This is a genomic window from Bacteroides sp. BFG-637 (assembly GCF_024793605.1).
GTDB classification, from domain to species: Bacteria; Bacteroidota; Bacteroidia; order Bacteroidales; family Bacteroidaceae; genus Bacteroides; species Bacteroides vicugnae.
This window is the reverse complement of record NZ_JANUPD010000002.1, coordinates 1326445-1384115: the sequence shown is the minus strand read 5'-3', so window position 1 is coordinate 1384115 and position 57671 is coordinate 1326445. Positions and strand designations below refer to the sequence as shown.

General features: G+C 41.2%; 38 protein-coding genes and 3 pseudogenes (2 of these 41 only partly in view). 24 read left to right on the top strand and 17 right to left on the bottom strand.

The features are described from left to right. From NXX38_RS05890 to NXX38_RS05880, 3 genes are all read right to left on the bottom strand, one after another. Positions 1-1703, bottom strand: the beginning of a protein-coding gene (locus tag NXX38_RS05890; RefSeq protein WP_258978790.1) for a two-component regulator propeller domain-containing protein. It extends 2260 nt beyond the left edge of the window; only the first 1703 of its 3963 coding nucleotides appear in the window; it begins with the start codon at positions 1701-1703; its stop codon lies beyond the left edge, outside the window. Between the two features lie 96 nt (positions 1704-1799). Further along, positions 1800-3899 (bottom strand): hypothetical protein, encoded by a 2100-nt coding sequence (locus tag NXX38_RS05885; RefSeq protein WP_258978788.1) that lies wholly within the window; start codon positions 3897-3899, stop codon positions 1800-1802. Positions 3900-3910: 11 nt separating this feature from the next. Next, entirely contained in the window at positions 3911-4570 is a 660-nt protein-coding gene (locus NXX38_RS05880; protein WP_258978787.1) for a hypothetical protein, read from the bottom strand. A 333-nt stretch (positions 4571-4903) separates the two neighbouring features. On the opposite strand from NXX38_RS05880, the gene NXX38_RS05875 reads away from it, so the two are divergent. From NXX38_RS05875 to bglX, 5 genes and pseudogenes are all read left to right on the top strand, one after another. After that, positions 4904-7933, top strand: coding sequence for a TonB-dependent receptor (locus tag NXX38_RS05875; protein ID WP_217720822.1), 3030 nt, complete (start codon positions 4904-4906; stop codon positions 7931-7933). A gap of 44 nt (positions 7934-7977) precedes the next feature. Next, a complete protein-coding gene (locus NXX38_RS05870) occupies positions 7978-9444 on the top strand; it encodes a RagB/SusD family nutrient uptake outer membrane protein (protein WP_217720823.1) in 1467 nt (488 codons plus the stop codon). A gap of 23 nt (positions 9445-9467) precedes the next feature. Then, positions 9468-11576, top strand: coding sequence for a family 43 glycosylhydrolase (locus NXX38_RS05865; RefSeq protein WP_234133206.1), 2109 nt, complete (start codon positions 9468-9470; stop codon positions 11574-11576). A gap of 28 nt (positions 11577-11604) precedes the next feature. After that, the gene (locus NXX38_RS05860) at positions 11605-12969 is read left to right on the top strand and encodes a glucoamylase family protein (protein ID WP_258978786.1); all 1365 of its coding nucleotides are present in this window, start codon (positions 11605-11607) and stop codon (positions 12967-12969) included. A gap of 94 nt (positions 12970-13063) precedes the next feature. Beyond that, positions 13064-15293: pseudogene (gene bglX / locus NXX38_RS05855) on the top strand (beta-glucosidase BglX). Between the two features lie 155 nt (positions 15294-15448). Here bglX and NXX38_RS05850 read toward each other — a convergent pair. The 12 genes and pseudogenes from NXX38_RS05850 to NXX38_RS05795 all read right to left on the bottom strand — a co-directional run bounded on the left by NXX38_RS05850 (position 15449) and on the right by NXX38_RS05795 (position 33850). Then, a complete protein-coding gene (locus NXX38_RS05850) occupies positions 15449-17851 on the bottom strand; it encodes a glycoside hydrolase family 3 N-terminal domain-containing protein (RefSeq protein WP_258978785.1) in 2403 nt (800 codons plus the stop codon). Positions 17852-18154: 303 nt separating this feature from the next. Then, on the bottom strand, positions 18155-18634 hold the full coding sequence (locus tag NXX38_RS05845) for a pyridoxamine 5'-phosphate oxidase family protein (RefSeq protein WP_258978784.1): 480 nt from the start codon (positions 18632-18634) through the stop codon (positions 18155-18157). Between the two features lie 190 nt (positions 18635-18824). Next, positions 18825-20981 (bottom strand): ribonuclease R, encoded by a 2157-nt coding sequence (rnr, locus tag NXX38_RS05840; protein WP_234133200.1) that lies wholly within the window; start codon positions 20979-20981, stop codon positions 18825-18827. A 219-nt stretch (positions 20982-21200) separates the two neighbouring features. After that, the gene (locus tag NXX38_RS05835) at positions 21201-22328 is read right to left on the bottom strand and encodes an FISUMP domain-containing protein (protein ID WP_258978783.1); all 1128 of its coding nucleotides are present in this window, start codon (positions 22326-22328) and stop codon (positions 21201-21203) included. 36 nt (positions 22329-22364) lie between these two features. After that, the gene (locus tag NXX38_RS05830; protein ID WP_148366885.1) at positions 22365-23498 is read right to left on the bottom strand and encodes an FISUMP domain-containing protein; all 1134 of its coding nucleotides are present in this window, start codon (positions 23496-23498) and stop codon (positions 22365-22367) included. A gap of 3 nt (positions 23499-23501) precedes the next feature. After that, the gene (locus NXX38_RS05825) at positions 23502-24542 is read right to left on the bottom strand and encodes a BACON domain-containing protein (protein WP_258978782.1); all 1041 of its coding nucleotides are present in this window, start codon (positions 24540-24542) and stop codon (positions 23502-23504) included. Between the two features lie 7 nt (positions 24543-24549). Further along, positions 24550-25866, bottom strand: coding sequence for a DUF4302 domain-containing protein (locus NXX38_RS05820; RefSeq protein ID WP_258978781.1), 1317 nt, complete (start codon positions 25864-25866; stop codon positions 24550-24552). A 12-nt stretch (positions 25867-25878) separates the two neighbouring features. Next, the gene (locus NXX38_RS05815) at positions 25879-26775 is read right to left on the bottom strand and encodes a putative zinc-binding metallopeptidase (protein WP_148366882.1); all 897 of its coding nucleotides are present in this window, start codon (positions 26773-26775) and stop codon (positions 25879-25881) included. A 21-nt stretch (positions 26776-26796) separates the two neighbouring features. Further along, positions 26797-28365, bottom strand: a complete 1569-nt coding sequence (locus tag NXX38_RS05810) for a RagB/SusD family nutrient uptake outer membrane protein (RefSeq protein ID WP_148366906.1) — start codon at positions 28363-28365, stop codon at positions 26797-26799. Positions 28366-28388: 23 nt separating this feature from the next. After that, positions 28389-31978 (bottom strand): annotated as a pseudogene (locus NXX38_RS05805) (SusC/RagA family TonB-linked outer membrane protein). 151 nt (positions 31979-32129) lie between these two features. Further along, positions 32130-33293, bottom strand: a complete 1164-nt coding sequence (locus NXX38_RS05800) for a FecR family protein (RefSeq protein WP_148366881.1) — start codon at positions 33291-33293, stop codon at positions 32130-32132. Positions 33294-33355: 62 nt separating this feature from the next. After that, entirely contained in the window at positions 33356-33850 is a 495-nt protein-coding gene (locus NXX38_RS05795; RefSeq protein WP_032845598.1) for an RNA polymerase sigma-70 factor, read from the bottom strand. Between the two features lie 153 nt (positions 33851-34003). On the opposite strand from NXX38_RS05795, the gene NXX38_RS05790 reads away from it, so the two are divergent. Together NXX38_RS05790 and NXX38_RS05785 are read left to right on the top strand one after the other, a co-directional pair. Continuing rightward, the gene (locus NXX38_RS05790; protein ID WP_148366880.1) at positions 34004-35011 is read left to right on the top strand and encodes an NAD(P)-dependent oxidoreductase; all 1008 of its coding nucleotides are present in this window, start codon (positions 34004-34006) and stop codon (positions 35009-35011) included. After that, on the top strand, positions 35002-35967 hold the full coding sequence (locus tag NXX38_RS05785) for a phosphatase PAP2 family protein (protein ID WP_148366879.1): 966 nt from the start codon (positions 35002-35004) through the stop codon (positions 35965-35967). Before NXX38_RS05790 ends, NXX38_RS05785 begins: the two co-directional genes overlap by 10 nt. A 90-nt stretch (positions 35968-36057) precedes the next feature. Here the strand turns inward: NXX38_RS05785 and dusB are convergent, their stop codons facing one another. Next, a complete protein-coding gene (gene dusB / locus NXX38_RS05780; RefSeq protein WP_148366878.1) occupies positions 36058-37053 on the bottom strand; it encodes a tRNA dihydrouridine synthase DusB in 996 nt (331 codons plus the stop codon). 124 nt (positions 37054-37177) lie between these two features. Between dusB and NXX38_RS05775 the strand changes: the two genes are divergently transcribed. The 4 genes and pseudogenes from NXX38_RS05775 to NXX38_RS05760 all read left to right on the top strand — a co-directional run bounded on the left by NXX38_RS05775 (position 37178) and on the right by NXX38_RS05760 (position 40873). Then, a complete protein-coding gene (locus NXX38_RS05775; protein WP_258978780.1) occupies positions 37178-38467 on the top strand; it encodes a peptidase U32 family protein in 1290 nt (429 codons plus the stop codon). 40 nt (positions 38468-38507) lie between these two features. Further along, positions 38508-38909 carry a thioesterase family protein gene (locus NXX38_RS05770; RefSeq protein ID WP_148366876.1) on the top strand — a complete coding sequence of 134 codons (402 nt, stop codon included), beginning with the start codon at positions 38508-38510 and terminating at the stop codon, positions 38907-38909. Continuing rightward, positions 38906-40031 (top strand): annotated as a pseudogene (dprA, locus tag NXX38_RS05765) (DNA-processing protein DprA). The gene NXX38_RS05770 and the pseudogene dprA overlap by 4 nt, the downstream one beginning before the upstream one ends. Before the next feature lie 620 nt (positions 40032-40651). Next, the gene (locus NXX38_RS05760; RefSeq protein ID WP_004324036.1) at positions 40652-40873 is read left to right on the top strand and encodes a DUF4248 domain-containing protein; all 222 of its coding nucleotides are present in this window, start codon (positions 40652-40654) and stop codon (positions 40871-40873) included. Between the two features lie 318 nt (positions 40874-41191). Here the strand turns inward: NXX38_RS05760 and NXX38_RS05755 are convergent, their stop codons facing one another. Further along, positions 41192-41596, bottom strand: a complete 405-nt coding sequence (locus NXX38_RS05755) for a helix-turn-helix domain-containing protein (protein WP_217720839.1) — start codon at positions 41594-41596, stop codon at positions 41192-41194. 306 nt (positions 41597-41902) lie between these two features. Between NXX38_RS05755 and NXX38_RS05750 the strand changes: the two genes are divergently transcribed. From NXX38_RS05750 to NXX38_RS05690, 13 genes are all read left to right on the top strand, one after another. Further along, complete coding sequence (locus NXX38_RS05750; RefSeq protein ID WP_217720840.1) at positions 41903-42763, top strand: penicillin-binding protein activator LpoB; 861 nt, start codon at positions 41903-41905, stop codon at positions 42761-42763. Positions 42764-42801: 38 nt separating this feature from the next. Next, positions 42802-44064, top strand: a complete 1263-nt coding sequence (locus tag NXX38_RS05745; protein ID WP_217720841.1) for a DUF6175 family protein — start codon at positions 42802-42804, stop codon at positions 44062-44064. Positions 44065-44075: 11 nt separating this feature from the next. Further along, positions 44076-45956: an LPP20 family lipoprotein gene (locus NXX38_RS05740; protein WP_258978778.1), complete on the top strand. Its 1881-nt coding sequence runs from the start codon at positions 44076-44078 to the stop codon at positions 45954-45956. Positions 45957-45984: 28 nt separating this feature from the next. Beyond that, the gene (locus NXX38_RS05735; RefSeq protein WP_217720843.1) at positions 45985-46566 is read left to right on the top strand and encodes an LPP20 family lipoprotein; all 582 of its coding nucleotides are present in this window, start codon (positions 45985-45987) and stop codon (positions 46564-46566) included. A 75-nt stretch (positions 46567-46641) separates the two neighbouring features. Continuing rightward, the gene (locus tag NXX38_RS05730; protein ID WP_254887038.1) at positions 46642-47646 is read left to right on the top strand and encodes a hypothetical protein; all 1005 of its coding nucleotides are present in this window, start codon (positions 46642-46644) and stop codon (positions 47644-47646) included. Positions 47647-47672: 26 nt separating this feature from the next. Continuing rightward, the gene (locus tag NXX38_RS05725; RefSeq protein WP_374226064.1) at positions 47673-49217 is read left to right on the top strand and encodes a hypothetical protein; all 1545 of its coding nucleotides are present in this window, start codon (positions 47673-47675) and stop codon (positions 49215-49217) included. A 33-nt stretch (positions 49218-49250) separates the two neighbouring features. Beyond that, positions 49251-50537 carry a hypothetical protein gene (locus tag NXX38_RS05720; protein WP_258978773.1) on the top strand — a complete coding sequence of 429 codons (1287 nt, stop codon included), beginning with the start codon at positions 49251-49253 and terminating at the stop codon, positions 50535-50537. Positions 50538-51097: 560 nt separating this feature from the next. Beyond that, complete coding sequence (locus NXX38_RS05715) at positions 51098-52873, top strand: oxaloacetate decarboxylase (RefSeq protein ID WP_032848608.1); 1776 nt, start codon at positions 51098-51100, stop codon at positions 52871-52873. A 395-nt stretch (positions 52874-53268) separates the two neighbouring features. Then, complete coding sequence (locus NXX38_RS05710; protein ID WP_148366861.1) at positions 53269-53757, top strand: HU family DNA-binding protein; 489 nt, start codon at positions 53269-53271, stop codon at positions 53755-53757. A 232-nt stretch (positions 53758-53989) separates the two neighbouring features. After that, positions 53990-55267 (top strand): DUF3575 domain-containing protein, encoded by a 1278-nt coding sequence (locus NXX38_RS05705; RefSeq protein WP_258978772.1) that lies wholly within the window; start codon positions 53990-53992, stop codon positions 55265-55267. 9 nt (positions 55268-55276) lie between these two features. Then, positions 55277-56266 (top strand): DUF5119 domain-containing protein, encoded by a 990-nt coding sequence (locus tag NXX38_RS05700; RefSeq protein ID WP_258978771.1) that lies wholly within the window; start codon positions 55277-55279, stop codon positions 56264-56266. A 54-nt stretch (positions 56267-56320) separates the two neighbouring features. Then, entirely contained in the window at positions 56321-57307 is a 987-nt protein-coding gene (locus NXX38_RS05695) for a fimbrillin family protein (protein WP_258978769.1), read from the top strand. A gap of 169 nt (positions 57308-57476) precedes the next feature. Further along, positions 57477-57671: the beginning of a helix-turn-helix domain-containing protein gene (locus tag NXX38_RS05690; protein WP_148366857.1), read on the top strand. It continues 645 nt past the right edge of the window; the window shows 195 of its 840 coding nt (coding positions 1-195); it begins with the start codon at positions 57477-57479; its stop codon lies off the right edge, out of view.

The window sequence follows — 57671 nt, the reverse complement described above, 5'->3', positions numbered from 1 at the left end:
CGCTGCAAACTATATATATCGTTGGACGGCAATCCTTCTTGAACAGTGAAAGTTTTTACCGTTCGGTTTTTCATGTCATACAGATTCAGTCCTCCCCCTTCGGTTCCCAACCACACTGTTCCGTCGTCATTGAATAGCATAGAGATGATATAAGCACTGACATTCTGATTGTGAAATTCTTGGGAATTGGCATAGTGCTGTATATTTCCTGTGTGCTTGTTCACTAGGAAGAAACCGTTGACGGTAGCCACCGCTACCTGGTTTCGGTCGATAGGTTCAATGGACTGTACCCAATTCACGTCGAAGGAACGTCTGTTGCCTTTTTCTTTTTCAAACATGATCAGGCATCCGTCCAGACCTCCTATCCATAAGTCCCCCTCCATGTCTTGTTTGACGGAAAAAATATAATTGGTAGTCAATTGCCCTTGTTGTTTGGTGAGATGACGTAGCACGCGTCCGTTGTTATCCAATAGATATACCCCGTCTCCGTATGTTCCTACCCATACGTTTCCATTTCCGGATGTGCAAAGAGAAATGGTTACAATTTCTTTCAGCACGTGTTTCCAGGTACCTGACAGGGTGTTTCGGATGCTGATTCCATTATCGGTAGCGAACCATTGGTTGCCATCCGGGTTTTCTTCGATATCATTCACGTTATTGCTGATGAGGGAATGGGGATTTCCTTTTTCGTGCGCTAATATCGAAATGGGATGTTTCAGCAGGATAGCTACAGATACGCCTCCCGTATAACTACCTATCCAGATGTTGCCCTGATCGTCTCTGGTTACGGCATATATGCCATTTCCCCGCAGGTAAGTATCTGTGTCATCTTTGGTATTCATCAGTAAACGGGCTTTCTTGGTGGCTTTATCTATCGCATACACACCGCCACCATCCACGCCTATGAGTATGGTATGCTCATCGTAGTCTGTAATTGCCCGTATCGGATGAAGGAATGTACTCCCTTGTCCCTCCAGTGCAAGCACTTTGGAAGTGTTGAGGTTCATCACAGACAAACCGCTGCCAAATGTGCCTATCCAGAGTTCTTTTTTCGGTTTGTCGCAGAACAATGTCTGTACATTCCATCCTTCCAGCAGTTGGCGTTTTTTATCCGGCAGGGCGTGTGAAAGTTGCCAGACTCCGTTAGAAGTACCCACATAGAGCGATTCGTCGGCAAATGCGATGTCGTTGACATATTGTCCTTTGAGCACGGCAACTATACGGTTGTCCGCTTCCTGCTTGTATAGTCCTTTATCCGATCCCATCCACCAGGTTCCGTCATCATCCAAACAAAGTTTGTTCAAGATGACTTCTTCCTGAATCAATAGCCCCAGATGTAGGACTTGCTCAAAATGATCGTGAATGGTGGAGTATCGGTAGATTCGTCCGGTGTGGTCGTAGGCAAACAGTCCTTGTCGTGCGTCGTACAATAAGTAAAGCCTGCGTCCGGCAAGATCGCCATAATAGAAATTTCCCGGTAGATCATAGTTCTTTACTGCATGACCGTTGTATCTGTCTATTCCGGTTTTTGTAGCAATCCATATGGCACCGTCTCCATCCTCGACAATCGAAAAAACACGTTGACTACTAAGACCTTCCGCATAGCCTACATGCCTGACATCGAACATCCGGCTGGTCAGTTCGGCTTTGACAGCCATACTTATCATTAGTAGTATGGTGATAACAAGATTAAAACGAACCATATTCTTTTAATTGTTGATATCACAAAGATAAAGTTTCTTTAGAAAATCCCAACAAAATAGGGACGTGAAATTAAAAGGAATATTCAGTAAATATTCCTATGTAAAGTCAATCAGAAAATCGACGAGATTAATATTCCCGGGAATGGCAAGCTTCTTTCTTATTCGATAACGTGCTGTTTCTACCCCACGAATAGTAAGGTTGGTGAATTGTGCAATGTCTTTAGTCGATAGATTTAACCGTAGTAGTGCACAAAATCTCAAATCACTGGCAGTAAGGCTGGGGTACTGTTTGCGTAGATTACGGAAGAAGTTCTTATGGATCATATCGAAATTCTTGTGGTAAATATCCCAGAATTCCTCTTCATTCAGGTTTCCATTAATCTGCTTCAATATAGTGTCTATATCATGCTGATTGATAATTCCCTTATGTTCTTGCTCTGACATAACTTCTTTCAGACTTTCAACCGCTTTGCGTTGAACTACGGCATCGAGAGCCAGACTAGCTAATTCTTTGCTTTTAACCTGCAATTCAGCTTCAAGTAATTGTTCGCGTTGTTGCGCAATGATATGTTCCTGCTCCAACATCTTGATGTCCTGTTTCATTTTTTCTTTCTCAAACTCCCTATTACGTTTTCTTAGCATTTTGGCGGCATGCCAGCGAGAGTAGAAGTATACTATTACACTTGCGAGAAGCACATATATTATCCAAGCATATATGGACAGATAAAATGGGCGTGGTTTATTGAAATAATATTCTACGGAACTAAGTACTTTGCCATCGACATTTTTTACTGAAGCCGTAAAATGATAATCTCCATACCCTAAGCTACCAAATGTGACCACCGGATCGGCTGATTCTGACATCAGATCTAAGCTACTTCCCGTGAGATGATAACAAAAACGGAACGGTTCGCAATTGAAATTAGGATAAGACAAATGGAAAGTTATATCACCCCATATTTTTTCGTTGTCCTTCTTTTGGGCAGATACAGGCATTAAATGCAATTGATAATTCTGCGACAAGGAAGTCACTTCTCTAATGAGTAAAGAATGCTTTTGTAATAAAGTATCTTTTTTCAGATTCATATCCAAACGCCCTATACCATTGTTGAGGCAGAAATAAGTAATGTTGTTGTTTACATATACATTATTATTGTTTTCATTGCATTCAAGTCCGAAAAAAGAGGAAGGTATGAAGCGTTCCATCCTGAAGTTGTCATTATCATATCTTATCAGGGTGTATCCGCGATAGTCGGTGAGCCAATAGAGGTTATCATCTACCGGTATAGCCATATTAATCCCGTTTTTGAGAATAGAGTTAAGTTGTATGAAAGGTATGATACGCTGGTTAATATCATCATAAGTATACGTTCTTTTGCTGTCCGACAATACCACTCTTCCACGTATCTTCATAACATGCATCAGGCTTGCATTATTTTCTTCGTCTGACAATGATTTGATATAAGTATACTTCTCCACCTTTTTTAAATCCCTTGAAAGCTCTATCTTGTAGATACCGAGGCTCATATGTGCCGCCCAGATATTACCGCTATAATCCACTTCGAACTGACGTACCGGATTCCAGAAACCGTCAATCGAATTAGAGAAACTCCATTTGCCATTATGCTTGCGATAGACTCGGAGGTTATAATAGGAAGATTCAAGGAGCACTTCTTGTCCGTTAATGATGCATTTACGCAGGCACGTGCTACTGGTTTCTGTTTCCGGAATGTTACTCGCTGCAGTTCCTGTTATGATTTTAGTACCGAAGTTGTTTCCCAACAAGATTTGTGAATCAAATGTGCTGATATGCCAGTTTTGTCCTTCTGTGCCTTGAATAGGAACAACAGTTTTGTTTATGAAAGAATATAACCAGGCAGACTGGTTAGTAGCAATATATAAGTTATTGTTAAAGACATTGACTCCGTATACCATTCCGAATGACTGTGAGTCGCGGTCGGGTATTAAAATGGAATAAGGCGAGCCGGTATGAATTAATGCTACACCGATATCAAGTGCAGCCCATACATTATTATCCCGATCGCAGAAAAGTCGTAATACGGAATTGTTATATAAACGATTTTCCATATCATAATGCCACTTCTCTTTACCTTCTTTATCAATGGCATAGATACCGTTACGGATTGTTCCAAGTACAATTGTCGAATCTGACGGGATCATTGTGGCACGATTCATCTGCTGGCTTTTTAATTCTTGGTCGATGGCTGTAGGACGGGGGAGAGGGTTGTTCCGTCGTAGTCGAAGAGCCCGTTCCACTCGGTGCATAGAATCATTTTGCCTCCTGACGTAGGAATGAGTGCAACTACGGAATCATCTTTCAATGCTTTACGTTCAATCAGTAGTTTATATTCATCATTTTCAAGGAGATAAAAATCACCGTTAACCATCTGTACGTAAATTCGTTCATGTGCTTTGTGAAAATACAGTGGCAGGTGTTTGGAATCATAGTGTGCAGTAACTTTATTGCCGTCATATTTAAACCATGAACTGAATGATTGGAAATAAATACATTCTCCTATTTTGAGTATATTCCATATTTCATCGTTGTGTGTCTTGATATTTTCGAGCTGGTTCCATAAGGAAGTGTATTCAAGTATACCAAGGGAGTTGCGGCTGAAATAACCGAAGTCTTCGTATGTTCCCACATAAATACGGTCGCCATCAATGAGTATAGATCTAACAAGTTGATTACCGGGCATCTGATATTTACTCCATGTATAACCGTCAAAACATAACAATCCAGTGTTATTTCCAATATACATCTCTCCATTTTTTCCTTGAGCTAAAGCCCAATTCTGTAATCCCGCTTGGTAATCTTTGGCAGTATAGTTGGTAACAATAGGCATGAATGTAGATGCGTGACTTATTACCGGGAATAAACATCCTTCTGTGAGAATTATAAATAGATATATGAAACCGGTGTACTTCATTGGATTGTTTCTCTCTGTGTTTATAATAAAAATATTTTCAAATATAATACCAAATTATTAATAAATCCCAATTCAGCGAAAAAACATGCTGAAATAAGTGTCTGGAAGCGATAAACGTACTAAAAACGTAGTGTTATACAGCATAAAAGTAGTAGCGTAGTATGTGTTATTTTGCAAGAATTTTAAAAAGTCCATTCCTTTGTCGCATCGATTTTTTAGTAACCTTATTATCAATTAATACGTAAAAAAATGAAGAGAAAGATTACTTTTCTTGTAGTTGTAGTGTTGTGTTTACAGACACTATTTGCTCAAAACAAAACAATCAGAGGTACTATTGTTGATTCCTTTAGTGAACCGATCATTGGTGCGTCTGCTCATGTCAAAGGTACCTATATCGGTACGATTTCGGATCTTAATGGTAACTATACTCTCGAGAATGTTCCTGATGATGCTATTATTACCTTTTCTTATATAGGAATGATACCTCAAGAAATTGCTGTAAAAGGGAAGAATGTAATCAATGTCCAATTAAAAGATGATGTTCAGAAACTGGAAGAAGTGGTAGTAATCGGTTATGGTTCAGCTAAAGCCAAAGACTTGACTTCTCCTATTACTGTGGTCAAGGGAGAAGCGTTACTTTCTACTCCTGCAACTTCACCGATGGCTGCCATGCAAGGAAAAGTGGCCGGAGTGAATGTTATCAATAGCGGTACTCCGGGAGAAGGGCCGAAGGTAGCCATTCGTGGTAAAGGATCATTTTCCAACAGTTCGCCTCTTTATGTTGTAGACGGTATGTTCTATGATGATATCAATTTCCTTAACAGTAATGACATTCAGGATATGTCCGTGTTGAAGGATGCTTCGGCTGCTGCTATCTATGGTGTGCGTGCTGCCAATGGTGTTGTTATCATCACTACCAAAAAAGGACAGCGTAATCAAAAAGCTAAAATTACCTATAATGGGTATGTAGGTGTTCAGAAAGCAACGAATGTGTTGGAAATGGCGAACTCTAAGGAATATGCTACTATGCTTCTCGAAGGTAATTATGCTGCATATGTATCTAAAATGAAGGCTTCTATTGATAATTTTGGTGGTGATTATTCCGACCCTGATTTTCATAACTGGAAATTTGATTCAGACACAGACTGGTATAAGGAGTTGCTTCAGAGTGCACTTATCACTAACCACAGTTTGGGGATTAGTGGCGGAACAGAGAAAAGTACTTATTCTGTAGGTATGAGTTATTTATATCAGGACGGTATAATGGATGTGGAGAACAATTATAAGCGTCTTAATTTCCGAGCGGCACTTGATTATGAAGCAACCAATTGGTTGAAAGTAGGTTTTAATGGCGTATTTAGTAATTCTACTCAGGTATTGCCCAAAAATACAGCTTGGCAACAGGCATTTAATTCTCCTGGCATTTATCCGGTTTATGATACAACAAATGACAATACGTTCCCTGATAAATATGCTTCGCCTGATGCGGTCGGTTTCACTGCTAACTTCTACAATCCTATAGCAACAGCCAACTATTATAACTCGCAAAATGAGAACTATCAGGTCTTGACTAACTTTTATGCTCAGTTCCAGATACTACCAGAGAAATTAAATTTCAAAACGAGCTATGGCTATGATTATTCTGCCATCCGTGGTCGTGAATATATTGCCCCTTATTATGTAAGTAGCTGGCAGCAACAGAGTGCTTCGGAGTTGACAAAGAAAGATACAAACTATTACAATTATATTTGGGATAACATATTGACCTATAATGATCAATGGGGAAAACATAGTTTTGGGGCTATGTTGGGCTATTCTATGCGACAACAGCAATATCGGTATATGTGGGGAAAAGCTAATAATGTGCCTGAAGGAAAGGATGAATGGCTTTATTTGAGCCAAGGAAATGCCGAAGGTGTGACTCTTGGAGATGATGGCTACTGTTATCGTGGCCAGTCTTATTTCACCCGTTTAAGTTATGACTATGCAGGAAAATATTTGTTGACATTTACTATGCGTGCGGATGGTTCTTCCAAATATCAGGAGCATTGGGGATATTTCCCCTCTATTGGTGCTGCGTGGGTTATCAGTGAAGAAGATTTCATGAAAGATCAAAAGTTTTTCGATTATCTGAAATTACGTGCCAGTTGGGGGCGTTTGGGTAATGACCACGTAGCTCCAAGTGATGGTTTTGCTTCAATAACCACTGGTAATTCTGCATCCGGTGTATTTGGTAATTCTACTTTCCCGGGCTATCAGAATACAACTTTTTATAGTTGGCTGAAGTGGGAATTGGTAGATGAAACTAATGTAGGTTTAAATTTCTCTACGTTTAAGAATCGCTTGAATGTGGATTTGGATTATTTCTATCGTTTGACAAAAAGAGCTGTTATATCTCCTCGTTTGCCATTCAGTAATGATGTACTTGCAGGAAATTATGGTAAAATCCTGAATCAGGGCTTTGATTTGTCACTTAATTGGAATGATAATATCGGAAGAGACTTCAAATACAATTTGGGAGTAAACCTTTCATATTTGCGGAATAAGGTGAAGGATCTTGGTGGGCCTAACTCTATCAAAGGAGGAAAGACTATCAATATGGTGGGTAAAGAAATGAATTCATACTACGGATTTAAAGTAGTAGGAGTTTATCAGACTCCGGAAGAATGTGCAGAAGACCCGGTTGCAGTAGCTAACAATCTTGTACCGGGTGACTTCAAATATGAGGATGTAAATGGGGATAACGTGATTGATGGTGATGACCGTCAGGTGCTTGGTTCTTACATACCCAACTTTACGTATGGCATTAATCTTGGTTTGAACTGGAAGAATCTGGATTTTGAATTGACTACGTATGGGCAAACAGGCGGACAGATATACAACCGTAAGCGTGCTTTGCGTTCTGCAGCGGCTGATTACAACTTCGATAAAGCGCAGTATGAGGATCGTTGGACCGGACCGGGTTCTACTAATTCACATCCGTCTGCTGCAGCATTGATAAATGGCTGGAATGTATCTGATCAGAAAGTGAACTCTTATTTTGTAGAAAGTGCTAATTTCTTCCGTATTCAGAACATAACTCTCGGATACAGTCTGCGTAATGTCAAGTTGGGGAACTATACATTGCCGGGTATCCGCTTCTCACTGACGGCAGATCGTCCGTTTACGACGTTTAAAGCACATTCGTTTACTCCGGAGTTGAGCGATGCTGAAGGCTGGGATACAGAAGTTTATCCTTTAACATCTACTTATAGCTTTGGAATTCAGATCGACTTCTAGGCCGGCAGGAAAAAATAATTTTAATCTTACAAAAGAACAAGAAAATGAAAATACTAAAGAATATCTTAATATATGCGTTGCCAGCATTAATGTTATGCAATACATCATGTGATTATCTTGATAAAGAGCCCGAAAATAAGGTTCCGGAGGAAAATGTGGACTTTACTCAAATCGATAATATGTATCAAGCGGTTTCCGGAGTATATGCCAAAATTAGAACAGGCGGTATGCATTGGGTGATATACCCCTTGTCTGTCGTACGGGATGACGATGTTTGGTCCGGACGCATAGATGACCAGCAGGCCCTTGTCGCTGTGGGGAATTATATTTATGACAATTCATTTTGGGGGCTCAATGAAATGTGGAATCAGTATTATGGTGTCATAAAAGTGGCCAATGCTGCTCTTGAATCGCTGGATTCCTACGCTGAAAATATCACGTCGGACGATGATATGTCCAATTACCGTTCTTACTGTGGTGAAGTGAAGTTCCTTCGTGCTTATGCTTATTATCGGCTTGTACAGGCTTTTGGCCCGGTAACTATTTTGCGTAGTAATACTCAAACCGACATGACCCGTTCAACGATCAATGCTGTATATAAATATGTTCTTGAAGATTTACAATATACGATAGACCATACTCCGAGACTACGTCCGAACGAAATGACTCATTATGGTGCTGTCACTGCTTTCTCGGCAGAAATGCTTGCAGCAAAGATACATCTGAATATGGGAAATTATGGGGAAGTTGAAACACTGACAGATGATATTATCGGTAGTAAGAAATTTAAGCTTTATGATGATTACTATAATTTATTCAAGATTCCGGGTAAGGTCTGTGATGAATCGTTGTTCGAATGTCAGTGTACTGACTTTGGTATTGGCTCAGGTGATATGGTAGATGCCGATAACTGGTTTATATTCCAGGGACCGGCAAATGACGGGAATATTTCCGGCTGGGGATTCATTGGTATATATAAAGACTTCCGTGATTGGGCGGCAGCTCGTGGTGAAACTATCCGCGCTACGACTTCGTTCCTGTTGGCTGGTACGACTACACCAAGCGGTGACGTGATTCGTAAATTACAAGACCCGACTCAAACAGATTGTTGGAATGGAAAAGCCTATACTCCGACAGATCAGTTGACACCTGGCCGTACTAAATATGGTTCAAATAATAATGTCCGCATATTCCGTTATGCAGAGGTGTTGTTGATGAATGCAGAGGCCAAAGTACGTTTAGGCAAAGATGGAGATGTACCGTTGAATCTTGTGCGTGACCGTGCCAATATGTCCGCGATTAATGATGCGACAGTAGATCAAATCCTTGATGAACGCCGTATGGAACTTGTTTGTGAGTGGGGAGAACGTTACAATGACTTGATTCGTACAGGTAAGGCTGCTTCTGTACTTGGTTCCAAAGGATGGAGTGCTGATAAAACCTATTATCCGCTTCCTTTCGATCAGGTATCCAATATCCCAAGTCTGACTAATGAACCGATTGACGAGTAATCATGTCTAAATAAAATCTATAAATGACAGGAATAGTAAAAAAGATATTACTAAGTTCTGGGATCGCGTTCTCTGCTTTGGCAGGGAACGCTCTACCGCCGGATGATTCTATAAAAGTAGTCAAAGGACAGGTAAGCGATTATTATATCCCGGTAGTAAATCAATATGAAATAACCGGAACGGTTGTAGATGAACAGGGTAATCCGCTTGAAGGGGCTACCGTTATGTTTTTCTCGAGCCCGGTTCATTGTAACACAGACGTGGAAGGCCGTTATACGTTGAAGGCTACTGATAACGATGTACATCTTTATGTTTATTATCCGGGAAAATCTTTTGCTGATGTAAAACGTGCTGTTGCCGATCGGCAAGTGAAAATCGTTATGCGACCGGAGAAACATAAATCAGTGCAGCGCCAGCCTGCTCAAGCTACAAGGTGGTATGACCCTGTGCATCCTGTCACTCGTACCTATTGCAATCCTATGAATATTAGTTATAACTATGAACCTTATAACAACAATGTTCAGTTTGGCGGATCATTCAGATCTTCTGCCGATCCGATGGGGTTAACTTATAAAGATGAGTATTTCCTGTTTTCAACGAACCAAGGAGGTTTCCATTATTCGAAAAATCTAAGCGACTGGGAATTTGCTCCGGCTTCTTTCCAACGTCGTCCTACAGATGACGATATGTGTGCTCCGGCAGCGTTTGTAAGCGGAGATACACTGTTCTATACCGGTTCTACTTATGAGGGATTGCCTGTGTGGTATAGCACGTCTCCCAAATCCGGGCGTTTCAAGCGTGCTATCGAACGTAATACGTTACCTTCATGGGACCCTTGCCTGTTTTTGGATGATGACGGTAAACTTTATCTTTATTACGGTTCCAGTAATGAATATCCTCTTAAAGGTGTAGAGATCAGTCGTGATGATTTCCGTCCGGTTAGTAAGATCTACGATATCATGATGCTTCGTCCGGAAGAGCATGGCTGGGAGCGATTTGGCATGAATAATGATGACGAAGTGACGTTACGTCCGTTTACCGAAGGGGCTTATATGACGAAGCATGATGGAAAATATTATTTCCAGTACGGTGCTCCGGGTACGGAATTCAAAGTGTATGCTGACGGGGTATATGTCAGTGATTCGCCATTGGGGCCGTTCACTTACCAGCAGCATAATCCGATGAGTTATAAACCCGGTGGATTTGTGCAGGGAGTAGGACACAGTGGTACTTTTCAGGACCTGAAGGGAAATTACTGGCATGTAGGTACTTGTATGTTGTCTCTCAAATATAAGTTTGAAAGGCGTATCGGATTATATCCTACGGCATTCGATCCGGATGGAGTAATGTATTCTACCACAGCATTCGGCGACTACCCATACTGGAATGCTGACTACGATATTAAAAATCCGTCTGACCGGTTCACCGGCTGGATGCTTCTTTCCTATGAGAAACCGGTAAAAGTATCCAGTACCGACAGTATCTACTCCGCTTCCAATCTTACCGATGAAAATATGCGTACGTATTGGGCTGCTAAAACCGGAGAACCGGGTGAGTGGGTAGAAATTGACCTTGGTGGCATGAAACATATAAAGGCAATTCAACTCAATTATTATGACCATAAAAGTGTGCAGCATAATCGTGCAAACGATTTGTATTATCAATATCGTATTTACTCCAGTGATAACGGAACAGACTGGACACTGGTGGTAGATAAAAGCGATAATGATAAAGATGTACCTCATGACTACATCGAATTGAGCGAGACTTTGGATGCCCGTTATCTGAAACTGGAAAACATTCATGTCCCATCAGGCAATTTCTGTCTCTCGGAATTTCGGATATTTGGTTTTGCTGATGGGGAGAAACCGCTTCCGGTACGAAATTTCAAAGTAGTACGTGACAAACAGGATAAGCGCAATGCGATGATTTCATGGAGTCCTTCATCCGGTGCCTACGGTTATAATATCTACTATGGCATTGCTCCTGAAAAGTTATACAACTGTATAACCGTGAACGGTGCGGATCATTATGACTTCCGGGGACTGGACCTTGGTACGACTTATTACTTTGCCATTGAAGCTTTGAATGAATCGGGACGGTCGGCGTTGTCGAAAGTCGTGAAACAATAATTATTAATCAGAAGAAATACTTTATAAGATGATGGAATGGACAAGAACCGGCATATTTATTACCCTACTCGTAGTGATATGCGCATGTACACAAAAGAACAAGACAGTGATTGATGCGGAGCCTGATCGCCCCGTGGCATTTGCGAACGACAACGAACTGCTCGACTATATTCAAAAAACACACTTCAACTATATGTGGGAAGGTGCGGAAAAGACTTCCGGACTGGCCTGTGAACGCATACACCTTGATAATATCTATCCGCAGCAAGATCAGGATGTGATTACAATCGGAGGTAGTGGATTTGGAGTTGCCGGCTTGTTAGTAGCTATCGAACGGAACTTTATCGACCGGGAAGAAGGTATAGCTCGTTTGACGAAGATTGTAGACTATCTGGCAAAAGCCGACCGATTTCATGGAGTATGGCCGCACTGGCTGAATGGTCCTACGGGCAAAGTGAAACCATTCGGAACAAAAGATGACGGTGGCGACCTGGTGGAAAGTAGTTTCCTTATGCAAAGCCTGTTGTGTGTGCGACAATACGTGAAAGACGGCAACGAAAAAGAAAAAGCATTGGCCTCTAAAATAGATGAACTATGGCACGGAATGGAATTCGACTGGTACCGGAACGGTGGGCAAAATGTATTATACTGGCATTGGTCTCCTAACTATGGCTGGGAAATGAACTTCCCGCTTGAAGGTTATAATGAATGTCTGATTACCTATATCCTTGCCGCCTCATCTCCTACACATTCTGTTCCGGAAGAATGTTATCATGAAGGATGGGCGCGTAGCGGTGGCATCAAAAGTGCCTCTAAACCTTACGGTTACCCGCTCGAACTGAAACATAATGGAGCAGAAGAAAAAGGTGGTCCTTTATTCTGGGCACACTACTCTTACATCGGTCTTGACCCGCGTAATTTGACCGATCAATATGCCAACTACTGGAACGTGGTACGCAATCATGCGATGAGTGATTATCAATATTGTGTCACTAATCCGAAGGGATACAAAGGATACGGGCCTGATTGTTGGGGACTTACAGCGAGTTATTCAATAAATGGTTATTCAGCACACATGCCGGACAATGATCTTGGTGTGATTACTCCTACTGCCGCTTTATCCTCTTTCCCTTACACACCGGAGGAATCGATGGCTGCCTTGAAAGGTTTCTATAAACAAGGATCGTGGATCTGGGGTAAATATGGATTTTACGATGCATTCTCACCGAACGAGAAGTGGACTGTTCCGCATTATCTTGCCATCGATCAGTGTACGATTGCGCCAATGATAGAGAACTACCGTACAGGATTGCTTTGGCGGTTATTCATGAGTTGTCCGGAAATCCAGCAAGGACTGAAGAAGCTGGGCTTCACTTCTACAGCAACCGACTAAAAACAGAAGAAAGAATAATATAAATACAAAACAGAATATGAGAATAGGTAGATTTTTGCTAGCTGCAGTGATTTCGGCATCTGCTGCCACTGCCATGGCTACACCACAAGCCGATAAAGGTAAAATGGATCAGTTTATTGACAACCTGATGGGGAAGATGACTTTACAGGAGAAGATCGGTCAGCTCAACCTTCCTGTGTCGGGTGAAATTGTTACCGGACAAGCTAAGAGTAGTGATGTAGCCGGAAAGATAAGAAAAGGCCTGGTCGGCGGCCTTTTCAATGTGAAAGGAGTGGATAATATTCGTGAAGTACAAAAGATTGCCGTAGAACAGAGTCGTCTGAAAATTCCTTTGTTGTTTGGTATGGATGTCATTCACGGATATGAGACTGTTTTCCCTATTCCTTTGGCACTCTCTTGTAGCTGGGATATGGAGGCTATCAAAGAATCCGCCCGTATAGCAGCCAAAGAATCCAGTGCCGATGGTATTTGCTGGACTTTCAGTCCTATGGTTGATATCTGTCGCGATCCTCGTTGGGGCCGTATGTCTGAAGGTGGAGGTGAAGACCCTTATTTAGGTTCGGAGATATCGGTTGCTATGGTAAAAGGTTATCAGGGTGACGATCTGACGGATAAGAACACCATCATGGCTTGCGTGAAACACTTTGCCCTGTATGGTGCACCCGAAGCAGGTCGTGACTATAACACAGTGGACATGAGTCACCTAAGTATGTTCAATAATTATTTTCCTCCTTACAAAGCAGCTATTGATGCAGGTGTGGGTAGTGTGATGACTTCTTTCAACGTGGTCGATGGCATTCCTGCTACCGGTAATAAATGGTTGATGACCGATGTACTGCGTGACCGCTGGGGATTTGATGGTTTTGTGGTAACAGACTATACAGCTATTTCCGAAATGATTGCTCACGGGATGGGAGATTTGCAACAAGTATCTGCCATGTCGCTTAGTGCCGGAACCGATATGGATATGGTGGCAGACGGGTTCCTCACTACTCTGGAGAAGTCTCTGAAAGAAGGAAAAGTAACAATGGCTGAAATAGATAAAGCCTGCCGTCGTATTCTCGAAGCGAAATACAAGCTCGGATTGTTTGATGATCCTTATAAATATTGTGATGCAAGCCGGGTAAAGAGAGATATCTTCACTGCGGAGAATCGTGCTGTAGCCCGTAAAATAGCTACTGAAACATTTGTGCTTCTGAAGAATGAAAACAACCTGCTCCCATTGCAGCGTAAAGGTAAAATAGCTCTGGTTGGTCCGTTAGCTAATACAAAGGCCAATATGCCGGGTACATGGAGTGTGGCGGCTGCTTTTGATAAATACAATTCCTTGTATGATAGCATGGAAGCAATCATTGGCAGGCAAAGCGGAAGTACTTTATGCAAAAGGATCGAATCTGATGTATGACGCCCAAAGAGAGGCAGAAGCTACCATGTTCGGTCGTGAGATGCGTGATCCGCGTAGCGCACAGGAATTGTTGGATGAGGCTCTGAATATAGCTTCGCAGGCTGATGTAATTGTAGCAGCTGTCGGTGAATCGTCTGAAATGAGCGGTGAATCCAGTAGTCGTACTAATCTTGAAATGCCGGATGCCCAGCGCGATCTTCTGATAGCATTGAAAAAGACAGGCAAACCGATTGTTTTGGTCTATTTTGCAGGTCGCAGCACTGTGATGACTTGGGAGCAGGAAAACTTCCCGGCTATATTGAATGTATGGTTCGGAGGCAGTGAAGCAGCTGATGCGATATGTGATGTTGTATTCGGAGATGTTTCCCCGAGTGGAAAACTAACTACGACTTTCCCGAAGAATGTAGGACAAATTCCTTTGTATTACAATCATCTGAATACAGGTCGTCCTTTGGAGGCAGGAAAGTGGTTCAGCAAATTCCGTAGTAACTACCTTGATATAGACAATGAACCTCTTTATCCATTTGGATATGGTCTGTCATACACCACATTCCGGTATGGTGACCTCCAACTTAGTAATAACTCTATGAATGAAAATGGTAAGATAACGGCTTCTGTCACTGTAACCAATACGGGCAACTATGATGCTGATGAAGTTGTACAAATGTATATCCGTGATATGGTAGGAAGTGTAGCGCGTCCGGTAAAAGAGTTGAAAGGCTTCGAACGTATTCATTTGAAGAAAGGAGAAAGCCGTACTGTTTCTTTCGATATCACTGCAGAACAACTGAAATTCTATAATAGTGCGTTGAATTGGGTATGTGAACCGGGTGAATTTGAAGTGATGGTTGGTGGAAATAGCCGCGATGTACAAACAAAGAAATTCAGTTTGCAATAACATAGCTAAAGCGACGTTTTCAATAAGGTTAGTTTAGGTATATTCATCAAATATGGTCAAACGATAGAAAGAGAATGGAGTCTCAATTTATTGTTTGACCATATTTTAATAAGTATTTTGAATGTAGGTAACCTTTGTCTGCTTACATTTTTAGTTTATTGAACCTCGAAACTTCCCTTCAACCGAATATCCTCCGAAGAAGCCCCCACCATCACCGAGAAACTTCCCGGCTCTACTGTAAACTGATTATTCTTATCCCATAACCCTAAGTCTTGAGGAGTAAGGGTAAAGTTAACCGTTTGTTCTTCTCCCGGTTGCAAATGAATACGTTCGAAACCACGTAATACTTTATCGTAGGTTGTTACGCTACTAAAATCATCACGGATATAAAGCTGGACTACTTCATCCCCTGCTTTCTTTCCTGTATTCTTTACAGTGCATGAAAGAGTGATATTCTCTTGTGCCCCGATAACCGGTTTAGAGATTTTCAAGTCTGAATATCCGAAAGTCGTATAGCTTAAACCATATCCGAAAGGATAAAGCACACCGGCAACACGGACTTTTCCTTTTGAATCCGAACCCGGCTTGAATGGGAATGCAAAAGGAATCTGTCCCACTGATTTCGGGAAAGTAACTGCCAGACGTCCGCCCGGGTTATAGTCTCCGAAAAGAACTTTGGCGATGGCATCTCCCATGAATTCGCCGGGGAACCAAGCATGAATGATGGCAGGGACATATTTGTTTGCCCAGTTGATAGTAGCTGCTCTTCCGTCTACCATTACCAGAACGACTGGTTTTCCTGTGGCATAAACAGCTTCCAATAATTGCTGTTGGCGTCCGCAGAGATCGAGATTGGTACGTGAGAATTCTTCCCGAACCGTCTTCTCATTTCCACCTAATACAAGGATAGCGACATCCGAAGCCTTTGCTAATTCTACGGCTTCATTAATCATCGCTTGCTCTTGTGTATCTAATGGAACATTGTACAGTTCACTTTCCGGGAAATACTTATCAATAATATCACAGCCTTTTGCATAGCGAACTTCTGCATTGGGCAGATATTCTTTGATTCCCTGATAGACAGTCTTTATAGATGCATTGGCGGGACCGTATCTGCAAGTCAGTTCTTTCACTTCTTCCGCATTCGGGCCAATCACAGCTATTTTGCTGAAGTTCTTGGATAACGGAAGCATTTGATTCTCATTCTTCAAAAGTACGATAGATTCTAAAGCTGCTCTCATAGATACATCCTGATGGGTGGCATTATGCACTACCACTTCCGGGCGACGGTCATCACCGGGATATGGATTATCAAAAAGACCCATCATAAACTTGACACGGAGAATCTCACCAACACGTTGATCGAGCGTATGCAGAGAGACTTTGCCCTCACTAATAGCACGGCGTAATGGAAGAATAAAGTCCTGTGGCGGAGTGAAGTTCGTGCGGATATTCAATCCGGCATTTACCACTTGTGCCGCCATTTCTTCTTCTGTGGGAGTGATACGATGTTTAGTATGTAGAAATTCCACCGCTTCACTATCCGAAACTACATATCCTTTAAATCCCCACTGCTGACGCAGAATTTCCGTGAGGAAATGATAACTTCCGGAAACAGGCTCCCCGTCATAGTCGTTGTAAGAACTCATGACGCCCAGTGCACCCGCTTCCTGAATACCTTTACGGAATGGTTCCAGATACAGAGTCTTCATCTCACGCGGAGCCACGTGCGGATCGGTACGTGTACCTCCGTCGCGTCCACCGACCGGAATACTATAAACGGCGAAGTGCTTCGGAGTGGCAACGATTCCTTCACTTTGTAGACCAAGAATCATTTGCTTACCCAATTCGCCTACCAGATAAGGATCTTCTCCGTAACTTTCAACTACACGTCCCCAACGAGGATCTTGTGCGATGTCCAGAATCGGAGCATAAATATTGGTATATCCGAGTGCTTTCGCCTCATCAGCAGTGACTTTCGCAATTTCCCGGATCAGTTTTTTGTTCCACGTGGCACCTTGCCCGCATTGAGCGGGAAACATGGTAGCCCGGTCGTGACATAATCCGCGTATTCCCTCGTTGGTAAAATCGACCGGAATACCCAGTCGTGTCTGTTCCACAAACCAGCGCTGAATGGTGTGGCGATTCTTCACACTGTTGGCATACGGATAGGAGATTTCAGAACCGAACTTACCCAGTCCGTTGGCCTGTTCGTCGATATTCCCGATACCGTCTTTCCAGATTTCTGTCGACCATCCGTCGGTAGGCCATGCATCTTTCAGTACCCGTCCCGAACCGTAAAGAGTAGCCATCTGACAGGTCTTCTCTTCCAGTGTCATTTGCGAAAGCAAATCCGCAATACGGGCTTCGATAGGAGCGGAGGGATCTTCGTATACGTCCTTTACACCGTTCTTGTTGAAGTCAATCCAGGTCTTTTTGTATATATCCTTTGAGTTGTTGCCGGATTTGTTACCGGTAGGTTTGTTGCTTGCCGAGATATTGCCGGTGTAGATACTTCCGGCAGATATTAACAGGGCGAGACATAGTAATTTCTTCATAAGTTATTTTTTTGTAAGAGTACTTATCTATTTATTTTTATTTATGTTGCAAGTATACAAAAACAATTTGAAATGAACAGATAGAGTAGCTTTTATAATTGTGTTATAAATCTCACACCTGTAATACCGGTGGATAAAGAGATACAGCCAGAGGGTGAAAGTGTGAGGGTAAAATTTCTCTAAACTTTTGTTTAGAGAAATTTGCTTGGAGATACTCCGTCATGCTTCTTGAATGCTGTATTCATTTCTTAGACGGGTGTGGAACATGAAGTTAAATTCATTAGCTGAAAGCTGGAAACTGTTTTATGGTTTTTCGTTGGCTCGCAGACCGAAGGCTTTTCCTGTCATCTGTCGGGCAGCTACTTTCCACACTTTTACGTTACGTACGGCAGGATCGGAATAGCTGAATGCGTTGTCTGTATAATGACGCATGATAATATCCAGTGCACGGCGTTTATCGTCTATCTCTTCGATGAATTCCACTTGCCCCCGACACATCGCGCTTTCGGAACGCATACTGTAACTGCAGGCTACCTTTTCGTGTTGGTAGACAAGTTTATGTCCGAGGCTGAAAGTGATACATACATTATTATTGTGTTTCAACATCTCTAACTTGCTGCCTTCGGGACCTGAATGCAGATATATGATGCCATCTTCATAACCGAAGTTCATGGGAACTACATAGGGATTACCTTCTAAATCTGTAATGCCCACAAAACAGGCATCGCAATGCAGGATAATGGACTCGATTCGTTGTTTGTCTTCGATAATGACAGTTTTCATGGATATATGAATGTTATAATAGTAAGAATAATCAAAATGATACGCTAAAGTACAGACTTACGACTGATTACACAAATCTATGCAAACTTTTTTCTCGTTGCTTTCACAGATTTATCTAATCAGTCGTATTTCTGTACTAATGTTATCAGGGGTTGAATGAGCTTTTCAGTTTGCTTGAATATTCAAACTTTTACTTTTCTATTAATTCAAAGTCCAACTGTTTCTTTTCCAGATTAGCGCGGGCTACACGAACGGTGATGGCATCTCCCAAACTATAGATCTTGTTTTTGCGACGTCCGCGAAGACAATAATTCTTTTCATCGAACTCATAATAATCGTCATCCAGATCACGGACAGGAACCAGACCTTCGCATTTGTTCTCGTTCAGTTCTACGTAGAGCCCCCATTCGGTGACACCGGAGATAACGCCGTCGTAAATCTGTCCCAGACGTTCGCTCATGAATTCCACTTGTTTGTATTTGATGGAAGCGCGTTCAGCGTTGGCTGCAATTTGTTCCATGTTCGAACTGTGGTCGCATAGGTCTTCGTATTTAGCTTCGGATACACTGCGCCCTCCGTCCATATACTTCGTTACCAGACGGTGTACCATCATGTCCGGGAAACGGCGGATGGGTGAAGTAAAGTGGGTGTAATATTCGAATGCCAGTCCGTAGTGACCGATGTTGTGAGTCGAATAACGGGCTTTTTGCATGGCACGGATAGATACGGTTTCAATCAGGTTTTCTTCTTTCTTTCCGTGTATGTCGTCTAGCAGGTGGTTGATGGATTTTGAAATATCCGTCTTCGTTCCGCTTGTACGTACTTTGTAGCCGAAGCGGGCGATGAATTGTGACAGATTCTCCAGTTTCTCCGGATCGGGAAGGTCGTGGATACGGTAAGGAAGCACTTTAGGCTTTTTATTTTTGGGAACTCTACCGACGAACTCTGCCACTGTTCTGTTGGCAAGCAACATGAATTCTTCCACCAGTTTGTTGGCGTCTTTCGATTCTTTGAAATAAACGCTGATCGGTTTTCCTTTCTCGTCAATTTCAAACTTCACCTCGTAGCGGTCGAAGTTGATGGCTCCTGCTGCGAAACGTTTCTCACGAAGTGCTTTGGCAATGGTATCCAGTGTGAGTACTTCTTCTTTGTAGTCTCCTTCTTTGGTTTCAATAATCTGCTGTGCCTCTTCGTAAGTGAAACGGCGGTCGGAATTGATGACTGTATGTACGATGCGTGAATTTCTGACTTCTCCCTTTTCAGTAATATCAAAGATGACGGAGAAAGCAAGTTTTTCTTCATTCGGACGGAGTGAACAGATGAAGTTACACAACCGTTCGGGAAGCATCGGGATGGTACGGTCTACCAGATAAACGGAGGTTGCCCGCTTCTCTGCTTCTTTGTCGATGATTCCTCCTTCTTTCACGTAATGTGTCACGTCGGCGATGTGCACACCTACTTCCCATAATCCGTCTTTCAGCTTACGGATAGAAAGCGCATCGTCAAAGTCTTTGGCGTCTTTCGGGTCGATGGTGAAAGTGGTGGTCTTGCGGAAATCTTCGCGTTTGGCTATTTCTTCTGCTGAAATCTCGGCAGGAATCTTGTCTGCGGCTGTTTCCACAGCTTTCGGATATACGTATGGCAAGCCGAATTCTGCAAGAATAGCGTGCATTTCCGTAGTGTTATCACCGGCTTGGCCTAATATATCTATCACTTGTCCGATAGGATTCTTTGCTTTGTCCGGCCATTCGGTTACTTTCACGATGGCTTTATCGCCGGTCTTTCCACCTTTCAGTTTGTCTTTCGGGATAAAGATGTCATTGGCAAGTGTACGGTTTTCCGTCACTAGGAATGCATATGATTTAGCTACTTCCAGTGTGCCGACGAAAGTGTCGTTAGCACGTTCCAGTATTTCTATTACTTCGCCCTCGGCATCTTTGTTCTTGCGTTTGGCATAGAAGGTGATCCTTACTTTGTCATTGTTCATGGCATGTGCCGAGTTACGTTCGGCCACAAATATTGGTTCACCTCCTCCTTCGGGGATAAATGAGTTTTTGCCATTGCTTTTCCGTTGGAAAGTCCCTACCATCTCCGTTCCATGATTGGTGAGGCGGAATTTTCCTTTTTCTATTTCGGAAATATAATCGTCAGCTAAAAGGTCATGTAGTATATCGACGCATAGCATTTTCTGCGGATGGGTGGTGAGACGCAATTCCGAGAAAATATATTTCATACTCAAGGTTTCGTTCGGTTTGGCATGGAAAAAGTCTATCAATAATGCTGCCAGCTCTTTCTTACTCATTCTTTTGCCGGCCTTTTTCTCTTTCTTTTCTTTCTTTTTTGCCATAATATGTGGAATTTATTAGTAGTTCAATCATTGATGAGATACAAAGTAAACAAATTTTTGGTTAGTTTGTTGCCAAGGTCTGTTTATTTTTTGATTTGCTTTTCTGTGAAGCATTAAGTTAATAAAGAAATATTGCTTGATTATTCATAAACAAAAAAAGAGGTATGTCATCCCGACACACCTCCTTTATGTATACTAAGAGAGATTTATATTATCAAATTAGTTTTTTATACAGCGTATAGGAAAACCACGTTTGGGGGTTATTCCATATTTAGAATAAGTTATTCCGTAGCTATTATTACTAAAAGTAATATTTCCTGCCCCTTGGGTTTGCATATCTGTGGTCCAGAGATCGACACCACTTTCTGACCAGCCAAAGCTTCCTGTATGATAGCATTGCCCGGAAGGAATAATAGTAAGTCCGTAAGTATTACGAGGCCCATTTGCCAAGTCAGGGTTCATGTCGGAGTTTCCGGAAGGACTCCATCCTTCAAGACCTGCTAATGCCGACCAAACATTCTTGCAATTCGGATCAGAGTGTTTGTCTCCAAAGTCATCTTCCCATACATCTCCTTCAACAGGAGTTAATTGTTCAGCTACAAAATTTTCTAATATTTTCCACTCTGCTTTACTAGGTAGGTGCCATCCGCTTGGACAGATTCCTTGCACTCCACTTGGTACAGCATCTGCATCCTTTCCCTCTTCATTTTCTTTATTCATTGCAGCATACCAGTTATATAAAACTCCATGTGTTTTGTATATTTCAGTATTTTTTGCGGCATTTACATCTTCACCATCGTAGTCATAAACGAAATAGAGAGGTTCTCCTTCGCAAGTAGCGGCAGCGGCAGGTTTATTCACTTTAGGTAAATAAGCCAGATTTTCAGCCATCCATGTCTGCTCACCGATTTCTACGGTTTTGTATACATGGTTGTCACGTGAATCAACCATTTCTCCTTCGCCAGGTTCAGGAGTCGGTTCCGGTTTTGTCAGAGTGATGTTTACTTCGCTTGTAGCCATTGTTCCCTGATCACCTTTGACGGTTAATTCAATTTTCAGTGCTCCTTCGGCTTGGTTAGCTTCGAATGTATAGTCGTAGCTAAAAGGCACTACAGTAACTTCTGATATAGCTTTGCCTCCTACTTTTAATGTTACATTTGAGATTTCACCAAAATCAATCGTAGCTTCTCCTTTGATTGTCATTTTTTCTGCAATGTTTACCGTAGCTCCTTCAGCAGGTGCAGATATGGAGCATGTTACATGTTGCTCGGGAGTGGGGTCGTTGTTGTCGTCACCACAAGCAATTAGTCCTAAGACTGCGAATAAAAGGAATCCAAACTTTTTCATAAATGTATTTATATTTAGTGAGTAATAATATAATAGTTAGTCTTTGATACAACGGACAGGGAGACCTACTCCCGGATTGAATTCTGCATTGGTTACAAATGTGTGAAGGTCTGACCACAAACGTACGGTGATACCGAATTCAGGTCCCATTTGTACTCCAGCTGTCGAACTCCACCAGCCAGCACTGTAGCAGGAATGCATCCAGTCTTCATCACCTGCACATGCACGGAATCCGATGGGTAAACCATTGAACAAGGTTGCATTATTCTTTTCCATTTCAACACCAACCCAAGTTGGTTGTGGTTCTATTTCTGTATATTCTGGCAGCATCCACATCGTTGTTGAAGCTAAAGCTTTTGCTATTGCTGTTTCGTCTACCTGGCCATCACTCATAATAGCGGCCATGCCGGAGTCTAAAACATATTTAGATAATGTCTGCCATTCTTTCTGTGAAGGAATATGCCATCCGTCAGGACAAACGCCTTTTATATTCCGCGTCTCATTTTCTCCCGATGCTATTTCACTTTGAAGTGCGGCAGGCAAGTTATAGTAGGCTCCATAAGTTTTCAAATAAGCTTTTCCAAGTTCTGTTTTTGCATCATTATCAAACATTACGTAATATCTTGGTTCGGTTGAGGACACATCAAACTGTTGCTCTGGTAGATAGCGTAAATTTTCTGCCATCCATAACTGGTCTGCAAGTTGTACGGTTTTGTATGTATTTCCATCACGGGTATCGGTTAGCACTTCTCCATATTGAGGGGGAGCAGGTCTGTCACCAAGTTCTGTTGTGACAGTAATAGTTGCCAAAGCACTACCTTCGTGATCTCCTTTAACTGCTAACTCAATTTTCAGTTCTCCCGGTTCGGCATCTTTGGAGAAGGTATACTCATAATAGAATGGAATTGAAGTGATGTCAGTGATAATCTCTTCCCCGACTTTCAGTTCTGCAGAAATGATTTTACCATAGTTTGTAGTCCCTTCCCCTCTGATAATCAGTTTGTCTGACATAATAACGGTTGCGCCATCAGCCGGCATAAATATTTCACAGCTTATCTGCTGATCCGGAAGTATTTCTCCTCCTCCGCCTGCTGCATTATTATCATCTTTACAGCTTGCACCAAGTAATCCTAATGCCACAATAAAGCTGGTTAATAGTATCTTTTTCATATGTTATTGAATTATGTCTTCTTTAAAAAGAATACAGTTGATAAAAATGGATAGATTGTCTATAACTTTCTGTAGTTCTGCATCTTCATATACCCGGAAAACAAAACCAAAAGGATCACTTTCTTTTATTCCCGAAAAAGCGAAAACGAATGTACCGTCTGTTAACATTACAGGACCTAATGAGATTGTTACGGAAGGGTCTTTTACATAATATAGATCAGAGCTAAGAATTTCGAATGAGAGATATGAGTTGTTTGCGAAGACTCCCAGATTTTGTCCGGCTTCAAGCGCCAGGCAGTTATCTACAGCTTTGGCTTTCAGTTTATAGGGCAAGCCGGTTAACATGTTTGAAAGCTGATATGTTCCGTTTTCCAGTTTTTCAATCGTAACATCTTTCAAACCGTAATTCATCTGTCCGTCTGAAAACATTCCTTGCCATGTTCCAATAAGCTCGTCCACATCATATTGTATCACCTGATAAGAAGTCGATCTGTCTTTAGCTGTCACGTTGACAATAGCTCCTCTCATTTTCCCGGAAGTGTTTTCTTTTACTTTGAAGTTTATTCCTTTCGCATTCTGTTCAAATGATAACCAGCTTTGAGCTTCTGCGGGTATGTCTATTACATAATCGAAAGAACTTTGTAATTTTATAGGTAGCGTAGCTGCTTTATTATCGGTGCGGAGCATCCACTCGTCTTTACCGAAGATGAAAACAGCTCCGGATTGATTGATATTGAATGCCTTTTTTTCTACTCCGTTACTGATTGTCAATAAAGCGTTTCTACCAGAGTAACCGGTGTTTTCTTTTACTTCGAATACTACTTCATTGGGGTTTACTTCTTTCAATACACACCAGTCGGCATCAATATCTGCTGTGATATTCCCTGTTGATTGGAGTTGTATATACCCTTTTCCACCGGGGGCCTGGAAATTAGTATTTACAGCTTTGATTTCTAACTTGGATTCGCTGCTTTCCGTATCATTGCATCCCGCTATTGCTATGGTGCAAAGTACAAATAAGAATATATTAAAAAACTTTCTCATAATTGTATTAATTACCTTCGTTTTCTTTTACCATTAAGATTGAGTTATACCAGCTCCAGTAACCCATTAGCCCCGAAGTTGAATATTCATCGGATGAATAAGCCCAGATTATCAATGACGTATTTTCTTGGCTTGCTTTATCCGCGAAGTAGAAAGTGAAAGGATTGGTTTTCACCGTAACATTTACTAATCCACTGCGTAAGCGTGAAGGCAAACTTAATTCTGTGTGAGCGTATCCTTCTACACCTGCCGCACACGCAAAGTAGTAAGACGATGAAGAAGCCGGACTTATACTTTGTGAATCTAAAGTCAGTTTTCCGTTGGCTTTGTCATACAGAAGAGTGAAGTTGAATCCGCCAATACTTTTCAGTGTATAACTTTCTCCTCTGACTTTAGGAGTGATGGTTACAGATTGTGTAATCGGGCCTTCATCGTAATTGTCAACCGTTGCAGTATAGGTACCTATATAGTCTTCGTATTGCAGATAATTCTCGGGGTAATACTCTTTTAGTACAATATCTGTTGCATCTGCATCGGTACAAACAAATAGTCTGGACTTTTTATCCCATTTGAAGTGCTGGATTTTAACTCCGTTAGCATTGAACGGAGACTGTAACTTCAGTCCTTTTTCTGTATAAATATATGGTAAGCTTCCTGCAATGCTATAATCAGTACTGTAAACAGAGAATGTAGACATTGTGCCATTGTCGCGTATAAAGTAGTTCAGTATTTGTCCCCCTTTTTCCATGCGATATGTATTCAGAAAGGCATCTTTCTCGATATCAATGATATCCTCAAGCTGGATACGCCATGGTATGTCTTTGGGCATAGGCGTCATTTCCATTATATTTTTATATTTTTTCCCTTGCAGAATAACCTTGTCAGGAGTTGCACTCATGATAATGAACTCATAATCTCCTCCCACATTCATGTTCAGGCCTAAAGGACCTGAAAACATGTGGATCAGCTGGTTATATGAGTCGAAAGTGAGCATAGTGCTTTGCTCCGATTTAACTTGATACAGAGAGGTTATTATAGTACCTGGCTTGTAACCTTCTGCTCCTGTTTCCGAAGCCATTTCTACCTGTTTTCCATCAAATTTCATTAATAAAGTGACTGCCCCTGCGGCATAGTTGCTTCCTATGTAATATTCCAGTTTCCATCCGTTTGGAACATCTTTAAGAATCTCCTGGCATTTTATTACATCGGCTGTAGCTCTGTTGGCAGATGATTCGTCGAATATTTCTTCTTCAGAGAAAAGGCAAGATTGTAATGCAATGCAAGTCAATGCCAGAAGTGTGTATATTGATAGATATTTCTTCATAATTTTCATAGTTTATTCAATAATACTTAAGTCTACATTACCGTTTGCTATTTCATCCTGACGTCGTAGAACGATGTCACGTAATTCATCCAGATTGATTCCCCAGGTTTGTTCCATATAACTATAGACTATTTCGAATTTCTGTTTGATAAGTGCACGGCCACGTTCACCGGCACTCTGTAACATATTATTCCAGTAGCTTTCTGTATTTGTGACATACACTGCAATGTTCTCGACAAAATCTTCACGCGATTCACTCATTGCATAAGAAGTGACAAATCCTTGTTGCCATGCGTTACGGTTAGCTCCCACCATATACCAATCGCTGCCGATATAGGCATTTTCTGTGATGCGATCAAATGCTGGATCATAGTTTTTGGTTTGATGCAGGATGTGGGCGAACTCATGGTGCATTGTCTGGAAATAATATTCGTTTAGCAGATTGATATCTATTTTATCAGGATTGATGTCATTTACATTGTATAATGTAATTTTCATGCCTCCTTCAGCCGTTCCTAATACCATGGTTCCATTGTCTTCATAGGCAGGAGAGCCGATAAAGTGAATGGTCTTGGGGATGTATTGACGTAAAAAGTCTGGATTACCGGTCGCTTCATCGTATGCTTCCAGCCATACATGTTTGATAATTTTAGCCAGTACTACGGATTTCTTATAGTCGGCAGGAGCTAATATATGTGTCATGTCGCTCTCGTTATCTTCCATGCGATATTTCAATGCGATATTATATGGATGGGTGTAATTGCCCAATATCCAGTTATCGAATAGGCTGCGTTCTACTTCCTCTGTAGAGAAGATGCTGTTTGCTTTGTCCACGTCCTCGTCGTTGTTGCAAGCACCCAGTCCACAGGTTAATGTCATGATTAAACTATATATGATGTATTTCTTCATATTTTTCCCTCCTTAAGTTAGTTAGTCATTTCTTGGATTTGGTTGCATACCTGCTGTAATGACACTGGCTGGTAGTTGAATAGCACGTCTGGGATCATTCGTGTCCATCTTGTCGGTGATATTCACTAAAGTATAACCTTCATAGTAGCGGCGGTAGATTACGATACCATAGCGTTTTATATCTTGCCATCTAAGTCCCTCTTCTAAAGTTAGCAGGCGTCTTGCATGTAGAATACAATGTATCAGATTCTCTTGCATGCCTTTTTCTATTACAAAATCCGGATGTAATTCCTTCTTTACCGTCGGAGCTTCCGGCTTGTAATATTTTAGTTGAGCATAAAAATCATTGATTGTTTCTTTGGTTAGGGGCCGCGTATTTTTCGTAAAGGCTTTCTGCCAGACATCTATATCGGCTGCAGCTTCGTCGTAACGCTTTAGTAATGTGTAAGCTTCAGCCCGGCAAAGCAATGCTTCATCGGTAGTGAAAGCAGGATACAGCATATAACCGATCCAGCTGTTGCCTGATGTGAATTGCTGATAGATGACTAAACGGCGGAATCCGTTTTTGATAGAGCCACCAGGCGCAAATGGAATTTGATGGTAGCTTGACTGGTCTCCCCATGGACCTTCGGATTTACAACTTTCCGAGGCAGTAATATTATTCATGCAGTATCTTTCACAGTTGGCATAACCCGGATCGGAAACTAATGGCCAATATGAAGCTGCTGATATAACCAGTAGATTTGCCCGATTATCTGCATCTACATAAGCGTTCGGCTGTATATTCTTGTTGGGAGATAAAGCTCCTAATGCAGCCCAGTCACGTAAATATTGGGAAGCATTTGTGCCGAGTACTATATTGGCATAATTGATAACCTTCTGGCAGTTAGAAAAATCCGGCTGTGTGTAATATAGATAAAAGCGGGCAGCAAATGCATAGGCAGCTTTTTTATTAAAATGATATTTCACTCGTGAGTAAATATTGTCGTCGATTAGAGGCAATCCTTCTTCTAAATCGGCTGCGATATTTTGGTAGACTTCGGCAACTGTTCCACGTGAGTATTGTGGATTTACAGATGTTTCTGGTTCCTTTATGTAAGGTATACCTAAGTCTTTATCTGCATTTGTACCATATGCTTTGCAGAATGTCGTAGCTAATATGAAATGATTATATGCGCGACATATTAAAGCTTCCCCTTTTTGCGCTGACAATGATTGAGGGTTTCCCATTTGCTCAATAGCTGCCAGAGCTTGGTTGGCTGATGCAATCGAATTATAACAATCATTCCATAAGGCATGAGGTGAGTCTTGATTCTCTTCAGTGGTTTGCTGCCAGCGATACAAGTGCTCATTTAACCGGAAAAGATAGCTGTATGCTTTACTATTTTCATCAATGTTGTCACTGTAGAATTCTCCTATGTGACAATTGGTGGTCATAGGGTATGCAGATACCAATACTTTGGTAATACTCTCTTCGGTAGTTAGTTCTGTTCGGTTATCCGGCATTTCATCCAAAAAATCGCTACAGGAGGTTGTTCCCAGGCATAAGGTTGAAATGACTGCTGTATATAATACGTTTTTGTATTTCATCATTTTTATAATTATCTGAATGGTTAAAATCCTAATCTAAGAGTCAATGTGAACTGACGGGGCACAGGGGAGGCAACTCCACCGGTATTGAAAAATTCCGGGTCCTGTCCGTTTAGCTTTTTATCTGCGTAAATTAGGAATAAATTGGTAGCCTGAAGTTTTAAAGATAAATTGGATATCTTTGCTGATGTAATCCATGATTTGGGAAAATCATAGGACAAGGAAATCTCCTTCATACGAATAAAGTCTCCTTTGGCAATTCGTTCTGTAGAGTAATTATAGGCATTATATGCATACATCAAATCTTTATTGTCTTCATATTGACGTTTGGAAATGATGGCAGGGATATTGGTATGCTTCTCATCACCCGGAACTGTCCAGCGATTTTTGAATTCACGGGGCATAGAGGATAAGTCACTGTATTGATAGTTGAAGCATGGATTTAAACGTACTACATTACCAAATGAATAGGTGATAAATACATTTAACTTGAATGCTTTATAGGTGAAGATATTACCAAAGCTACCTGTTATAGTAGGATCAGTGGGACCTTCATATTTTAGATAGTCTATATTGTCACGTGTTTGAAAATCAATATCCGTACTGGTTATTTTTCCATTGATATTATACATAGGGATACCATTTGAACTTAGACCGACAAATGGGATAGAGAACAAACCACGTACCGGGTAGCCCTGACGTGCAAAACCATAACCTGAAACCAGGTCCATCACGCTTGATCGGGCGTTAAGTTCGGTCACTTCATTTTTTGCTTTGGAAAAGATGAAATCCGTGTTCCATGAGAAGTCTTTCGATTGGATATTCTTGCTTGAGATGGTGAATTCAATGCCATGTGACTTCATGGAGGCTATATTGGCATATTTGTAGATAGAACCACCTACTCCCTGTGTTGGAGTTATACCAATCAGGTCATAGTTGTTGCGTTTATACCAGTCGATTGAGAAGTTGATCCGGTTGTCTAAGAATCCCATGTCAGCACCGATGTTTAACTCATGCTTCTTTTCGTAAGTCAATTCACTATTTTCGGGGTCGGATACATAAAGTCCGGTTTCCTGTCCGCTAGTGAAAGGGCGAAATGGAGAATAGCTGGTGATTATGGCATGTGAATTCGTTACATATTCCGGACCTCTGTCGGCCGTTAAAGAATAAGATGCTTTGAATGTTAAATGTGACAGCACAGAACTGAATGTTTCAAAGAATTTTCTTCATGTACATTCCATGCTCCTGATATATTCCATGTAGGCAACCATCGGGAAGAACGGCTTTTTCCCATACGGTTGGTGCCTTCATAGCGGAATGTTCCGTTTATTGTATAACGGCCATCATAAGAATAGGTTGCATTGGCAAAACCAGCTACACTCCTTGTTGTGGTATGGTTTAATCCATAATAGTTTTCACCGGACTCAATACCTTTCTTGAAGAATTCATAGACGTACGATGGTATTTCCCCCATTGTATATTGCATTCCCCATCCTTGAAAATAATTCTGCATACGTTTTAAATCATTCACCTCCATGCCGGCGAAAAGATTGGTTATATGCTTTTCTGCAAATAAATGATTCCAGGATGCTGTGGCACGAAAGTCTACTCCTAGCATGCGATAGTCCTTACGTTGATAAATACCGCCTTCCGGCAGTATGCTGATGGGTAAAGCATAAGGATTGTCGGGGTTGGTGTAGAGTAAATTATTGTTGTCACGAATAGTGGCGTCATCCATTCCTGTGCGATATGCTGTTGCCTGATTCGAGTGGTCTTTAATATTATGCTCTTGTGAAGAAGCTTGATATCTGACTGCTCCTAATGCGCTAAGCTCTAATTCAGGAAGTGCTTTCCATTTTACTTCTCCTTGGAATTTAACGTCAACTACGTTTAAGTCCATATAATTGTTATCCAATTCATGAAGGATATTGAATGGTGCGTAGTTGGCTGTATAGTCCACTGCCGGATCCAATGCACGTGATGTGTTTAGTGCATACGAATATGGATTGATGTCAAATTGACGGGTGACTTCTCCACTGGCTGCATTCACTTCTGAACTTAGTGTTCCGGGCGCTTTTTGCTTACGGTAGGAAGCACTAGAGATTAAATTTATAGATAAATTCTTATATATATTATATGTTGTATTTAAATTAGCTGTATAGCGTTTTACTTCACTTTGCTTGTACCAGCCCGGGTCTGACATAGCACTTAATGAAGCATAGAATGAAGACTTTTCTGTTCCGGAAGTGATACTGACAGAATGATTCTGGGTGATGTTGTTGGAAAATAAAGCATCAAACCAATCGGTATTTCTCATTTCCGCTTCGCGCAGGTAAGCATTGCGTGCTTCTGGAGTATTGGCAAGTCCGAATAGCCCTGTAACTGGATTATATTGATTGATCAATTGATACATACGTCCATACACTCCGCTATCTTTTGCACGATAGGTATCGCTATTATTAAGCCATCCTTTTTGTTCCATCTCTTTATAGATTCCCATTTGTTCCTGTGAATTCATAATATTGAATTCTTTATAACTGGGAATCATACGAGTTGTAAACTCACCGGTGTAGCTGATTTTGCTGACACCGGCTTTTCCCTTTTTGGTAGTTACTACAATAACCCCTGCCATGGCTCGTGCACCATAGATAGAGGTTGCTGATCCGTCTTTCAATATTTGAAAGCTTTCAATATCATCGGAGTTCAAGCCGGCAATAGCAGAACTGATTAGAGTTTCTGCATCACCTGAGGATAAATCATCCGGACCTACATCAATTGCATCTTCCATAATTACTCCATCTACCACCCACAATGGCTTTGAACTGCCGAAAATAGATGTGGCACCACGTACTCGGATTTTCGGGGCGGTACCAAATGTACCGGAAACATTTTGTACGGATACACCTGCGGCACGTCCTTCGAGTCCCCGGCTAATATCAGGCAAACCATCTAGTTTGACTTCATCTGCGGACAATTGGTTGGTTGCTCCCGTAAACAGACGTTTATCCATTTTTTGCATACCTGTTACTACTACTTCAGATAGAGTTTGTACATCAGGCATTAATGTAACATTCATAGTCGGGGTAGGAGTCAGATCTTGCGGTTTCATTCCTATATAAGAAAATTGTAACAGAGATTTATTGGATACATTTTCTATAGAAAACTTCCCATCTATGTCCGTTAATACCCCCGACTTACTTCCTTTGATAACAACTGTTGCGCCGATGAGCGGCTGCCCGTCATCACCAGAAATAACTACTCCTTTTACATTAAATACTTTCGCTTGTTTGGAAGGTCCTTTGGTAGTGATTGTGATAAATTGGTCTTCAATATGATATTCTAATGGCTTGTTAGCTAGGATAATGTCGAGAGTTTGTTCTATGCTCTTATCTTTGATGGAGCCTGAAACAGTGAATTTCTTGACATCATCATACGTAAATAGGACTTTGTATCCGGAAAGTTTTTCTAGACGTTTTAGTACGGACGGTAATCGTTCGTTGCTAAATTCAATTGTGATTTTCTTTTGTGATTGTACTTGAGCATTTACCCGATAGGGCTGGAAGCACAATATGCATAGAAAGCACACAATAAATAGGTTCCAATAATTTCTCATACGTTTGTTTTTAATAACACTATTTGAATATGTTTATAATACTAGTGCGTATGAGTCCAAAAAATAGATACCCCTTTTGCGAATTATTTTTTAAGAAAAGTGATATTTTGCTGTTTCTTGCATAGATTTGTTATACTTATGCAATAAAAACCTAGTCTACGGTGAGCGTATTGCCTTGCAAGGTGACTGTTACTTTTTTCATTCTGTTAAGTAATGAAATAGTGTGCTCTAAATCTTTGGTACGATCGGATATAAAGTGCATTTTATACTCCATTGCTTCTTTGTTTCTGAATTCTATGTTTACATTGTACCAACGTCCCAGATTTTGCATAATATCTTTCAATGTGACATCATCAAAATAGAAATAGCCATCTTTCCAATAGACGTATGAGTCTAGGTCTACTTCCGCTAGAATAAAGTTACCATCAGATTGCAGGTGTGCATCTTCTCCCGGATATAGTCTGGTATATGATCCTCCTTTAGTGTTGCTGATTTCTACTTTTCCATTGATAAGTACTACATGGGTATCTTCGGGCGTATAACTACGTATATTGAATTCAGTACCGAGAACACGTGTCTGCACTGTTTTGGTTTTTACGATGAAAGGCCGCTTCGGATCTTTGGTCACTTTAAAATAAGCCTCGCCTTCTAAAGTGACAATACGTTCGTCGCCAATAAAGGCCGTAGGGTAGACAAAGTTGCTATTGGCATTGAGCCAGACTTCCGTCCCGTCACATAATACTACTTTGAAGCTTTCGCCACGTGGTACGGTGAGTACATGTGTTTGTGTGGTCGTTGAAATCACTTGTCTGTAATCCAGTTCTTTTTCCTCCGGTTTTGAGATCACTTTCTGCGGTAAGGTTTGATTGGTTGATTGCGGTTCGTCTAATACAATCTTTTCTCCGTTATCTTTTTGCAGGGTGATGTGTTGGGGAGTAGTATCAGCAGTGAATACAGTGATTGGTTCAAGTGCAGGAGTTGTCAGGCTGTTGATTAGATAGTAAGTTCCAAATAGAACGGTAACCATAGCGGCTATTCCAATACTTGTTTTCCAGAGGTTGGAGCGCATTCTTGCTGCGTATTGTTTTTTCTTGAATCGTTCTAACTCCATCTCTATATTGGGTAGTTCTATTTCACTTTTTTGTTGCAGGAAAAGACTACTATCCATGATGTCACGACAAGCTTGCAGGGCTTCCTCATCTTTAAGCATTTCCTGCAGTTGTTCGACGTTTATTTCTGAAGAACTCTCCATAATGTCGAGTGCTTTCTCTACAGATTTATCTGTATTATCTATATTGTCAATATCTTTATTCATCACTGTTCGACTGTATCATACTTATTTATATTACGTTTAATCATAAAATAAAGACACCTGATTTATGATTTTTTTGCACATTCTTCACGTATCACCTGCAATGCTTTCACAATATGCTTCCTGACTGCACTGACACTGATATTCAGTTCTTCCGCTACTTCCTGATATTTCTTACGTTGAATATAGCATTCTTCTAAAATGTGTCTGGTATGTGGAGTCAGCTTTTCCATAGCTTTGCTGATATGCATCATTCTTTCATCCTGCTCCTGATACTCCGTTTCAACATAACTTTTGGTCAGTTCAGAATAGATTTGTACATACTGTTCATGTGTATTCTGGTGTCGCAAAAAGTCAATGCTTTTGTTGCGGACATAAACATATAGATAAGATTTAGCAGTGGCTTTGTCTATTTTAGCATAATTGGCCCAAATAAATTCGAAGGCGTCGCTCACGATATCCTTACTAGCCTCCATATTATTAATCAGATGAAATGCGTAATAATAAAGTTGAGGATAGTACTCTTTAAAAAGAAAATCAAAATCGGCCTTATCTTCCACGTGCTTTTAAAAGTGTTGAATAGTAAATAAATCGCGTTGCAAATAAACAAATAATAATTGAGAAAAGCAAAATGGCTTTTATTTTATATTTATCGTATCTTTGCGGCATCATATTTTTTGAATCAATATTCATGTAGAACCTGGGAAGTAATAATGGAGAGTGTTTTAATTACAGGCGCAAGTGGTTTTATAGGGAGTTTCATCGTGGAGGAAGCGTTGAAACGAAAGTTTGGTGTGTGGGCCGGAATTCGTCCTACGAGTAGCAAGCAGTATTTGAAGAACCGGAAAATTCACTTTCTGGAACTCGACTTTGCGCATCCTAATGAGCTTCGTGCCCAACTCTCCGGGCATAAAGGTACTTACAGTAAGTTTGATTACATCATCCATTGCGCTGGTGTGACAAAGTGTTCTGATAAAAAGACCTTTGATTATGTGAATTATCTTCAGACCAAATATTTTATAGATACACTGAAGGAACTGAATATGGTTCCGAAGCAGTTTATATATATTAGTACGTTGAGTGTATTCGGACCTGTACGCGAGAAGGATTATACTCCGATAAGCGGAGAAGACACTCCGATGCCTAATACGGCTTATGGATTAAGTAAATTGAAAGCGGAATTATATATTCAGAGTATTCCCGGTTTTCCTTATGTCATTTATCGTCCTACGGGAGTCTATGGTCCCCGTGAGTCAGACTATTTCCTGATGGCAAAGTCCATTCAGAAGCATGTTGATTTCTCGGTAGGTTTCCGTCGTCAGGATCTGACTTTTGTTTATGTGAAAGACATTGTGCAAGCGATATTTCTGGGAATGGAGAAAAAAGTAGTCCAGAAAGCGTATTTCCTGACAGATGGGAGAATCTATAAAAGCCGTGCATTTTCGGACCTGATACAAAAAGAATTGGGTAATCCGTTTGTTCTTCACTTGAAATGTCCGTTAATTGTGCTAAAAGTTATATCTTTGTTCGCTGAATTCATTGCTACACGTTCCGGGAGGAGCAGTACTCTGAATTCGGATAAATATAAGATAATGAAACAACGCAACTGGCAATGTGACATATCCCCGGCGATGAAAGAACTTGGGTATGTGCCCGAATATGATTTGGAAAAGGGAGTGCGTGAAACCATTGCCTGGTATAAAAATGAAGGATGGCTTTAGACTTATTTAAGCGCATAGAAACCCGGAAAGGGTTGTTTGCTGTGGAAAAGATTACACTGATTTATAATCTGTTGACTTCCATACTGATTCTGTTCCTGTTTCAGCGGATGGATCATCCATGGCATATGTTGCTGGATAGGGCTATGATTGCAGCAATGACTTTTTTACTGATGTATCTTTATCGTCTTGCCCCCTGTAAATTTTCAGCATTTGTGCGTATTGTCATTCAGATGAGTTTATTGTCTTACTGGTATCCGGATACTTTCGAGTTCAATCGTTTCTTTCCGAATCTGGACCATGTGTTTGCAACTGCCGAACAGTTTATTTTCAATGGACAGCCTGCTATCTGGTTTTGTCATACATTTCCGCATCTTATAGTTAGCGAAGCATTCAATATGGGATATTTCTTTTATTATCCGATGATGCTGATTGTGGCTCTGTTTTATTTCATTTATAAGTTTGAGTGGTTCGAAAAAATGTCTTTTGTTCTTGTCACTTCTTTCTTTATCTATTATCTGATTTATATATTCGTTCCTGTTGCAGGACCTCAATTCTATTTCCCTGCTATCGGAATTGATAATGTATCTAAAGGTATTTTTCCGGCTATCGGTGACTATTTCAATCATAATCAGGAGTTACTTCCCGGACCGGGGTATCAGCATGGATTCTTTTATAATTTAGTGGAAGGTTCGCAGCAAGTAGGGGAACGTCCTACGGCGGCATTCCCCAGTTCGCACGTCGGTATTTCTACTATTTTGATGATTATGGCATGGCGTGGCAGTAAGAAATTGTTTGCTTGTCTTATACCTTTCTATATGTTGCTTTGCGGGGCAACCGTATATATTCAGGCACATTATGTGATTGACGCCATTGTGGGATTTTTCTCTGCATTCCTATTGTATGTAGTTGCGACCTGGATGTTTAAGAAGTGGTTTGCACAGCCGATGTTCAAGTAGAAAATAGGAATATACTTCTGTCTTTTGAAACAGGTAATCTCCATCCGCAGGAGTCAGAGTTTGCGGATGAAGATGATGGTTTATAATGGATTAAAATTCCGAATTCTCTTTACGCTGGGAAGTGATTTCTTCAAATATGCGGAAAAGTTCTTCCTTTGTTTCTGCCCGTAGCATGGCGATGCGTGTGTTACGGAAATTAGGTATTCCTTTGAATAGTGGGCTAGCGGCCAAATGACGGCGTACGTGGAGAATACCTCTGCGTTCATCGAGCAAATCCACACTGTCGATCACTTCCTGACGAAGCACTTCCATGCACCATTCGAAACTTAGCGGTGGTAATTCCTCACCTGTCTTCAGATAGTGTTTTATTTCCTTGAATATCCATGGTCGCCCGAAGCTGGCACGACCAATCATGACAGCATCTACTCCATAACGGTCAAAACACTCTTTGCAGCGTTCAGGCGTCGTCACGTCACCATTACCGATAATAGGAATATGCATCCGTGGATTATTCTTCACTTCGCCTATTAATGTCCAGTCTGCTTCTCCGGTGTACATTTGTGCACGGGTGCGGCCATGTATAGTCAGTGCAGCAATGCCACAATCCTGTAGCTGTTCTGCTAGCTCTACAATTACTTTGTTGTTAGCATCCCATCCCAGACGGGTCTTGACCGTTACGGGGATTTTCACCGCATCTACTACCGCACGGGTGATCTCTAGCATCTTAGGGATATTCTGCAACATACCCGCTCCTGCTCCTTTTCCGGCTACTCTTTTTACCGGGCATCCGAAATTGATATCCAGAATATCAGGTTGTGCCTGTTCCACAATCTTGGCAGCTTCCACCATCGTTTCCGTATCTTTCCCGTATATCTGGATGGCAACCGGACGTTCGGCATCACTGATACTTAGTTTCTGCGCAGTCTTGCTGACAGCACGAATCAGTGCATCGCTCGACACAAATTCGGTGTATACCATATCTGCTCCGAACCTCTTGCACATCAGGCGGAAAGCCGGATCAGTCACATCCTCCATGGGAGCAAGTAAGATGGGATATTTACCCAGATCTATTTGGCCTATCTTCATATATGAATCTGATATTTACTGTTTATGATTGAAGTAACTTCTTGTTTTCGCTGCAAAAATACGGAAAAAAGCCTACCTTTGTACGCATTCATTTGCTTAACTGATACAAATAAGTATATATTCTATGAGTCTTAGTTTGAAAGATTTTGAAATAATGGCTCCTGTCGGTTCGCGCGAATCTCTTGCTGCGGCTATTCAGGCAGGTGCCGATTCTATCTATTTCGGTATAGAAAACCTGAACATGCGTGCCCGTTCGGCCAATACGTTTACGATTGATGATTTGCGGGAGATCGCCCGTACGTGTGATGAACACGGGATGAAAAGTTATCTGACGGTCAACACGATTATCTATGATAAAGATATTCCATTGATGCATACTATTGTTGATGCAGCCAAGGAAGCCGGAATCTCTGCTGTGATTGCAGCTGATGTGGCGGTGATGAATTATGCCCGTCAGATAGGGCAGGAGGTACACCTCTCCACTCAACTGAACATCTCCAATGCAGAGGCTTTGAAATTTTACGCACAATTTGCAGATGTGGTAGTATTGGCCCGTGAGTTGAATCTGGAGCAGGTAGCCGAAATCTACCGCCAGATTCAGGAAGAACATATTTGTGGTCCGAGCGGTGAACAGATTCGCATTGAAATGTTCTGTCACGGTGCGCTTTGTATGGCTGTATCGGGTAAATGTTACCTCTCTTTACATGAGATGAACCATTCTGCCAACCGTGGCGCTTGTATGCAGGTATGCCGCCGTTCCTATACTGTCCGTGACAAAGAGACGGATGTGGAACTGGATATTGATAACGAATATATCATGTCACCGAAAGATTTGAAGACCATCCACTTTATGAATAAGATGTTGGATGCCGGTGTGCGTGTATTCAAGATTGAAGGCCGTGCTCGTGGACCTGAATATGTACGAACAGTGGTAGAATGTTACAAAGAGGCTATTAAGGCTTGTCTGGAAGGAACATTTACCGATGAAAAGATTGCAGCTTGGGACGAACGTCTGAAAACTGTATTCAACCGCGGCTTCTGGGATGGTTATTACTTGGGACAACGTTTAGGCGAATGGACAAGAAACTATGGTTCGGCAGCTACGGAACGTAAGATATATGTAGGTAAAGGTATCAAATACTTCTCTAACATTGGAGTTTCCGAATTTCTGGTAGAGGCTGCGGAAGTCAGCGTAGGCGATAAACTTCTCATTACCGGACCGACTACGGGTGCTCTATTCATGACTTTGGAAGAGGCACGTGTTGACTTGGAATCCGTGCAGACTGTGAAGAAAGGCCAGCACTTCTCGATGAAATCGGATAAGATACGCCCCAGTGACAAACTGTATAAACTGGTATCAACCGAAGAACTGAAGAAGTTCAAAGGACTCGATATTGAGCAAAAAAGAGGCTAACCATTATTTCTCAACTTTTAATTCTCAATTCTCAATTTAAATGAACTATATCTATGAATTGGAAATGAAGGTGCGTGATTACGAGTGCGACCTTCAAGGAATTGTTAATAATGCGAACTATCAGCATTATCTGGAACATACCCGTCATGAATTTCTGACGTCGGTCGGTGTCAGCTTTGCTGCACTTCACGAACAGGGAGTCGATCCGGTAGTGGCACGCATTAATATGGCATTCAAAACGCCGTTGAAAAGCGGAGACGAGTTTGTCTCTAAACTCTATATGAAGAAGGAAGGTATCAAATATGTATTCTATCAAGATATTTTCCGTAAGAGTGATCATAAAGTAGTAGTGAAATCCACTGTTGAAACGGTATGTGTGGTAAACGGACGTTTGAGTGACAGCGAATTATTCGATAGCGTCTTTGCCCCTTACCTGAAATGAGCAGTTCCGAGGAAGAACAGATTTATAGTATCGCCCTGACAATGGTGCCCGGTATCGGGCACATAGGGGCGAAACATTTGATAGACGGAATGAACAATGCTGTTGATGTCTTCCGTCTGCGTAAAGAAATACCGGAACGTATTCCTGAAGTGAGTCAACGGGTGATAGAGGCGTTGGATTGTCCGCAAGCTGTGATCCGCGCCGAACAGGAATATGAATTTATCCGGAAGAACCGGATCTCCTGCCTGACTTTCCATGATGAGGCTTACCCTTCCCGTTTGCGGGAATGTGAAGATGCTCCTATCGTCCTTTTCTTTAAAGGAAATACCGATTTGAATTCCCTGCATATCATAAATATGGTAGGCACCCGTAATGCCACTGATTATGGTACCCGTATTTGCGCCTCTTTCTTACGCGATCTGAAAACACTTTGTCCTGATGTGTTGGTAGTCAGCGGGCTTGCTTATGGGATTGATATCCATGCACATCGTGAAGCACTGGTCAATGACCTGCCTACGGTAGGTGTTCTTGCCCATGGTCTGGATCGCATTTATCCTTATGTCCATCGAAAAACGGCCATTGATATGCTCGAAAAAGGAGGACTGTTGACCGAATTTCTGTCCGGCACGAATCCCGACAAACATAATTTTGTCAGCCGTAACCGTATTGTTGCAGGTATGTGTGATGCTACGGTTGTCATTGAATCGGCAGAAAAAGGAGGCTCATTAATCACTGCTGAACTTGCTGAAAGCTATCACCGCGATTGTTTTGCTTTTCCCGGGCGGATAAATGATGAATATTCAAAGGGGTGTAATCGGTTGATTAGAGATAATAAGGCTTCCTTACTATTATCGGCTGAAGATCTTGTACAGGCAATGGGATGGAATATACCGGCAACTTTTTTCCGGGAAAGTAAATGTGCAACGTAGTCTTTTTCCCGACTTGTCCGAAGAAGAACAAAAGATTGTCTCTATCCTGGAGAAACAGGGGAATTTACAGATTAATTCTCTGGTGGTAGAAGCAGATATTCCCGTACATCAGATAAATGCTATTCTTTTTGAATTGGAAATGAAAGGAGTAGTTCGTGTATTAGCAGGAGGAATGTATCAGTTATTGAATTAACTCGTATAGACTAACCTTATATATGGATATAAAAAAAGGAGCAACGCCTTGCTCCAACCTTTGTTAACCTTAAATCTAATACTATGAAAAAAATCACATGACAAATGTATGTCTTTGCAAACTAACCTCCAAATAATTCTGTCGTATTTGTTTCTCTTTTAATTTCTTTCACTGATTTTCACTGTTATCGTACACGGTGCGCTTTTTGATGGCTAAAGTAGGATGCTTTTGAGATAAGTAATAGGGAGGAAAGTAAGTCTTCCTGAATATCATTACAGCTTCTGGGAAAATTAGAAAATAAGGTCTGAATATAAGTGTTTTCTTGGTTTAAAAGGAACACCCCGTTGGTTTTAAAGGAACGATGCTTTGGTTTTAAACCAACAGGGCGTTCCTTTTAAAGGAAAGATTTTGCTATATTATAAGTGCTGTGCAATAATTGCAATGTCAAATATTGGAAAAATAAAATGATGGCTTAATTGGTTGATAATTAACTTTGTATGGATAAATAGTTCTTTATATTAACGGCAAAATCCCAAATGACTTGACAAACGCTTTTTGATGTTGTATATTTGTAGTACGAAAGAAACAATGAAACGACAAATTAAAACTTTAAAAACGAAATGAGACGAATCTTATCTTTTGCTGTATTAGCTGCATTGTACTTCCCCGGATGTACGACCAGTAAAAATGCAGTGCGTTGTCTGAGCCGATGGATTAAAGACTGTAACCCGTTGACCAAAGAGCTTGTACCGACCGGTTATATGCCGTATAATCATCGTTATCTGACGATGAAACAGTATAAGATTATAACAAAACATCTAGGAGATCCTTATGAGGATTAGGGTATAGACGACCCGATGAAAAGCTTGAGGCTGCAACCTTTTATAGGGTTTGCAGCCTTTTTTGTTGCATAAATTCAATGTAAATCCTTCTGAAAGCTACATTCGGGTTTTTAATAAACTTAGATACCGTTTTTAATAAACTCCTTAAGAATTTATTAGAAACTCAAAAGTTGTTTATGCAGAAAAGATAAACTTTTTTCGGTATATCAAAAAACAGAGATTTTAAGTTCTCCTTATTTGATTCTTTATACAGTAAATTATCGTGATATTATCGGCGGTCGTTTAATTTAACAGCAATGAAACCTATAACTAAATAAATTATGTTTCAGCTGTTAGCATCTTGTTCTCCAGAAATTCTATGCGCTTGTGTAACATATCAATGAGACGGCTGTTTGCCTTAATGAGCTCACGGAGATCGTCAGCGGCTTCGATGCGTACGGTGCTACAGTCTTTTGCTACTCCGATATTTGTTCCGATTGTTCCGGAGTTGTTGACATATACATTCCCATCTATCTTATTAAATAGTTCCAATGCAGACATATTGAGCACTTCTGCTATTTTATTCAGCCTTGTTAATGTAAGATCTGTTTCTCCATATTCAATTTTGCAATAGGCGCTTGTCGATAAGTTCAACTTTTCTCCCATTTGCTCTTGAGTGAGATTCTTTTCCATACGAAGCATTTGCAGCCGGTGTCCTACTATCTTTTTTAAATCAGTTTCCATATATATTGTTATTGGGAATCAATTTATTATTGGACAAATATAACAATTTTAGTGGATATACCAAATGCTATTTTATACTTATTCTTTGAAGTTGGAAAAATAGTATGATACGAAGAACTTAAACGGAAGAAAATCGCTCTATTTTATTTGATAGATTGCACATACTGTCCTTTGTCTTTGAAATTTGGGGGGTATTTACCGAATATAGGTTGCTTGTAGTAATTATAGTGTATATAATTAACATCGCTATGTGCTTAACTTTGCAACCGAACAAACATATAAGCTAATAACAAATAATATATTAATATGAAAAGAATCTTACTACTACTATCTATTTGCTTGATTCCGATGTTGAGTTTTGCACAAACAGAAGAGAATGAAAAAGAAAGAGTTTACATTGATTATTTCTCGCGGCCTACAACTATCAAGCCTATTTTGGCAGAAGCATTGCGCAATAAAGTGATCGAAGGTATCCAGGAAATGGAACGTGTAGTGCTGATTGATGTTGACTCCGATGAGGCGTTGAAGAACGAAGCCAAAAGGCGTCAGGAAGCTTCTGCTATGGGAGATGTTGTTTCCAGAAGTGAGGAAATGACGACATTGGGCGCCCAATATCTCATTCAGGGAAACATCACCAGTATGGAAGCTCTCCAAAAAACAGATAGTAAGGGGAAAACTTACTATAAAGGAAGTGTCTCTTATACATTAAAGATTGTAAATCCTACGAACGGTACGCTGATCGGTACGAAAGCATTTTCACACGAAGGACTGACCGGAAGCACGGGCGATACTCCCGACGAAGCAATCATCAAAACATTGAATTATGCAAAGATTAGTATGGACGACTTTGTCAACGAGTATTTTAAAATTGAAGGGACCATCGTACAAGTGGAAAGTACCAAGAAAGACAAGGCGCAAACTGTATATATCGACCTCGGAACCAAAAGGGGAATAAAGAAAAGTCAGAAGTTCAGAGTTTACATTGAGATGGACATTGCCGGTGAACTGTCACTCAAAGAGATAGGACGCTTGAATGTAAAGGAAGTCTTGAGTGGAACACGTTCTTTGTGTACAGTGAGCAAAGGCGGGGAAGATATAATGAAAGCCACTAGAGAGGAAAAGAAATTGATTGTTATTTCCCGACCGGATACTTTTCTGGGATTCTGATTGGCCTGACTTAATAAATTAGCAAACTGAAAAGAGAAATGAAGACACGACTGATTCTTTGGGGACTGCTGTCGGTATGCGCCATTCATCTCACGGCGCAGGAGTTATACTCTAATGAGGTGACTTGTGTGAAAGCCGATGACAATCTGGTGATTGTCACTGCTTCCGGAATATCCGCCAAGAAAAAAGAAGTATATAATATGGCATTGAAATCAATTTTTAATGCTATATTCCTGAATGGCATTGACGGAGTGGAGAATGGGCAACCGCTGATCGGGAAAGAGGATTCGTACTATATGAGCCAGTTTTTCGGTTCGCGCTATATGCTTTTTGTAAAAGACTACGAGACAGTGGGAGAACCTGCGCGGCAACCCTCCAAACTCTATAAGGGGACAGTGACAGCTCAAATCCTGTTGGGCGCACTCAAGAAAGACCTGATACGGAATAAGTTGATGGAGAAATCGCAGGAAGACAGGTCGATGAAAGAAACCCGGGAACAAATAGCTTTGCCGACTATCATGGTGGTTCCCTATAAAAGGAATGACCGGAATTCATACGCTACTATTTTGAAGAACGATTTTGATCTCCGCATAGCGGTCAGCACGGTAAAAGACGGATTTGTCAAGCTTGGTGTAAAGACCATAGCTGCCGAGGGAAAACTGGAGGGAACACTGCGCGCTTCCGAATGGGAAAGTAAGAATGCCGATTCCAATGATAAACAGCTATTGATGAATTCGGGGGCTGATGTATATGTAATTGTCGACCTGCAAAAAGATATATCTACAACTGCGGGTAGTAGAGTTTCGCTGATTATGACTGCTCGTGAAACGGCTACCGGAATGGATTTGGCCAGTCGTAAAAGTTGGACTAACCGTTTTAGGACAACAGATGTGGATAAACTATGCGCTTATGCAGCGCAGGACGTATTGGATGGTTTTCTGAAAGACATCTCAAAAGAATTTGCCCGGAAAGTAGAACACGGTAATACAGTGGTTCTCCGTGTCAGCCTGGCCGACAATGCTATCAATACGATGAATAGCAGGATTAATGGGAATACCACACTTTCGGCATACATACGCAACTGGGTACGAAAGAATGCCCAGGGAGGACGTTATCATATTCAAGGTGCCGTGGATGATAGCCTCATATTTGATTCCGTACAGATTCCGGCGAAAGATAGCGACGGATTGCCTCTGGACTGTATTACGTTTGCCGATAATCTGGTGAATTATCTGAATGATTCCGGCATAGATAGTGAACACAGAGTGGATGGAAATACCATTTATTTGACTATTCAATAATCGAAGAGCATATGAAACATTGGCTTTTATTTGCCCTTGCGGCTTTCTTGTGTTATCTTCCACTGTCAGGACAACAGAAAAACCGGCCGGACTGGGTACGGCAGCATCCGGTTGACAGATTGAATTACAGCGGAGTGGGGATGGCAGAAGTTTCGGAAAAAGATTATCAGCAGAAAGCAAAGCAAAATGCGTTGTCCGACCTTGTATCTGAAATAAAAGTGGAAATAGCCACTCGTTCTTTGTTGAACACCATTGAGGAGGCTGGCAGTGTGAAACAAACATTTGCCGAGAGCACCCGTACGCAAACCCGCGAGGAGATAGAGGATTTTCGCTTGGTGGATTCTTGGCAGGGTGACAATGAATATTGGGTATATTATGAACTGAATAAAAATGATTATGCGGATTTTGTGGAGGCTCGCCGTCAAAAGGCAATCCGTAATGGCTTTGATTTTTGGTATAAGGGTAATGTTGTCCTCCGGCAAGGGGATCTGGTGACTGCCATTGAATTGTTCTCGAAGGGAATGGATGCTATCCGTCCGGTACTCAATCAAGAATTATTCTGTTCTTATGAGGGAAAAACGATTAATTTGGGCACAGAGTTGTATGCAGCTTTAGCAGGTGTATTTGATGGAGTAGCAGTTGTCTTAAATCCGCCAACAGTTTCGGGTGTACCGTTTCAAGGTATAAAAGAACCGATTGCTGTGGGAGTGTACCGTAATGGAAGTCCGTTGAGGAATATCCGGCTCAAAGCAGAATTCATTTTCGGATCCGGAGATTTGTCCTCCATGTCTCCCACTGGTGAAACGGGAGTGACCGCTCTTTATGTACATAATATTACTTCCAAACAAGCCCGGCAGCAAATCGGCATCTCACTGGTGGACGATGCGTTCAGTGTATTCCGTAAGGGGGCTTATGCTGCTTTATTCAAACAGATACTTTCTTCTCTTCCCAAAACTACTTTAACTATTGAAACGGAGCAAACACAGGTTTCTGCTTATGTGAAGAGTGTTCGGAACGATGTAGATATAGTGGAACGAACTGTAAAGAGTCTGTTGAATAACAACTTCTTCAATGTGGTTACATCGCCCTCTGAAGCTGACGTCATTGTCATGTTGGACAATAAGTGCCGTAAAGGCAATACTATTCCGGGCGAACTCTACAATTTTATTGAGTTCTTTTCTACTTTGGGCATTAAAGTGACCAATAACCGGACGGGACAAATCATGCTGAATTACTCCATCAATGACGAACGCACATTGGTTCCCGAGAGCAAGGCAGGTTCCCAAGGTAAGAATATGGCAGCCCGGGAAGTGATAAAGCGGTTGAATCGGGAGTTTGTCCGCGAACTGAAGAAGTTGACATTCGATAGGGTGGGAAAGATTCTTGAAAGACAACAGGTCGATCCGGATATCCCTGTCCCGGTAACTGACCCTTCTACTTCGGCGAAAGAACCTGCTCCGGTTGTATCTGTTCCTATCCCTGTGGAGGGGCCCGAAATCACTCTTTCTCCCGTTCCGGTGAAGAAAGCCGGGCCGGAATCATCGAAAGCACTCCGGGCGGAGTGGTTCGACGGAGTTTTCGTAGAATTTGAGAAGCTTACGGTTTTAGGGGATAAATCAAAAATACATCTTCGAATAATGAATGAGACTGCTGATGATTGTGAGGTGGATCTTTACAGTGGAAATCTCACAATTGTAAACGACAAAGGGGAAGAGTATCCGGTTTTGAATCTGAAACTGGGGTCTAAGTCCAATAATTACAGAGTCAGTGCACTTATTGTACCTATGGTGCCTACGGAGATGGTCATTGAAGTGGGAAAACTGCAATCGGTGGCATTGCTCCAGTTGAAAGATTTTAAAGGCAATACTATTAAATTGAGAGACTTAAAATGATTTTATATTAACATTAAAATGTACAGACATGAAAAAAATTAGTTTATTGGGCGCTTCATTATTCATTATCGCTGTTATGACAAGCTGTGGTAGTTCAAAACCTGCGGTACAGCCCGTGCAACAACCGACAGTCCAGCAGGATGTCGAAATTAACGTTCCCTGTTCGGGACCGGAGTTCCAGACGAATAAGGAGTATTTCAGGGCGAGTGCAATGGGGCTTTCTACGGATATGTCCATCGCTAAGAAAAAAGCGATGACGGATGCTCGTGCTGAAATAGCGACTGCGATCGGTGCGAAAGTAAAATCGGTGACTGACAGCTACGTTTCTTCCTACCAGCAAGGAGAAAACGATGAGAGTAAAAGCCGTTATCAATCATTAACCCGTACGGTGGTAGAACAGGAATTGAGCGGTACGCGCGTCATTTGTGAGAAGACAATGAAAACTCCTGATGGTAAGTATAAGGTATATGTCTCTTTGGAACTGGCAGGACAGGAAATCATGGATGCGATGGCCAATCGTATTAAGAACGATGAAAAATTGCGCATTGACTTTGAGTACGAAAAGTTCAAGAAAGTGTTTGAGGAAGAAATGAGTAAAAATGCTCAATAAATAACTTTCGAGAATCATAATAGGTATAAATAACAATTTCTTTAAGTAACTACCCAATCATCTAAAAACTGAATAATGAAATGTGATTTATCGGACATACGGCATAGTTGGGTAGTTATTTTTATGATTTTGCTATTTTTCTCTCCGACTGATGAGATGTCCGCGCAGGTTGCCTCTGTCGATACGGTTTATAACCAATCTTATGATTGGGTAGCAGGGCATCGGGAAGCCTTGCCGGAATGGGTGTTTGCTCCCCGGCAACAAGATAGAGTGATAGGGGTTTCCGATCCGTGCATGAACCCCGAAGCAGCTAGAATTCAGGCTTTGCAAAGAGCGGTCTATCTGTATTCGTTACAGCAAGGTGTGCATCTGAATCTGTTATCCGATGTGTTTTCAAGCACGGACACTGCCGTCAATACTTATGAAGACGAAAGAAACAAGATACTTACTTTAGGAGTAATTGAGCAAACTGTACGTCGGGAGGCTTATCGGATTGAGGAGGAATATACTTCCGCATACGGTGAGAAATTTATACAAGTTTCTTTTATGCAGGCGGATAGTTGTGACTTATCTTATCATTCGGTCAGCGAATTGATGTTTTTGTTTACGAAGGAAAGGGTGGAAGAAGAAGAGATAAAATTCAATTTGTTGTTGGAATCCGGTAATTGTCCGAAGGAATCGTTTCAGTCACGGTTTCAGATGAAAGGGACATTGGTGTCTCCCTGTATCTTGTCATGCATGAACGGAGTTCCAATCCGTCCGTCACAAAAAGGGTATTGGTACGAAGATACCCTCTGTGCCAAAAGTAGGGAAAGTGTGGATGGGATAGAACTGAAAAGTGGATTTTGGACTGCTTATATGGCTTCTTTTGTAAAATCTTTATTATTATATCCTTTTTCCAATGTAGATGTCAGGCGGGTCAGTGATGAGTTTAATGGCGGCAATAAATCCAGTCGCGCGCTTTATAGGGAAAAGATTGTCACGTTTCTATCCATATCTCCTTTCGTAAAGGAAATACGGAATAATCGGCTATGTATGGATTGGCAAATCACAGAACAACAAAAAATCAACGAGAAATGAGAGAAATTTTGAAACGGATATTCTTTATGGTTGTATGGTCAAGCTGTTTGCCGTTCACTCTGGTTGCACAGATAGACAAGGATATGAAAGACTTTGACGATTTCGTAAAGCAGCAACAGAAAGACTTTGATGACTTCGTGAGTGAACAAAATAAGGAGTTTGCCAGATTTTTGAAAGAAACTTGGAAAGAGTATGACTTGCAAAAGCCGGTGGTACGTCCTCAAAGACCGGAGCCGGTGAAGCCGGTTAACTTTGACCGCAAAAAGCCTGTAGGAAAGCCACAGGAGGTTAAAGTCGGAGGCATAACACGACTTCCCATCCCGGAAGTGGTGCCTAGTGCTACTTTTTCTCCTTCGCAGGGAAAAATGCCTGTTCCTGTCTTGCCGGGAGGTAAGGACTCAACTATAAAACCCGAAAAGAAAGTGGAAGACCGGCCGAAACAAAATTCGAATGTGAAGCCTGTTGTAACCCCTCCCGTAAAACGGTCACCTTCTGGTGTGAAATTCTCATTCTATAATCAAGAGTGTATGGTCAACCCATCGCTGAAGAATCGGCTTAGTTTGAAAGGGATTGCTGAAAAAGATATTTCTGCCGGATGGGAAACTCTTTCAAGTAGCGATTACCAGCCTTTGATAGACGACTGTCTGGCCATCAAGAAAGAAAATAACCTGAATGACTACGGGTATCTGTTGCTGACCAGGAAAGTGGCCGTCGAATTATGTGGAAGTACTCATTCCGACGAAATAGTTCTCATGCAAATGTTCATCCTCTCCCAATCGGGGTATAGGGTGAAAGTGGCGCGTATGGACGGTCGCCTTACTTTATTCTATGCTTCGGACGATATGATTTATGCCACTTGTTTCATTACTCTTAATGGAGTAACCTATTACAGATTCGATACATCCAAAAATAAAAGCAATTCGATCTATACTTATAATCGTGACTTTGCCAATGCAAAGAATAAGGTGAATATGAGCATCTGTGCTTCTCAAATGTTTTTGGGGACTTATGTTGAAAAGGAATTGCAAGCGAAGGCTTATCCGTCTGTTAGAGTCCATTCTAAGGTTAACTCTGGGCTTATTTCCTTTTATAAGGATTATCCGCAATGTGACTTTTCTGTCTACGTAGGTGCTCCTGTAAGTGAGGAAGTGCAGCAGACGCTACTTCCGCCATTGAAGGCGGCCATACAGGGAAAGAAGCAGTCGGAGGCTGCCAATATATTAATCAATTTTGTGCAGACAGCTTTTGACTATAAGACGGACGGAGAGCAGTTCGGATACGAAAAACCTTTCTTTGTGGATGAGTTACTCTATTATCCTTATTCTGATTGTGAGGATCGTGCGGTATTGTATTTCTATTTAGTACATACGTTGATGAGACTGGATGCCGTGCTGTTGGAGTATCCCAACCATATGGCAACGGCGGTCTGTTTTGATGAAGTTGTTGACGGGGATTACGTGACGGTAAGCGGAAAGAAATATATCATTTGTGATCCTACTTATATAGGTGCTTCAATCGGTCTGGCCATGCCACAGTTTAAGAATGTGGCAGCTAAGGTGCTGAAGTACTGACTTCTATTAGAAACTAATTAACATTATTGTGATATGGAAAAAATTAAGAAGTATTTGTTTGGCATCGTAATGATGCTTGTCTCTATTAATGTATTTGCTCAAGAGGAACCCTTCACGGGTGACTGGCAAGGAGCAAATAAAGAAGGTGATTTATCGGTTACGTTGACGTTGAATTGCGATGGCAACTGGCAGTTGAATCCTTATAATGAGAATGCCAGATGTAATGGATTTATGGAGGTGAATATGTTGGAGCCCAGTGGCCGACAATCTCTATTGTCAACTTATGAATTTTATGTTGAGAATATGAATGGCAACGAGGTGATATTGAGTTTTGTGGGCGGGCGTCCGGATGTTGATACGGGTATTTCAGGCCAATGTAAAGTCGTTTGTAAGGATGATAAATTGTATTTTTCCGGACTGGACAAGGGCGGAAAGGATGCTGCATTTAATGGTCTGACACTGGTGAAAGCCGGTAGCGGTGAAGAGGCCATCGTCGATGCTGCTACAGACGACGGAATACCTTTGGGACAGAAGATCTTGGCTATCTTTCAAATCATATTGTCTTCCGCTATCGTTTTATTCGTTATAGGGCATATGGGATATGTGTGGTATAAAGGAGCCCGTTATAAAGAGGTCTTTACGGTAGAAAATATGGTGAGTAAACGTGTGGCAGCCGGAATGTCAGAAAAGATGACGGATGGGGAGATAGAAGAGGCGTGGCGGTTAATGGATGAGGCATTCGCCATCTGGACTGTGATTGAGAAAACGGGTGATGACGAGTTTAGGAAGCCGACAAAAATGAAACAAATCAAGCAGTCGGCGTTTTTGATAGATCAGGTTATCGCGATGCAACCTACTGACGAAGCGGTAATAGAACGGCTAAATGCGCTGACTGATGTGATAAATAGCGGGGAAGAGCGTCATTTTGACGGTTCTAAAAAATTGGTTTGGCTGGGTGTTATTGTCGGCATCCTGATGTATTGGATGATGGGAGTTGGCATGATGGTTTCCACTTTGGTGGCTACCGGGCTTTATATAGTTGCAAGCAGAACTCCCCAGTTCCTGATTGATAAGCGTGCGCTTCGTGGCGGCGGGAATATCCACAATGGTATTTTTGCCGGATTATTCGGCTTGTTGGCAGGCGCGCAGACGGTACGGACAATTTATAAGTTTAATGATGGACATAAAGAATATTCGGATGACCATTCACAACATTGGATTGCTTTGGCAATCACCGGTGTTGTTATGTTTGTATTGGCAATGATGATGACGGTTTGGGGCTTTTTGAATTATTTGCGTAATTATGTTTTATACTTTTAATGGAGATAGCATTGCCTTTATTTTGAAAGGTAAAGCATGTTACTGGTAAAGTGATTTACTATGTTTTTCTGAATTTTAGTTATTGATATAAACGAGGGTAGAAACTCTCATAAACTAAAAATCATCCTTACTACAACTATTTGAACTGCACTCCTAAAGTTTTGTGTCCAACTTTTGGGGTGCAGTTCAATTTGTGGTGAGGGTGATTTTGATAAAAGGGGAGTTTTTACCCATCTCTGTCTTTTATCAACTAACAACTTTGTTTGTAACAAGCTTGTTAGTTGATTTTTGATGATCATTTATAGTTTGATTCAAACGTTCAATGCAATATGAACGTATTTTTGAGAAATCTTATAAGGAATATGTCTTTGAACATTAGACAATTTGATTTGTTATTTATACTGTTAAGATGTGTGTGGTAGTGTTTTGCTTTCATTATGATGTAAAACATCTATTTTTACCCGTTTTTTAAAGCCTGTTTTTGACTATATGTCAAAACAAACCTTTATATTTGTATATGTGAAGTTAACCAAAGAAAAAATCACTTATTATTGGCTATGATGAAAAAGGAAATCAAATTCAGTCTTGTTTATCGGGATATGTGGCAATCTTCCGGTAAGTATCAGCCTCGGGTTGACCAGCTTGTACGTATAGCTCCATTGATTGTTGAAATGGGCTGTTTTACAAGAGTTGAAACGAATGGAGGTGCTTTTGAGCAAGTGAATCTATTGTACGGCGAAAATCCTAATAAAGCCGTCCGTGCTTTTACCGCACCTTTTAGAGAAGCGGGCATTCAAACGCATATGCTCGATCGTGGATTGAATGCATTGCGTATGTATCCCGTTCCGGCGGATGTGCGTAAATTGATGTATAAAGTCAAGCATGCACAAGGGGTGGATATCACCCGTATCTTCTGTGGACTGAATGAGACGAGAAACATAATTCCCTCCATTAAATATGCTTTGGAAGCAGGCATGATTCCGCAGGCAACTCTTTGCATCACATATTCTCCGGTACATACCGTTGAGTATTATGCCCGGATTGCCGATCAGCTGATTGAGGCCGGTGCACCTGAAATATGTTTGAAAGACATGGCAGGTATCGGTCGCCCCGGTATGTTGGGGCAACTGGTCAGGACTATCAAGGAAAAACATCCGGATGTATTGATACAATATCATGGTCATAGCGGACCGGGATTGTCTATGGCATCTATCCTCGAGGTTTGCGAAAATGGTGCGGATATCATAGATGTGGCTATGGAGCCCATGTCTTGGGGCAAAGTGCATCCGGACGTGATCTCGGTACAGGCAATGTTGAAAGATTTAGGATTCCAAGTTCCCGATATCAATATGAAAGCATATATGAAAGCCCGCGCGATGACGCAGGAATTCATAGACGATTTTCTGGGTTACTTCATGGATCCTACCAATAAATATATGTCTTCACTTTTGTTGAAATGTGGTTTGCCGGGTGGCATGATGGGGTCTATGATGGCAGATTTGAAAGGGGTACATTCCGGTATCAATATGATATTGCGGAGTAAGAACGAACCTGAACTTAGTCTTGACGATCTGCTGGTAATGCTTTTCGACGAAGTGGAATATGTGTGGCCTAAGTTGGGTTATCCTCCTTTGGTGACTCCTTTCAGTCAGTATGTGAAGAATGTTGCATTGATGAATCTTATGCAGTTGGTAAAAGGAGAAGAGCGCTGGACGATGATAGATAATCATACTTGGGATATGATTTTGGGTAAGAGCGGACGTCTGCCGGGCACGCTTGCTCCGGAGATTATAGAATTGGCTAAATCGAAAGGATATGAGTTTGTTGATACTGATCCGCAGTTGAATTATCCGGATGCTCTGGATGATTATCGCAAGGAAATGGATGAGAATGGCTGGGAGTATGGAGAGGATGACGAAGAACTTTTTGAACTGGCTATGCACGATCGTCAGTATCGCGATTATAAGTCGGGTGTTGCCAAGAAACGTTTTGAGGATGAATTACAACATGCTAAGGATGCATCCATGGCAAAGAGTGGTTATTCCGAGGAAGATATCAAGAAGTTGAAACGTGCCAAGGCAGATCCGGTTATTGCTCCCGACAACGGGCAGGTGCTTTGGGAAGTTTCCGTGGAAGGACCGTCCATTGCGCCATTCATCGGACGTAAATATCAGCATGACGAAGTCTTTTGTTACCTTTCTACTCCATGGGGAGAATATGAAAAGATTCTGACCGGATTCACCGGACGGGTGGTGGAAATATGTGCACAGCAAGGTGCTACCGTACGTAAGGGAGACGTTATCGGTTATATTCTGCGGAGCGATATCTTTGCGTAAGATTTTCATGTGAGTTAGACTATAGGTCACTTTATAAATAAGTCAGGCTGCAATCTGTGATGAGGTTGCAGCCTGACTTGTTTGTAGGCATTCAGTGTAAAAGTTATAGGAGGATTTTTATCTGTTAGAATTTCGATGGCTATCCATTGGTAAATTCGAGTGTTGAATATGGAAAATACGCATTTTATGAAAAAAATAATTCTTTGATATATCCTATTGATAACTAACAATATTCTCTTCCGATAATAATTGATTCCAAACGATGAAAGGAGACATAAAGGAGACAAAAGGGGACTGGGCATTTCACGGTTGATATACCTTTGCAGAGTCATTCAAACAAAGAGAATGGCAAACAGATAACCTTTATTTTTTTAACCAATTAAACTTTAACAATTATGGGTTTAGAGTACGTAGTAACAAAAAGAGTGTTCGGTTTTGACAAGGACAAAAACGAAAAGTATGTGGCAAAATCGGTTCGTTCCGGTAAGGTGAATTTTGCAAAGATGTGTCGGAAAGTGAGTGAGCTTTGTGGTGTCCATCGTAAGGTGGTAGATTTGGTTGTCAGTGGCCTGGTAGATAAGATGGCGGAGGATATTGATGATGGAAAGAGCGTACAGATGGGTGAGTTTGGTATCTTCACTCCTACTATCCGTGCCAAAAGTACGGATGACGAGAAGGAGGTCTCATCCAAGTCGATCGTTCAGAGAAAGATCTTATTCTATCCGGGGAAAATCTTCAAAAATATGCTGGAGGATATGAGTATTACCCGCCGTGCGGAAATTGAAACGGATTATACGGACGGAAGTAGTAATGGGGGGAATAATGGGGGTAACCCTGATTCGGGCGATGATGGCAAAGGGGAAGCACCGGACCCGGCTGCATAATTGGATTGGGCTTTGTATGAAAGCAAGCTTTTAATTAGTGAATGCACAGAGAATCGATTCTTAATCGGTAATCTGTGCATTCTTTTTATATGATTTTCTGCCTTCTATACTCCTCAAACTTGCAAAATCGTTTCAATCGTTTCACAGAACCTTTCAGAGCTTGTCTTTTCTCCTGAAAGTATGGTTTGATTTGTTTTCTAACTTCTATATTTGTCAACAGAAACGAACGACAATGAAACATGGTATCTATATATTGGCTATTCTTATGGTTTTATTAAGCCTTTCAGAAAGTGGGTATGCTGCGGTACCATTTTTTACTGTTGTAAATGATACAATCCGCCGGGTGGTGATATATTTCGATGCGAATAAGACGAATGTGTATCCTTGTTATAAGGGTAATAATCAGGCAATTATTGCATTGGATTCCTTGTTATCCGGAAATTCGGATACGAAATATATAACAGCGTTAAATGTAGTGAGTTTTGTTTCTCCTGATGGTGACGAGTCTTATAATAAAAGTTTGGTTACTAAGAGAAATAACTCGATAAAGGAATTCTTGAGGCGATATGAATTAGTTAATAATGTTGATAAGATTCATTTCTGTTCAAAGGGAGAGGATTGGTTGGAGTTTCGTAAGTTGGTGGCATCTGACACCAACTTACCCGACCGGGAAGAAGTGCTGATGTTGATCGACTATCATAAGGATGATATCACCAAAAGAAAGCAACTGTTGCGAAAGCTAAATCGGGGAGCCGCCTACCGATATATGGTTCGCAATATATTTCCGGAATTGAGGCGGTCTGTTATAATGATTGTCGGGGAAACCACGATAATAGATAGAGAGGCTTTTGAACCGGTATCTTCTGTCTCCGGGTTGTTTGTTTCGAATCAGGAAGAGGCGCTTCCGAAGAATCAACCTGATAAGCCTGTGGGAGAAAGTGAAGAAAAACAGACCTGTGAGGTCGATGTGTCGGAGGCAGAAGAGCCGGTGAAAAGCAAAACAGTGCTTGCGGTAAAGAACAATCTATTATATGATTTGGCATTGGCGCCGAATATAGAAGTAGAAATTCCGATAGGTAAGAGGTGGTCTTTGAATACTGAATATAAATGTCCGTGGTGGCTGAATAGTAAACACGATTTCTGTTATCAGCTCCTTTCTGGAGGGATGGAAGGACGTTGTTGGCTGGGAAACCGGCAGAAACGCAACCGATTGACCGGACATTTTATTGGACTTTATGCTGAAGGTGGAATATACGATTTCCAGTTACGTGGAGATGGATATCAGGGTAAGTATTATGGAGCTGCTGGAGTGACTTATGGATATGCAAAGCAATTAGCACAGCACTTTTCCCTTGAATTCAGTCTTGGCATAGGATATTTGACAACAGAATATAAGAAATATACTCCTTATGAGGGGGATATTATATGGACAAATAGTGGGCGTTATAGCTTTATTGGTCCTACCAAAGCAAAAGTTTCTTTGGTATGGTTGATAACAACAAAGAGATAGGAGGGCGTTATGCGAAATGCAAGATTCATACTTCTTGTGCTTCTGTCCTCGCTACTGGTGCTAAACGGGTGTAGCCGTCGCGATATATTGGATGATTATCCTGTAAGTGGGGTAGAAATATCATTAAACTGGGATGGAGTAACAGATAAATTACCAGAAGGTATTCGGGTTATATTTTATCCAAAGGATGGTGAAGGTAAAAAGGTAGATAGGTACCTTTCGGTACGAGGTGGAGAAATGAAAGTTCCTCCGGGACGATATTCGGTTGTAGCTTACAACTATAATACGGAGTCCATACGTATCCGAGGAGAAGAGTCCTATGAAACGATAGAAGCTTATACAGGAAACTGCAATGGCTTAGGGATTGCAGGAACGGAAAAGATGGTTTGGTCACCGGATTCATTGTATGTGCTGAATATTGATGAACTGAAAATAGATAAGAGTGAAGAGGTACTTTCTTTGGATTGGAAACTGGAATCGGTAGTGAAGAAGTATTCTTTTGCGGTAGAGGTCAAAGGTTTGGAGTACGTAACAACAATCGTAGGGGGTATTAACGGACTATCTGATTGTTACCACATTGGCAAAGGTTATGGAGCATCTTCCTCACAACCTATCTATTTTGAGGTAAAGAAAGATGGTAATAAGGTAGTGGCGTATTTCACAGCTTTCAAGCAGGCAAAGGAAATGTCAGTCCCGACACGAATATCAGAATCAAGGAGCGCAACTTTCCGTGGTGTAGGCGATATAAAGTTGATCTTGAGATTTATCAAAACGGATAATACGGTGCAAGAAGCAGCAATTGATGTTACTGAAATAATAGAGACACTTGAAGATACTGGAACAGGAGATGATGGAAAACAGGAACCTCCACCGGAGATTGAGTTACCACCTGATGATAAGATTGAGGTAGATAAACCGGAGACACCATCAGGTGGTGGTATTGGCGGAGACGTTGGAGGATGGGGACCGGAGGACAATGTTGAGTTACCTGTGATTTGAAATAGATGCAATAAACAAAATAATAACAATATTATAAACTTAAAAAGTACAGTTATGAAGAAGATTTTATTGGCAGTAACAGCTGCTTTGGCAATTACGAGTTGCTCACAGAGTGAAGAGTTTGATAATGCAGGACAAAATGCGGAGATTAGTTTTGGTACTATTGTTCGTAATTCTACAAGAGCAGATATTCTGACTACTGATAATATAAAAACATTTACAGTATCGGGTTATAAAACGGAGAAAGATATGACTTCAACTACGAAACTTGTTGGTGGATTTATAGACAATCTAAAAGTTGATAAGAAAGATCCAGATGGCTGGGGATATACAGGTACTTTTTATTGGCCCTATTCAGGGAAAGTTCAATTTTTTGGAACCTCTCCTGCTCAAACTTTGAATATAACTGCTGAGGGGTATCCGACTTTTGAGTATGCTGTGAAAGATGTGGCTACTCAAGAAGACTTAGTAGCGGCTAATCTGATAAATAAGGATAGAACATCGGGTGAACTAATACTTCCTTTTCAACATTTATTGACCCAGGTTAATTTTTCCATTAAAGGTGATACTCCAGGATTTACGTATACTGTTACAAAGATTGTATTAACAGGGATGATGGATAAAGCCACATTCAAATTTGATGGTACGTCTACAGTAGGTGCTTGGCAAGGTGCAGCGACTGCTACAAGTCCTGATTTGAAATATGAATATACAGGTTCTTTTACAGTAATTCCGAAAGAAGCTGACAAAGAGATACAAACAAATTTAGAAGAAACTGGCAAAGCCTTATTTATGCTTATGCCACAAGACGCATCAGCTGTTAAGTTGACAATAAGTTATTCAGCAGTTAATGGTGAACAGAAGGGATTTTCTGGTGACAAGGACGTAACTCTTACAGGTACTTGGACCATGGGGCATAGTATTCGTTATATTCTTAAATTAACAAGCGATACTACTCCTGTGACGTTTGGACAACCAACATCTGGAGAATGGATTCCTGAAAATCCTCAGCCTGATGAAATACCAACTCCGGCTAAGTAGTAATTGCTATTAAAGTCATTTTTTCTATTCAATTCTAAAAAAGTCCTTCTAACAATATTACTTTTTGTTAGAAGGACTTTTTTCACTTTTCTTCCCATTTTTTATGGCAATATGAAATCTTTCATCTATTTTTGCTGGCAGCATAAACAAAAACAAACACAGCCAGCTTATGCCATCTATTTGTCAAGGAACTTGGGATTGTCAGATATGTCCGAAAGCAGTGAGCAATGCTATTACTCATGTGATTTATCAGCGTGGTTTTCATAAACCAGCTCAAAGGTGTGAGGAAAATTTTATCCTTTTTCTGATGAAGGGAGAAATGCTGATTAATAGTAAGGAATATGCAGGTACCATGCTCAAAGAA

Coding starts and splice junctions, on each gene's coding strand:
- NXX38_RS05820 (WP_258978781.1), bottom strand. CDS start 25,866: ATGAAGAAATATCTATCAATATACACACTTCTGGCATTGACTTGCATT.
- NXX38_RS05870 (WP_217720823.1), top strand. CDS start 7,978: ATGAAAATACTAAAGAATATCTTAATATATGCGTTGCCAGCATTAATG.
- NXX38_RS05720 (WP_258978773.1), top strand. CDS start 49,251: ATGGAAAAAATTAAGAAGTATTTGTTTGGCATCGTAATGATGCTTGTC.
- NXX38_RS05715 (WP_032848608.1), top strand. CDS start 51,098: ATGAAAAAGGAAATCAAATTCAGTCTTGTTTATCGGGATATGTGGCAA.
- NXX38_RS05790 (WP_148366880.1), top strand. CDS start 34,004: ATGGAGAGTGTTTTAATTACAGGCGCAAGTGGTTTTATAGGGAGTTTC.
- NXX38_RS05835 (WP_258978783.1), bottom strand. CDS start 22,328: ATGAAAAAGTTTGGATTCCTTTTATTCGCAGTCTTAGGACTAATTGCT.
- NXX38_RS05825 (WP_258978782.1), bottom strand. CDS start 24,542: ATGAGAAAGTTTTTTAATATATTCTTATTTGTACTTTGCACCATAGCA.
- NXX38_RS05885 (WP_258978788.1), bottom strand. CDS start 3,899: ATGAATCGTGCCACAATGATCCCGTCAGATTCGACAATTGTACTTGGA.
- NXX38_RS05800 (WP_148366881.1), bottom strand. CDS start 33,293: ATGAATAAAGATATTGACAATATAGATAATACAGATAAATCTGTAGAG.
- NXX38_RS05785 (WP_148366879.1), top strand. CDS start 35,002: ATGGCTTTAGACTTATTTAAGCGCATAGAAACCCGGAAAGGGTTGTTT.
- NXX38_RS05815 (WP_148366882.1), bottom strand. CDS start 26,775: ATGAAGAAATACATCATATATAGTTTAATCATGACATTAACCTGTGGA.
- NXX38_RS05775 (WP_258978780.1), top strand. CDS start 37,178: ATGAGTCTTAGTTTGAAAGATTTTGAAATAATGGCTCCTGTCGGTTCG.
- NXX38_RS05770 (WP_148366876.1), top strand. CDS start 38,508: ATGAACTATATCTATGAATTGGAAATGAAGGTGCGTGATTACGAGTGC.
- dusB (WP_148366878.1), bottom strand. CDS start 37,053: ATGAAGATAGGCCAAATAGATCTGGGTAAATATCCCATCTTACTTGCT.
- NXX38_RS05745 (WP_217720841.1), top strand. CDS start 42,802: ATGAAGACACGACTGATTCTTTGGGGACTGCTGTCGGTATGCGCCATT.
- NXX38_RS05875 (WP_217720822.1), top strand. CDS start 4,904: ATGAAGAGAAAGATTACTTTTCTTGTAGTTGTAGTGTTGTGTTTACAG.
- NXX38_RS05705 (WP_258978772.1), top strand. CDS start 53,990: ATGAAACATGGTATCTATATATTGGCTATTCTTATGGTTTTATTAAGC.
- NXX38_RS05850 (WP_258978785.1), bottom strand. CDS start 17,851: ATGAAGAAATTACTATGTCTCGCCCTGTTAATATCTGCCGGAAGTATC.
- NXX38_RS05750 (WP_217720840.1), top strand. CDS start 41,903: ATGAAAAGAATCTTACTACTACTATCTATTTGCTTGATTCCGATGTTG.
- NXX38_RS05845 (WP_258978784.1), bottom strand. CDS start 18,634: ATGAAAACTGTCATTATCGAAGACAAACAACGAATCGAGTCCATTATC.
- NXX38_RS05860 (WP_258978786.1), top strand. CDS start 11,605: ATGATGGAATGGACAAGAACCGGCATATTTATTACCCTACTCGTAGTG.
- NXX38_RS05830 (WP_148366885.1), bottom strand. CDS start 23,498: ATGAAAAAGATACTATTAACCAGCTTTATTGTGGCATTAGGATTACTT.
- NXX38_RS05700 (WP_258978771.1), top strand. CDS start 55,277: ATGCGAAATGCAAGATTCATACTTCTTGTGCTTCTGTCCTCGCTACTG.
- NXX38_RS05755 (WP_217720839.1), bottom strand. CDS start 41,596: ATGGAAACTGATTTAAAAAAGATAGTAGGACACCGGCTGCAAATGCTT.
- NXX38_RS05760 (WP_004324036.1), top strand. CDS start 40,652: ATGAGACGAATCTTATCTTTTGCTGTATTAGCTGCATTGTACTTCCCC.
- NXX38_RS05880 (WP_258978787.1), bottom strand. CDS start 4,570: ATGCCTATTGTTACCAACTATACTGCCAAAGATTACCAAGCGGGATTA.
- NXX38_RS05735 (WP_217720843.1), top strand. CDS start 45,985: ATGAAAAAAATTAGTTTATTGGGCGCTTCATTATTCATTATCGCTGTT.
- NXX38_RS05740 (WP_258978778.1), top strand. CDS start 44,076: ATGAAACATTGGCTTTTATTTGCCCTTGCGGCTTTCTTGTGTTATCTT.
- rnr (WP_234133200.1), bottom strand. CDS start 20,981: ATGGCAAAAAAGAAAGAAAAGAAAGAGAAAAAGGCCGGCAAAAGAATG.
- NXX38_RS05730 (WP_254887038.1), top strand. CDS start 46,642: ATGAAATGTGATTTATCGGACATACGGCATAGTTGGGTAGTTATTTTT.
- NXX38_RS05865 (WP_234133206.1), top strand. CDS start 9,468: ATGACAGGAATAGTAAAAAAGATATTACTAAGTTCTGGGATCGCGTTC.
- NXX38_RS05695 (WP_258978769.1), top strand. CDS start 56,321: ATGAAGAAGATTTTATTGGCAGTAACAGCTGCTTTGGCAATTACGAGT.
- NXX38_RS05725 (WP_374226064.1), top strand. CDS start 47,673: ATGGTTGTATGGTCAAGCTGTTTGCCGTTCACTCTGGTTGCACAGATA.
- NXX38_RS05810 (WP_148366906.1), bottom strand. CDS start 28,365: ATGAAATACAAAAACGTATTATATACAGCAGTCATTTCAACCTTATGC.
- NXX38_RS05710 (WP_148366861.1), top strand. CDS start 53,269: ATGGGTTTAGAGTACGTAGTAACAAAAAGAGTGTTCGGTTTTGACAAG.